Here is a 56,394-nt window from a genome sequence, read left to right on the forward strand (position 1 = left end):
GCGCATTGGACGAGATCGAGGAGCTTGCTCTGGTCTCCAGCTTTGGCGCGGAATCGGTGGTGTTGCTGCATATGGCTGCAGTGGTCGACAAGATGACCCCAGTGCTGTTCGTGGACACCCAGATGCTGTTTGCCGAAACGCTGGAATACCAGCAGGAGGTCAGCGAGCGTCTGGGCCTGCGCAATGTGCAGATCATCCGCGCCGAGGATGAAGATGTTCAGCGCGACGATCCTTATGGCGCGTTGCGTCTGCGTGACACCGATGCCTGCTGTAATCTGCGCAAGACCTTCCCGCTGCAGAAAGCTCTGACCGGGTATTGTGGCTGGATCACCGGGCGCAAACGGTTTCAGTCCGGCACCCGTGCCGCGCTGGACTTTTTCGAGGTCGAGGACGGAACCGGCCGGATCAAGGTCAACCCCTTGGCCCACTGGGCGCCCAACGATGTGCGCGCCTATATGGAAGAAAACAACCTGCCCCGGCATCCGCTGGTGGCCAAAGGATACCCCTCGATCGGCTGTGCGCCCTGCACTTCGCCGGTCAAAGAAGGCGAAGACCCCCGCGCCGGGCGCTGGCGCGATCAGAACAAGGAAGAATGCGGCATCCATTTTGTTGATGGAAAAATGGTGCGCATCGGAGAGAAAACATGAACGTAATCGTAAACGACGAGGGCTTTGCCCCCGATGATTGGACCGATGGCTATGTCACGCTGGACGATGCAGCGAATGACGTGGTTGCACTGGATATCGCCTCGGACACTGACCCCGATGAACTGTTTGACCGGCTGGGCAGCGCCCAGATGGTGCGCGTGGACTTTCCATCCTCAGCGGATGGGCGCGGCTTTACGATCGCGCGCGTTCTGCGTCTGAAAGGTTATACAGGTCGCCTGCGGGCAAAAGGCCATGTTCTTGCAGACCAATACGCCATGGCGCGTCGTAGCGGCTTTGACGAAGTCGAAATTGATGACACCTTGGCGAACCGGCAGCCCGAAGATCAGTGGTTGGCCCGGGCCAATTGGCAGGACAACAACTACCAGGCCCGCCTGCGCGGCTAACCCGCCATCGCCAACCTGTGATACGAAAGGGGCAATCTGCCCCTTTTCCTGACTTGGATCAAAGATTAAACGGAGATACCGGTTTAGCAGACCGGCAGTGAAATGATGACAGAGATGAAATCCGTGAGTGAAGCAACCGCCGTTAAGGCCCCCGTCCTGCCCGACGCCCAGACTGTGACCGAGGTCAAACATTGGACCGACCGCCTGTTCTCTTTCAAGGTGTCGCGCCCTGCATCGCTTCGTTTCCGCTCGGGTGAGTTCGTGATGATCGGCCTGCTGGGCGACAACGGCAAACCGCTGCTGCGCGCCTATTCCATCGCCTCGCCTTCATGGGATGAGGAACTGGAATTCTACTCGATCAAAGTGCAGGATGGCCCGCTGACCTCAAAGCTGCAGCACATCCAGCCTGGTGATCAGATCATCCTTCGGCCTAAACCCGTTGGCACACTGGTGCATGACGCATTGCTGCCCGGCAAGCGCATCTGGTTCTTCGCCACCGGCACAGGCTTTGCGCCCTTCGCGTCGCTGCTGCGTGAACCGCAGACCTATGAGGATTATGACGAGGTTATCATCACCCATACCTGCCGCGACGTAGCTGAACTGGATTACGGACGCGAGTTGATCGAGAGCGTCAAACAGGACGAGTTGCTGGCCGAACTGATTGGTGAAGGTTTCGCCGACAAGATTCGCTATTATCCCACCACCACGCGGGAAGAGAGCCCAAAGATGGGCCGTATAACCGAGCTGTTAAAAGACGGCACCGTATTTGCCGATCTGGGCATCGAAGGTGGTATCAAGCCAGATACTGATCGCGCGATGGTTTGTGGCAGCCTTGCCTTCAACCATGACATCAAAGCAATTCTGGAAGAGTTCGGCTTGCGAGAAGGTGCAAATTCCGAACCCAAGGAATTCGTGATTGAAAAGGCATTTGTGGGCTAATGGGGTTTGCCGGTGGAGTTATCGACACCCTAAACCGGCAAAAACTCACGAAATTCATGGAAAATTCATGCGGCTTGCAATTTATGCCGCTTGAAACACCTCTCAGCCCGGTCTAAATTCCGGGCTCGAAATTCTGCAATCATCAAAGGAATGAAACCATAGCCCGCAGACCTCACAACGCGCCGCCACAGCGAGATACCGGCCCGCGCGTCAATGACAAGATCCGTGCTCCCGAAATTCGCCTGATTGGCGCCGAAGGTGAAAATGTCGGGGTGGTTCATCCCGCAAAGGCCATGCAGATGGCCGCCGATGTCGGCCTCGATCTGGTTGAGATTTCGCCCAACGCGAACCCGCCGGTCTGCAAAATCATGGATTTCGGCAAGTTCAAGTACGAACAGCAGAAACGCGAAAGCGAAGCCCGCAAGAAGCAAAAGATCATTGAGGTGAAAGAGGTCAAGTTCCGGCCCAACACCGACACGCATGACTATGACGTCAAGATGCGCAACGTGTTCAAGTTTCTTGAGAACGGCGACAAGGTCAAAGTCACCCTGCGTTTCCGGGGCCGCGAGATGGCGCACCAGAACCTGGGGCGTGAGCTGCTGGAACGTGTGGCCGAAGACGTCAAGGATCTGGGCAAGATCGAGAACATGCCCAAGATGGAAGGCCGTCAGATGATCATGATGATTGGCCCGCTGCCACAGAAGTAGGTTTTCTTTTGTAGAATGACAAAAGCCCCTCCGAAATCGGAGGGGCTTCTTTGTTTTCTGGCTTCTCGCCTAAATCAGATCACCGAGGATATCGCCCGATCCAGCTTGTCTACAAGCTCGACCAGTTGGTCATCTTCGATGATAAAGGGCGGTGCTAGGAGGATATGATCTCCGTTGCGTCCATCACGCGTTCCCGACATCGGGTAACAGATCAATCCCTCGGCCATCGCTGCCTTCTTGATTTTGCCCGCCACGCCACGCGACGGATCAAACGGGGTTTTCGTATCCCGATCCTCGACCAACTCAATTCCTCGGAATAAGCCGCGGCCCCGTATGTCCCCGACATTCGGGTGTTGGCCAAACTTGTTTTCCAACATGCTCTGCAATTTGCCCCCCATTACGCCGGCCCGCGCTGGCAGGTCACGAGAAGTAAGTTCCTGTACAACGGCAAGCGCAGCCGCAGTCGCAACCGGATGACCGATATAGGTGTGGCCATGCTGGAAGAAGCCCGATCCATCCCGGATCGCATCATAGATTCGACCCGAACACAGCATCGCTCCGATAGGCTGATACCCTGCCCCCAACCCTTTGGCGATACAAAGAATATCTGGCGCGACATCGTCATGATCACAGGCAAACAAATGCCCGGTACGACCCATGCCGCACATTACTTCGTCGAGGATCAGAAGAACGCCGTGTTGATCGCAAATTTCACGGATTCGCTTGTAGTACCCCTCGACTGCCGGAACAGCCCCAAGCGTCGCACCAACCACCGGCTCTGCCATGAAAGCCATGACCGTTTCAGGCCCAAGGCGCAGGATTTCTGCCTCCAGCTCATTCGCAACGCGCTGACCATATTCAAAACTGCTCTCATCCTCAGGCTTTTCGGCGTACTCATAGCAAGGAGCGATATGAGTCATCTCGATCAGCATCGGTGCAAACTGCGCCCGCCGCCATTCATTGCCACCCGCCGAAAGTGCCCCCAAAGTGTTGCCGTGATAGCTTTGCCGACGCGCGATCACATGGCGGCGTTCTGGCTGACCGGTTTCAAGATAATACTGCCGCGCCAGTTTGATAGCAGCCTCGGTCGCCTCTGACCCGCCCGAGACAAAGTAGACCCGGTCCAGATCGCCGGGGGCGTGTTCAATCAGCAGATCAGCCAGTGCCTCTGCCGGTTCCGAGGTCATAAAGCCGGTATGCGCAAACGCAATCTGCGCCACCTGATCCTGCACCGCTTTGACCACAGCGGCGTTGGAATGGCCGAGGCATGAAACGGCAGCATCCCCGCAATCCAAATAACGACGGCCGGTTGAATCGATCAGATAACAGCCGTCACCACCAGCGGCCTCAGGCAGTTCCGACTTGGTGTGACGTGGAAATACGTGACTCATGTCGAAGTCCTTTTCAGAAGATTAATGAGCGCCGCGACTGATGCAGCATTGTCTGCCCAAGCCTGGCCATTCGGACCTGCAAGGCTGTTTTCGAAACCCACGCGCACATCGCCACCCAACTGCGCGGCCTTTTGCAGGCACGCATGCTCCTGCCCTCCAAAGGCACAGACCATCCATGGATCAGCGCTGTGCGGAAACACATCCAGATCATTCGGACTCGATTCCTGCGCCGTGGCATAGCGACCAAGGACAAGCAGACGGTCGACCTGATCCGATTTTACCACCCCTTTAGCCTGCCAATGCGTCAGTAACTCGACGTCAGCGACATCATAGAGGATATGCTGAACACGAGTCCCTTGTTCCGCGCATAGTGCGTAGACCTTTGGCGCAAGTTCGGGCGACCGTGCAATCTCGCGCACCGAAATCGAAGCCCAGTCCGGGCGCACATCTTGCAAACAAGCAAGTTGTGCTTGAACGCTGAAAACGCCAGCAGCTTCTGTCGTAATCTGGATGTCCATGTCAGGGGCCGCAGCACGCAGTTCAGCAATGGTTTCACAATACAAACCCGCATCAAGCGAATGCTGACCCGCCTGATCACGAACATGCAGGTGCAGGCCTTGCGCACCTGCCCGATTGCAGGTCTTCGCAGCTTTGACGATTTCGTCCGTTGTGATCGGCAGCGCAGGATGATCCCCATGCCCCCGCCGCGCCCCGTTCGGAGCCACCAACACATATGGCCTTCTCGTCATCCTCAAACCAGTCCCAGACATTCCGTCACCTGTTTTTTACGATCCCGAATTAAACACCTCGCTCACGTTTTCAATTTGCATTCTTCATAACATTTGTTTTTTCTTACCAAATGCAACACACCTCATCCCAACTGACCGAGCAGCTTCGGCACGAAATCGACACCCTGCCTCAGCAAATGCAAGCCACAGCGAAATACATCATCGACCACCCTGGCGATTTCGGGCTCGACCCGGTTCGGCTTACCGCCGAAAAGATCGGTGTCAGTTCAAACGTTTTGGTGCGGTTGGCACAACGCATGGGATTCGACAGTTTTGAGTCGTTCAGACGACCCTTTCGCCAAACCCTTGTCACAGACCGAGAAGATCGGCTGGGTCAGGGCTGGCTGGATCGCATGAAATCGGGGGGCCAATTCAGCGCCGCGCAAGCTGGGTTTGCGCAAAACGAACTGAACGTCGTAGCCCGCTCCTTGCGACTGGCCGATCCTGATTTGATGCAACAGGTCACGGAGTACATGATTGCAGCTAATCGCTGTTTCATAACCGCGACCCGGGCTAGCTATGCTTTGGCCTATTATCTCCACTATGCGGGTCGGATGGCACACCCAGGATTTCAGCTTATCCCGCGACATATGGGATCAGCCATCGATGATTTGCTCGAGGCCGATGAAGCGGACTGCCTTTTCGCTATTACCGTTCACCCCTATTCCTCTGACACCATACAATCCATGCGTTTTGCGCGTAAACGCGGAATGCGCATCGCGTTATTGTCGGATAGCGACGTCATCGCCCCTGGTGTTGACCCTGACATCGTGCTGCCTGTCAGTACCCGCGCGCAACATCACTTTTCCAGCTTCTCCGGAGCGATGGTAGTGCTTGAATGCCTGCTGGGTCATCTCTTTGCCGCAGGGGGGTCAGCCGCGCGTGACCGCGTGGAACGCTATCAGACGGCCCGAGAAGACACCGGCGCCTACTGGCGCCCCGCCAAGCCCCCAAGAGTTCGGAAAGAATAAAGAGCCCCGGCTTTCACAGAGGCTCTCAACGCTGATCAACAATCAGATCAGCTGCAAGCTTCGACAGCCCGTTTCGTCATAACAGTGACCAGATGCGCCCGGTACGTTTTGCTGCCGTGCAGATCACCAATCATGTTCATCGGATTAATGTGCAGCCCCATCAAAGCGTCCGCGCGGAACTCTTTGTTCAGGGCCTCCTCAGCCTCTGCCCAGCGGAAAACTCCGTCCTCGCTTGCGCCGGTTACTGCAACCCGAACGCCATTGGCGAACCGAGCGAGATAAACCCCGACCAACGCAAACCGAGACGCGGGCTGCAAAAACTTCTGATAACTCGCCGCCTGAGGCACAGGGAAACGCACCGAAGTGATAATCTCGCCCTCTTCCAGAGCTGTCGTGAACATGCCCTGAAAGAAGTCATCCGCCGCTATCTGGCGATTATTGGTGACAATGGTCGCGCCTGAACCCAGCACTCCCGCCGGATAACAGGCCGCTGGATCATTGTTGGCAATCGAACCGCCAATAGTGCCACGATTACGCACCGCAGGATCACCGATCTGGCCGGCCAGCGCTGCCAGCGCCGGATAGTTACCAGCAGCTTCAGCGGCCACATTTGCGTGGGTTGTCGCACCGCCTATCGCTACCGAGCCATCATCCTCGACGCAGACCCCTTTCATTTCAGCGATTCCATTGACCGAAACCAGCTTGGATGGCGCGGCCAACCGCTGCTTCATTGTGGGGATCAGGGTTTGCCCACCCCCCAATGCCTGTGCATCCTCAACTCCCAACGCAGTAACCGCGTCAGCGATGGTCGAGGGTTTCTCAAACTCGAAATTGTACATTTCGTTCTTCCTTTCCGAAAAGCGCGGATCCGCCCTTCATCTGGCTATAAATATCTCGGGGAGCGCGAGGGGCTGGCCCCTCGCACCCGAACCTCTCAACCATGCATTGCTGTCCAAACACGCGACGGGCTCATCGGCATGTCAATGTGATCAACAGCCTTTCCACCCGAGTTCAGCGCATCCAGAACCGCGTTGACTACCGCAGGCGGCGAGCCAATCGCACCAGCTTCACCGCAGCCCTTCACACCCAACGGGTTGTGCGTACACGGCGTCTGGCTGGAATGGTCGACCGCATAGAACGGCAGATCATCGGCGCGTGGCATCGCGTAATCCATGAAGGATGCGCTCAGCAACTGGCCATTCTCGTCATAGGCGCAGTTTTCCAACAAAGCCTGACCGATACCCTGACCGATGCCGCCATGTACCTGACCATCCACAATCATCGGGTTAACGATGTTGCCAAAGTCATCCGCAGCGGTGAAGGCTTCGATGGTCACCTGTCCAGTCTCGGGATCCACCTCAACCTCGCAGGCATATGCCCCCGCTGGGAAGGTGAAGTTGGCCGGGTCATAAAATGCGGTCTCCTCCAGCCCCGGCTCAACCTCCAATGGGAAGTTGTGCGGTACATAGGCTGTCAGAGTCACATCACCCCAGGCCACCGACTTGTCAGTGCCCGCGACGCTGAACTGACCGTCCTTCAGCTCGATATCGACCTCGGACGCCTCGAGCAGGTGTGCCGCGATCTTCTTGGCCTTGTCGATCACCTTTTCGGTCGCCTTAACCATGGCCGAACCACAGACCGCCAGCGAGCGTGAGCCATAAGTGCCCATGCCGAACGGGATCTTCGAGGTGTCGCCATGCACAATCTCGACCATCGACTCGTCGATGCCGATCATGTCGGCCACAACCTGCGGGAAAGCAGTCTCATGCCCCTGCCCGTGGCTATGTGCACCAACCATGACACTGATGGAACCGGTGGCGTTTACCCGCACCGTGGCAGCATCATAAAGACCCGCCCGGGCCCCCAGCATGCCGACGATGTTCGAGGGCGCGATGCCGCAGGCCTCGATATAGCAATTGACGCCTAGACCACGCAGCTTGCCATTGGCCTCGCTTTCCGCCCGCCGCGCGGCAAAGCCAGCCAAATCAGCAGCAGCCTCAAGCTTATCCATCGTCCCGTTGTAATCCCCGGTGTCGTAGGTCAGCGCCACCGGTGTGTCATACGGAAACTGGGTGATGAAATTCTGGCGACGCAGGGCGATCGGATCGACACCCAGTTCACGCGCTGCCTTGTCGATGACGCGCTCCAACTGATAGGTTGCCTCTGGCCGACCCGCACCGCGATAAGCGTCCACCGGCACTGTGTTGGTGAACATTGCCTTCACATTCACCTGAATGACCGGCGTTTTGTAGTTGCCCGCCATCAGAGTGCCATGCAGCCAAGTCGGAACCGAGCTTGAGAAGGTCGACAGATACGCGCCCAGATTGGCGTAGGTGTTAGTGCGAAGGCCTGTGAAGTTATTGTCCGCGTCCAAAGCGAGCTCAATCGTGCTGACGTGGTCGCGGCCCTGCGCATCCGACATAAACGCCTCGGACCGGCTGGCGGTCCATTTGACCGGGCGGTTGCAGGCCTTGGCAGCGAATGTACAGAACGCCTCTTCCGCGTAGTGGAAAATCTTCGTGCCAAATCCACCACCAACATCAGGCGCTACGACACGCACTTTGTGTTCAGGCAAGCCCAGAACAAATGCGCACATCAGCAAGCGGATCACATGCGGGTTCTGTGAAGTGGTGTAGAGCGTGTACTCATCCGTACCCCGGCTGTACTCGGCCACCGCAACGCGCGGCTCCATCGGGTTTGCGACCAGACGGTTATTGATCAGGTCCAGAGTGGTGACATGGGCCGCGTTGGCAAAAACCTCATTGACCTTGTCATTGTCTTCTTCGCCTAGATGCCAGTCATAGCAGATGTTGTTCTTCAGATCCTCATGGATAAGCGTAGCGCCATCCTGCGCTGCGGCTTTCATATCCAGCACGGCAGGGAGCTCTTCGATATCCACTTCAATCGCTTCCGCCGCATCGCGGGCGAGTTCAAGGCTGTCTGCGACAACGGCAGCGATGGGATCGCCTACATGTCGGACCTTGCCTTGCGCCAGAATGGGATGCGGTGGTTCCTGCATCGGGGCGCCATGACGGTCGGTTACTTCCCAGCCGCAGGGCATTCCGCCCACGCCTTCAAAGTCCTTGCCGGTGAACACCTTCACAACCCCCGGCATACCCTCGGCGGCAGATGTGTCAATGTTGGTGATCCGGCCATGCGCGATGTCGGACCGTAGGAAATGCACATAGGCCTGGCCATGTACGTTGATGTCGTCGGTGTAATTGCCTGCTCCGGTCAGAAAGCGTACGTCCTCGCGCCGCTTGGAACTGGCTCCGATGCCACTGTCTTTGGGCATTGCTTGTTCTCCTCCGTGGAAAAGAATTTTCGTCGAAAATTCTTAACCGCCTCACTCGGCGGCGATGCTGGAAACGTCTTGACCCGATGCGGCCATGATTGCCTTGACGATGTTGTGGTAACCTGTGCACCGGCATAGGTTACCCTCAAGGTATTTACGAATTTCGCCTTCGGTCGGGCGCGGGTTATCCTTGAGCAGCGCTGCAGCGCTCATCACCATGCCCGGAGTGCAAAACCCACATTGCAGCCCGTGATGATCCTGAAAGGCCTGTTGGATCACGTTCAGCGTGCCATCTTCGGCCGCCTGCCCCTCGATCGTGCCCACATCCGCGCCGTCTGCTTCCAGCGCCAGCATGTTGCAGGATTTGACCGCCTCACCATTCACGTGCACCACGCACGCGCCACATTGAGCCGTGTCGCAGCCAATATGTGTGCCTGTCAAATTCAGGTGGTCGCGTAGAAATCCGGATAATAGAGTCCGCCCTTCAACATCACCGCTGACGGCAACGCCGTTCACGGTCATTGAGACCTTGGTCATAAGATCCTCCCCTTTTTTTGGCTTATTTGCTAAGCCAGAGTTAAACACGGTAAATTTCGTTTGAGAACAAAAATATTTGCCTGATTTTTCCGCAGTTTCGCTGATCAGCCTTCTAACAATGATGCGTCTACCAAACAGGGCAAAATTGCCGTTGCGTCATTTACTCTTGGCAGCGCGGGGCTGTGGCCGCGTCGGGATTTCTTTTAGCAGCCCACCGACACCCATCCCTGCGATGTCCGCGCCCGTCGTTTCGATTCCGCAAGCAACGCGGGACAAGACCCAATCCGCCCCGTTCAATGCTGGTGAGCGCGCGCATCCGGGCAAACCGATGATGGGGCGCTCGCCGGAAGATCCCAAAAACAACAGGTTCCCCGGATCGACCGGCATTCCAAACCGGTCGACGATACCCCCCGCCGCCCGCACAGAAGCAGGCGCCACATCATCTTTATCCGACGTGGCCGATCCGGTCAGGATCATGACGATCTCACCCCGAATGGTCGAAATCGATGCTGTTAAGTCGCCCATCCGATGCGGCACCACCTGAACATCTGACAGATTCATACCCAAAGCCTCAACCCGGCTACGAATAGCAGCGATACCTTTTTCATTAGATGGCCCGCCAGCAATGTCGGTAACGATGAGACCCGCGTTTTCGTATTTGGGCACCGATAACCGAATAGCGTCCTGCGCATGACGGGCCGCACTCTCAACGTCGGATCGAGGTACGGCATAAGAAATCACCTTGATCGTCGCGACCATGCCGCCAGCCGCCATCTGCTGATATTGCGGCACCGTCGCAACAGTGATCATCGGATTGACCTGATTGAACTTTTGCAAGGCATCGGTAGCCAGCACCGCGACGCCTGGTCCATTTGCTAAAAGGTTGACCCGGCCTGTAAAGGCTTCGGTGACACGCAGATTTGCCTGTGTGGGACTTGGTGCAAGCGCTTCTGCCAGCAGCGCTGCGGCTTCGTCCTCATGGCAATCACCTTGCTCCAGTCTGGCGACTGTGACCTCGGTCAGACCGGCTTGGTGCAACTCGGCTATGTGCTCGGACGAAAGCGTTATACCTTTCCTAAGCTTGCGGTTTCCCGCTTTGACGGAATGGGCCAATATCGCGCCGTCGGCGTCGGAAACGGGTACCGGACCAAACTTCACGCTCTGCCTCGCAGAACCGCAGTCATTTGCGCCAGAATCGCAACGGCTATCTCAGACGGTCCAGCCGCCCCGATATCAAGCCCAACGGGTCCGTGGATCAGTGAAATCTGGTCCTCGTTGAACCCGGCCTGCTTCATCCGCTCCACGCGTTTGGCATGTGTGCGCTTAGATCCGAGTGCGCCGATGTAGAACACATCGGCCGCCAAACCGGCCTGAAGCGCGGGGTCATCAAGTTTGGGGTCGTGGGTCAGCAACACAAGCGCCGTGCGCGAGTCGAGACCCAGCTTTGACACAGCCTCATCCGGCCAATCCGTCAGGATGGTTTCTCCGGGAAAACGTGCGTCCGATGCGAAGGCCTCGCGCGGATCTATAATCGCCGGGTCATAGCCCGCGATCCGGGCCATCGGCACCAGAGCTTGGGCGATGTGCACCGCTCCCACCACTATCAACCGTAGCGGTGGGTTGTGGACAGCGACAAAGGTTTGCCCATCCTCTTCGAACCCGGACCTGTCCATACGCAAGCGTTCGGAATAGGCATTACGGCGCAACGCGCGCTGGCCCGTCTCGACATTGACTTCATAGGCCAAGGGTTCGCGCCGCGCCCGTGCCGCGACCAGTTCGGCCAGCATTGGTTCGGGCAGGACCTTGCCGACCGGTTCAACCAAAACCCTGATCGTACCGCCGCAGGCCAGACCGACGGCAAACGCATCCTCGTCGCTTACACCGAACTCTAGCAGCCTTGCCTCGCCTTCCTCTATGGCTTCCAGCGCTTCGACGATCACGGCACCTTCGACGCAACCACCAGAAACCGAGCCTTCGATCCGACCATCGCCCGCAATGACCAACTGCGCGCCTACACGGCGCGGCGCGCTGCCCCAGGTCTCAACCACAGTGGCCAAAGCCGCGCCCTTCCCGGCGCGATACCATTTTAGTGCGGTTTCCGGGCTGCTATCGAATCGTTCCATTTAGACCTCCGGCCGTGCTTGGGTTCAACATAGTCAGCTTTGGAGCAATGAAAAGCGCTCAGCGGGTCGATCTTGTGGCGCTAACAAGCCGATTTTGAACTCACATTCACAAATTGTTGAATGTTGGAAGGCGTCATTCTAGCCTGCATGCGATTCCGGGGCCTATTCGGGATCGTCCCAACATATTTCATAGCGGAGACAAACAGTTGAAACGCATTCTTACACTCGGAGCAGCGATCGGCCTGTTGACTGCCAGCACCGGCTGGGCTGACACATTTCTGAAATACGGTGAGGTCGAAGGCTGGAAGGTTTTCATTGATCAGGACAAGAAATCCTGCCTGATCGAAGCGGTTGATGACGCTGAAAATGTCGTACAGATGGGCCTGACCGAAGATCGCGGCGTTGGCTATGTGGGCGTCTTCACCAAAGCCGAGACCAACATCAAGAAAGGCGAGAAAGAGGCTGTTGCCATCCTTATCGGCGACAATATTTATGTCGGAGAAGCCACCGGTATGAAGGGGAACATCACCAAGGGCTATTCGGGCGGGTATGTTCTGTCAGACGACCCTCAGTTCGCAGATGATCTTGCCAAGAAGAAGGTGATGGTCGTTTTCCCGGAGAAAGAGTTCGCCTTCACCGTTGACCTGACTGGCACTTACAAAGCCATGGAGATGGCACGGAAGTGCAATGAAGAGCAGCTTTCGTAACAGCTAGTCTGAAAGCGCGGACATCAGCCGCGCTTTCTGCCCCTGATCATCTGGTTGTGAAATCACGGCGGCCAGATCTTCCAGCGACGCAATCGAATGCCCGGCGCGGAAGCTGTCGACATGTGGAAGCATTGTCGCCACACCCTGAGCTTTCGGTGCAAACCCGTCCCAGCGCAGCAATGGGTTCAGCCAAATCAGACGCCGCGACGACAGTTGCAGGCGCTCGATTTCCTTTTCCAGCATCTCGGGATCGCCCCGCTCTAACCCGTCGGTGATCAACAACACGACCGCCCCCTGCCCCATGACGCGCCGCGACCAGTCGCGATTGAACTGATGCAGGCATTCTCCGATCCGGGTTCCGCCTTCCCAGTCCTGTGCCTCGGCCCCAGCAGCGGCCAGCGCTGCATCGACATCACGTTGATGCAGATGGCGGGTGATGTTGGTCAGGCGTGTGCCAAACGTGAATGCGTGCACTTTGGCCCAACCTGCGCCTTTGGCATTCGAAACCGCGTGTAGAAAGTGCAGAATGATCCGACTGTATTGGCTCATCGACCCGGAGATATCGCACAACGCAACCAAATTTGGCCAGCGAGGTTTGGGTTGCAAGTGCGCGATATCGCGTAGTTCGCCACCCTGCCGCATCGCTGACCTAAGTGTCCGAGCGCGATCAATACGGTGACCGAGGTGACTGGCCAGACCTCGGCGAGACTCAATGGGTTTGACCGGTAAGTTCAGGCGCGACAGCATGCGTTTGGCCTGGGCGATCTCGGATGTACTCATCTGTTCGAAATCGAGGTTGCGCAAGCGTTCTTCGGATGACGCGGTTTGGGTTGCGTCGATCTCGATCTCGCTTTCCTCTTGTTGCTCGGTTGATTCTGGCAAGTCGCGTTCGACGCCATCCAACAACGCCTCAGCCGCGCGCTTTTCAGCCGCATCCGCTTTGCGCTCCTCCTGAACACCGCGAATGGCGGGCAGCATCATGGACATCATATGTTCTAGATACCGCGGATCGCGCCAATAGAGGCGGAAGACTTGCGCAAAAACCGTTCGATGTTCCGGCCGGTTCACGAAACAGGCATTCAGCGTCCAGTAGAAATCTCGTTTCTCGGTAAACCCCGCGGCCTGCACCGCGCGGATCGCGTCAACCACGCGCCCAGTTCCTATCGGCAGTCCGGCCTTGCGCAAGGCGCGCGCAAAATGGGTGATGTTCTGGGCCAACTTGGGGTTGTCCGGTATATCCAGTGGGAGTTGTTCGGCCATCAAAACTCCGAAATATTTGCGAGCGAATTGAGCCTCATGCCGGTTCGAGGTCGGCCTTGGCCTGATCCAGAATGCGTTTTGCCTCGGACCCCTGCAACTTTTGGATGTCGTCCTGGTATTTCAGGATGGCACCCAACGTATCGCCAATCACCTCGGGGCTGAGATTGATGACGTCCAGCGCAAGAAGGCACTTGGCCCAATCGATGGTCTCAGCCACCCCGGGTTTCTTGAACAGGTCTTCGGTGCGCAGACGCTGAACAAATGCCACAACCTCACGGCTCAGCGCTTCGGCCGCTTCGGGGGCACGGGCGTGCAGGATTTCGATTTCACGAGCAAAATCAGGGTAATCAACCCAGTGATACAGGCAGCGGCGTTTCAGCGCGTCGTGCACTTCGCGCGTGCGGTTTGAGGTGACGATCACGATTGGTGGTTCGGGTGCTTTGACGGTACCAAGTTCGGGGATCGTGACCTGAAAGTCGCTGAGGGCTTCCAGCAGGAACGCCTCAAAAGGTTCGTCGGTTCGATCCAACTCGTCGATCAACAATACAGGTGCCCCAAAGGCATCAGGGCGCATGGCCTGCAGCAAGGGACGCTCAATCAGATAGTCATCCGAGAACAGCTCGGTCTGTAACACGCCTCGGTCCGCCCCGCCTGATGCTTCGGCGGTTCGGATCGCCACCATTTGGGCGGGAAAATTCCATTCATAAACGGCGGAAGAGGCATCAAGACCTTCGTAACACTGCAACCGGATCAAGCGACGCCCCAATCCCGCGGCCAGCGCTTTGGCAATTTCGGTTTTGCCAACGCCCGCCTCACCTTCCAGAAACAGAGGCCGACCAAGCTTCAGCGAAAGAAACACAACCGTCGCCAAAGCCCGGCCACAGACATAGCCCTCAGAGCCCAAAAGGTCCTGCACGGCATCGATGGAGTTTGGCTGTGTCATGTGTTCCCCTTTTTCCTGCGCCCCAACAGGTCATGACCACAACCAGAGGTCAAGACCACCATCCGTCAGAGACTTACGACGATCTGCCTCACCGGCAAGGGCAACAGGGTCTTTCACCACCCAAGCGGCTGTGCTAGCCGGGGGCCATGACCCATTCCCTGACGATCCGCCGCCCCGATGACTGGCATCTGCATCTGCGCGATGGCGCGATGCTGCAAGCCGTCCTGCCTGAAACCGCGCGCCATTTTGCCCGTGCCATCATCATGCCCAATCTGGTTCCGCCCGTTGTGAAGGGTGACGACGCGGCAGCTTATCGGGACCGCATCCTCGCTGCTCTGCCTGAGGATATGACGTTTGAGCCGCTGATGACGCTCTACCTGACCGAAGACACGGACCCGGCAGATGTAGCCGCCGCGCATGCAAGCGGGCTGGTCAAGGCAGTCAAACTGTACCCGGCTGGGGCAACAACCAACTCGTCTTCTGGCGTTCGCGATTTCGACAAGGTACGCCCGGTGCTGGAGAAGATGGCCGAGATCGGTCTGCCGCTGTGTGTGCACGGCGAAGTCACGGATGCCGAGATCGATATCTTCGATCGTGAGGCGGTGTTCATCGACCGCGTTCTTGATCCGATTCGCAAAGCAACACCCGGACTGCGCGTGGTGATGGAGCACATCACGACGTCAAACGGCGTGGATTACGTCAAGGCGAACGAGAAAGATCTGGGTGCGACGATTACAACGCATCATCTGATCATCAACCGCAACCACATTCTGGTGGGCGGCATCAAGCCGCATTACTACTGCTTGCCGGTCGCCAAGCGCGAAGAGCATCGGCTGGCGCTGCTGACCGCCGCGACATCAGGCGATACGCGTTTCTTCTTGGGCACAGACAGCGCGCCGCACACGGATGCAAACAAGGAAATGGCCTGTGGCTGCGCCGGCTGTTTCACTGCAACTAATACAATGTCACTGCTGGCCGAAATGTTCGAGCGCGCAGATGCGTTGGACAAGCTAGAGGCGTTCGCGTCACTCAACGGCCCGGCCTTCTATCGCCTGCCAGTGAACGAAGAGACCATCACGCTGACCAAAGGCGATGAGGTCGTCTATCCGGCCAAAATCGAAAGCGGCGACGGCCCGGTGACCGTATTCGATCCGGGCTTTCCACTGCATTGGCGCGTCGCTTAATCAGTTAGCCTTTCAGCCAAATCCGCTGCGCGCCCACCGGTGCGTAGCATTGACCAGATGGCGTCTGCCTCATCCCCACTGATCAGCTTCGCCGCTTTCTCCCTGACGCGATCTTCGCGATCCGATAGAGACATCGGAGCCAGCAGATCATGGCTGGCCTCGCGGCGCGCGCCGTCCCGGCGTAACAGGGACAGATGGGCTTGTGTCTCGGATAGACTCTCATCCGCCTCGACCTTGATCCGGTCCCTTAAGGATTGCAGTCTTGGATCAGCACAAATCTTGTCGGAATAGCTCCCTGGCAGAGCTGTATCGTAGCCCATTGCCTGCATTGCGATCACGGTACGATAGGAAAACTTCGCTCCTAACCCACTGGTCGGCTGCAGTTGATTGCACACGCTCATCCAGCGGGGGTGGGTTTTGATCTTGATCTCGGCCACCTCAGGCTCGGCGATGTCGAGATCGCGCGCAGCCTCAAGCGCCGCGTGCAGGCCATGGCAGCAAGCGTGGAATTTGTGGCTGATGCTTTCGAACAGCCACTCGTCCCCCAAACCATCAAGCGCAGCAGCTAAATCGTCAGCCCCCAAATGTGTCGCCCCAAACCCAAACGGGCCTTCCAATGCGTCAGCACCGGGTTGAAAACCGTTGCGGATCAACTGGGCGGCCTCAACACCGTTCGAGGCCGCAAGTCCAGCGTTATAAGGTTTACCCATGGTCCCGAACTGTGATTTCTGCCCTGAGGCCCGGGTCGCGGTTAGCCCCAACAGATCACGCATCTGCTTTGCATCAAATGCCATAATCCGACCCGCAGCCACCGCAGCCCCAAACGCGCCAGCCGTGGCTGTTTGGTGAAAACCAGCCTGATAATGACCACGACCAAGCCACAAACCGATGCGGATCGATAACTCCATTCCCACTAGCGCTGCCTCAAGCAGATCGACCAGAGGTCGGTCTTCCCACGCAGTAAGAGCAAGGGCTGCAGGAAAAACAGCAACCGATGGATGACCGATATGAGCGAAATGCGTGTCGTCATAATCAAGCGCATGAGAAATGGTACCATTCACCAGCGCCGCTGCGCGTAGCGGCGCATCACCGCCTCCGAACAAACGCGCCTGTGCGGCACCGCTCTCGGAAAGAACCATCTGACGTATGATGCGGGAAACCGGCTCATCTGCGCCTGCCCGCCCCACAGCAAGCCAGTCCAACGCGGATAGAGATGTCACGATACGAGCCTGCGCCGTGGTCGACACAGAACCAGCAGCAAACTCGGCAAGGGCAGTTGTCAAATCGGTCATGTGGCGCAGTCTAGCGCGCGCCGCTCGGGCGTAAAGCCTCAGCCGTACAGGACGGCAGCACGTTGTTCGAATGCTCGGACGATACGGTGCATGGCTTCGTTGAAAACCACGCCAATGATTCCTTGCAGAACCGCGTTCTTGAATTCGAAATCAACGTGGAACGAGACGTTGCAGCCATCAACTGTATCCTCGAACTCCCAATCCGAGCGCATGTATTTGAACGGTCCGTCCAGATACTCGGTATCGATCCGTTTCAGCTCATCAAACAGCGTGACGCGGCTGCCGAAGCGTTCGCGGAACACCTTGAATGAAATAACCAAATCCGCTTCCATCACCTTGCCATCGCCCGCGGCATAGGTCCGACGGATGCGGGCCGCAGCGCACCAAGGCAAAAATTCAGGGTATTTCGCCACATCCGCGACCAGATCATACATCTGCTGAGCGGTGTAAGGCAGCGGGCGGGTCTCGGAATGGGTTGGCATGATATCCGGGATTAACTGGTGACAATGGCGCGTGATTTCGTATGTTGCGCGCCAAAGATCAAGGGGGCAGCGATGAGCCAGCGCGCATATGTGATAGATGAGATGATCTCGGCCAAGGCAATTGCTGCCCGGATCGAAGAGCTTTGCCGCGAAATAACGGCTGAATTCGGCGGCACTGACAAGCTGGTCGTTGTCGGCCTGCTGCGCGGCAGCTTCGTCTTTATCGCTGATCTGGTGCGTGAGCTGGACCTGCCCATCGAGGTCGATTTTCTGGAGGCATCGTCCTACGGAGACTCGATGGAAAGCAGTCGAGAAGTTCGTATTCTTAAGGACTTACGCGGCGCCATTGAAGGGCGCGATGTTTTGGTGGTCGAGGATATCGTGGATACCGGCCATACCCTGAACCACGTCTCCAAGCTGCTCCGCACCCGCAAGCCGCACCGGTTGAAATCCATCGCCCTTCTGGACAAACCCAGCCGGCGCGAGGTTGATTTCCGCTCGGACTGGATCGGGTTTGAAATCCCTGATGAATTTGTCGTGGGTTATGGCATCGACTATGCGCAGCGCAATCGCAACCTGCCGTTTATCGGCAAGGTTCGATTTGTCGAAGATCAGGACTGATGAGTCTGCGCCACTTTGTTCGCATGTCAAAATGGGGGCGAAACCCGCCCTCGGAACGGCGCGTGAAACTGGTGTTTGGCGCGATCCTTATCTGCCTGATTATTGCCGGAATTGAATATATGGGTTGGTGGCCCGAATGGGCAGAAAGCCAGCCCAGAAAACTCAGGCCTTGAGCGTTTGTTCGATAGCAGCCAGAAAAATATCTGTCCCGATCGGGATCAAAGCATCCGGGAAATCATAGTCGGGGTTGTGTAGCTGCGGATGATCCCGCCCCGCGCCTAGCCAGAACATGGCGTTTTTTGCGCCTTTTCCGAACTGCCCAAAATCTTCCGAAAACCTTTGTGGGGTTGCAACCAGCTTGCAAGGAATGTCGCGGCTTTGGCAGGCCTCTGACAGGATCTGCACGGCTTCACCCGAATTTGTGCAAGCCTCAAACACATCGTCATAGGTGATTTCAACACTTAATCCCTGTGCCTGAGCACGTGTAGCCACCAGTTGTTCTGCGTCGCGGATCAGGCTTGCCATCCGGCTGTCCGAGACCGTGCGCAGGGTCACCCACAGTTCGGCCTGACCGGGTGCGATACCAAAAGTGGCCTCACCCAGCCTAGCATGGGTTACCGTTGTCAGCGCATATTCTGCATCCAGCGCCCCACCCTGCCCCAGAATGGCCAAAGCAGGCATAAGCTCTGCCAACGCACCGGCTGGCGACACTCCATCCTGAGGGGCCGCCGCGTGAGAGGTTTTGCCCGTCAAAACAATTCGCATCCCACGCGAGGCGCAATTCGCCGGACCCGAGCAAAGCTCAACCCCGCCCAATTCCAAACCCGGCAAATTGTGCAAAGAAAACACATAGTCCGGAGCGATATCCGCAAACTTGGGATCAGCACGATAGGCAATCGCACCTTGACCGGTTTCTTCGGCGGGTTGAAAAATCAGAACCACCCGCCCCTTGGTCGGACGCTTGTCCCCCAATACAAAGGCAACACCAAGCACCATCGCCATATGGCCATCATGCCCGCAAAGATGCCCCTTTCCGGGATGTTGCGACGCGTATCGTGCACTTGAGATTTCCTGAATCGGCAAACCGTCCAATTCACATCGGATTCCGATGGTTGGTCCGGGCTGTCCGCTATCATAAACCGCCGCGACACCGTGGCCACCGATACCTGTCAGAACCGCATCGGGATCACACGCCTGAAGCAAGTTCGAGATACTCGTCGCGGTTCCACGTTCCTCGCCCGATATCTCAGGCACTTGATGCAGTTCATGGCGCTTTTCGGTAAGCCAGGATTGAAGTTCGGGTTTCACCTCTGGTTCAACTTCTTTTGTCGAGCTTCGCGCAAACGGGCGAAATCATCGCCCGCATGGTAAGACGACCGGGTCAAAGGAGTTGCCGAGACCATAAGGAAACCTTTGCCGAATGCAGCTTTTTCATAGGCCGCAAACTCTTCGGGTGTAACAAAGCGGTCAATGCCATGATGCTTGGGTGTTGGCTGCAGATACTGGCCGATAGTCAGAAAATCGATATCCGCCGCGCGCATGTCATCCATGACCTGACGAACTTGCTGCTCGTCCTCGCCCAGTCCGACCATTATGCCGGATTTGGTGAAAATGGACGGGTCCATCTCTTTGACCCGCTGCAGCAAGCGCAATGAGTGGAAATATCGCGCACCGGGACGCACCTGAGGATAAAGGCCCGGCACCGTTTCAAGATTGTGATTGAACACATCTGGCTTGGCCTCGACCACAATCTCAAGCACCGAGGGATCGCATTTCAGGAAATCCGGCGTCAGAATCTCGATCGTAGTCTTGGGCGAGCGGTGTCGTACTGCGCGTATGGTTTGGGCGAAATGGTCAGCCCCACCATCCTGCAGGTCATCCCGGTCCACGGATGTGATGACCACATGGTTCAAGCCCAGCTTCTGCACCGCATGCGCCACGCGACCCGGTTCAAATGCATCCAGAGTATCCGGCTTACCGGTCGCAATGTTGCAGAAGGTACAACCGCGCGTGCAAATCTCGCCCATGATCATCATGGTCGCGTGACCCTGGCTCCAGCACTCACCTACATTCGGGCATCCGGCTTCTTCGCAGACGGTGACCAGATTGTTGTCACGCATGATCCTATGCGTCTCGGCATAGCCCTTGCCACCCGGCGCTTTGACCCGAATCCAGTTCGGTTTGCGCGGAGCCGCATTGTCAGGTCGATGTGCCTTTTCGGGGTGTCTTTGCTCGGGTATTTTCAGATCACGCACGGCTGGCTTTCCTGACTTTGGGTCAATTTTCTTAGTTCATAACATAGACCGACTCATTTGGTTACACCAGCGGCGCATAGCCGCTATGCGGCACGTCTACGCTCGTGCAGCGAAAGTGACAACGAACATCATTTTACGCATTACTTATAATGCTTTATCGCCATCAAAGATATTATGCTTTTGCAGCATATATATCATTGAAGCCGAGTTAGAATCATTTTAACTCTCGCGGCAAACATATGTGAATCACAGGAGTTTGATGATGAAAACCGGTGCAAAACTGCCTGACGTAACCTTCCACACCCGTGTCCGCGATGAGGCCGTCGAAGGCCCCAACCCGTTCCGTTGGGAAGACAAGACAACTGCAGATTACTTTGCAGGCAAGCGCGTTATCCTGTTCTCGCTGCCCGGCGCATTCACCCCGACATGCTCGACCTATCAATTGCCTGGTTTCGAAAAAGGCCACGGCGATTTTGCGGGCAAGGGCATCGATGCAATCTACTGCATGTCCGTCAACGACAGCTTTGTCATGAACAAATGGGCCGCCGATCAGGGTCTGGAAAACGTCAAGGTCATTCCTGATGGGTCCGGTGAGTTCACGCGTAAAATGGGCATGCTGGTCGACAAGGACAATCTGGGCTTTGGCATGCGCTCGTGGCGTTACGCAGCCATCGTCAACGATGGCGTTGTGGAGGCATGGTTCGAAGAGCCCGGCCTGATGGATAACTGCCCCGAAGACCCTTACGGCGTGTCGTCCCCAGAAAACCTGATGAAGCATCTGGACGAAGCCCGCGAACCGGCGCTGGCATAATCCTGTCATGCCCTACTTTGAAAGGCCCGCCATTTCGGCGGGCCTTTTTCGTTAGGTTCGAGTTTTAGCTACCACGTCTTCACCGACCTGCCGGATTACTTGCGCCAATCGATCGAACCACTCCTCCGCTCCGGTCGAGCTGCGACGCACCAGGCCAATGGTCCTCGCCGGTTGCGGCGCACCAAATCGCAACAATCGCAGACCAGGGACTGCATCCGTCTCGGCCTGCGCCGCAAGTTCAGGCATCAACGTCAGGCCAAACCCTTCGGCGACCAAACGCGACAACGTGGCAAGTGAGGACGCACCCATATTAATTTGGCCGCTGGTACGATCCTGACCGCAAACTTCTAGCGCCTGATCTGTCAGGCAGTGCCCGTCTTCCAACAGCATCAATTGCGCTGTCTTCAAGTCCACAGGCCGCAACTCTTCCGGGCTGATGGTCAATCGATTCAAGCGAGTCTGACTTCCTGCCAGCAAGAACCGATCTTCGAACAGTGGCTCTTCGTGGAAAGTTCCATTTCCCAGGGGCAGCGCCAGTACGGCGGCATCTATTTCGCCCAAGCCCAACATGGATAGCAGCCGCTCGGTCCGAGCCTCACGAATCTGAACCCGCAACGAGACATCCGCAGCCCGCAACCCGGCCAGTACCCCCGGTAGCAAATATGGCGCAACCGTAGGAATAATCCCGATCGACAGGGACCTATGGCCACCCGAATGGTCGCGCGCAAATCGATCCAACCGTTCGGCCGCGTTCAGGACATGTTGGGCATAGTCCAATACGTCTCGTCCAAGTGGTGTCAACAGGATGTCGCGGGCCTGCCGTTCGAACAACGGCCCACCGATCGAGTCTTCCAGTGACTTGATTTGAACCGAAAGCGCAGGCTGCGACACATGGCAGACCTGCGCGGCACGGCCAAAGTTACGCTGTTCGGCGACGGCCTGGAAATATTGCAGCTGGCGGAAGGTGAAATTCATAACCCCTGACTATCATTTGGGGTCATTTCCGCAAGGCCGGTATATGGCTGCATGAATCGTTCAGCCGATCATCCGATCCCGCTCGGTCTGGTCCTCGTAGTGGCGCTTCAGCCTTTGCAACGCGATCCGCAGCACGATCTTGCCTGATCGCGCAGACCAGCCCATCCGCTTTTCAGCCAGCTCAAGCCCTTCTAGATAACAACAACAGCGCAGCGCGACGTCGCTCAAACCCGGCCCAAGGTCAGACAGCGCGCGGGCCACACGATCCCTGGCACCAGAAGGTCCTCGCCCCACCTGGCTGTCCGAGGCAAAGTCACCGCGTCCACCGCCTGTCAGAAAACGATCCCAATTTTGTGTGACCTGAGGTCCGATCTGCGCCAGTTCGAAATCCTCACGCAAGCGCTCGCCCGCGCTCACCAGAGTTTCATCCAGAAACGGCTTGCCATCCCGGTCGCGGCGGCGCGCCAAAGCGATCAGCGGGCTTTCCACAGTGCTGTAACGAACGCGGGGCTGCGATGGCGCCCTTGCACCGACAGTTGCGGGTTCGAATGCGGCCTGCGCTTCCGCCATGCCAAATTCATTCTGCGTACGCGCCCGGTTTTCGGCCTCGGCAATCAAATGACTTAGTGCAGCCCTGCCCGAGGTAGAAATCCGGTAGCGCGAGATCCGACCCGGACTATCGCATGAAATCCAATCATTCAGCGCCAGAGCCTGTGCGATCCGGCAATCTACAACTGCTGTTTTGGTAGTTCCTCCTTTGCCGTTGTCCCGAACCACAACAGCCTTGTCCATATCCTCGGCCACGGCAAGCACGGCACCGGATTCACACATGCGCCTCAGTACACGCAGCGACTCGCGCTCGAATTCGTCGTCTTGGGCTTCGGGCCGTCCTGCCTCAGACGTCACGATTGCAAATGAAGAACCTGTGCGCTCCATTGGCGCAAAGTGTGACTGGGCCAGAGAATGCAGAGCTGCATCCACCAAAGGATCGTCCCTGCGCATCTCAACCCTGCGGATCTGACGCAGAATGGTCGAGGCATGGCACCCTGCGGACCGCGCAATATCCCGAATAGATCGCCCTGACTCCGTATGGTCCAGATATCGTTGCGCCCCTTCGGGAACCCATGCCGGAACAGTGAATGCCACGCTGTTTTCCATATTTCTTCGCCCTCGTCGACAAAACAAACTGACAGTTTTAGCCGTCGGATTCTTAGTTAACCAAATCTAACTAGAGTTGCTTTCGTTACTCGTTCGTTAATCACAGACGGCACAGAGCAGAATTGATTCAAAAAGATAAACAGTGGTGAAACCATAGTTCGGGGTGATCCCGCACAAGGCAACACCCGCTTAGGTTGTGTCACATTTCAGACAGCGAAATTGAAAAAGAAGGAAAGCTGCCGTGCAGGACCTGATGACCATGATCACCACACTCCGCCGCCCGCGATTACTGGCCCGTGCCGCCAAGATCGGGGTGCAGGACTATAATCGCGACCGCCACCTGCAACGGCTTCTTGGATATGGATCAACACCGGGCACTGGTGCAGCGTTGATCCGTTTGCTGGAATTGGAGCGTGAGATTAACGCGCAACGCATCGAAGAAGACGCGGCCTATTCACTGGTGCGCCATCTTGATCTGCTGATTGCATTAAATGGCGAAGCGCAACTGTATCAGGCCAGTCGCGCCACGCAGTATCAGTAATCAGGTGAACGCGTCCGGCATCGATGCTTTCTTTTCGGCAACATATGCGTCGAGCGCAGCCTTTACATCAGGGTCAAGCTGCGGCTGCTGGTAGTTCGCCAACAGATGCTCAACCCGTGCCGAAGCCAGCGTCCGTGTATCGCGGGCGCCTTCTTCTTCCCAGGTCTCAAACGGCTTATAATCCAAGAGATCGGTTTTCCAGAACGCTTCCTTGAAGTTGGCTTGCGTATGGGCACAACCCAAATAGTGACCTCCGGGACCGACTTCGCGGATGGCGTCCATCGCCTGTGCATTCTCATCATAGGCCACACCTTTGGCCAATCCGTGCAAGACGCCCAACTGATCGGCATCCATGACGAATTTCTCGAAATCCGCCACCAAGCCGCCTTCGAGCCAACCGCAGGAATGCAGCATGAAATTCACGCCCGACATAAGACCCATGTTCAACGAATTCGCGGTCTCATACGCAGCTTGCGCATCCGGCAATTTTGAACCACAGAACGAACCCGCAGAGCGATATGGTAGACCCAGTCGGCGCGCCAACTGACCCGCGCCATAAGTGACGTGCGAAGCCTCTGGGGTGCCAAAGGTCGGCGCTCCTGAATTCATGTCGATCGACGATACGAACGCCCCAAAGATCGCAGGAGCACCCGGACGGATGATCTGGCTATATGCTACACCTGCCATGACCTCGGCCAGAACCTGCGTCAGCGTGCCCGCGACCGAAACCGGTGCCATAGCACCACCCACGATGAACGGCGAAATAATGCAGGCCTGATTGTTTGCGGCATAAACTTCCAGAGAACCCATCATCACGTCGTCAAAGGTCATTGGCGAGTTGATGTTGGTCAAAGATGTCATCACGGTGTTGTTCTGCACGAACTCTTTGCCGAACAGGATCTCGCACATCTCGATCGAATCCTGCGCCCGGCTGGGATCAGTGACCGAACCCATGAACGGTTTGTCGGACAGAGTCATATGCGCCATCAGCATGTCCAAATGGCGCTTGTTTACCGGAATATCTGTCGGTTCGCAGACCGTACCGCCCGAATGGTGCAGCCACTTGGACATGTAGGCCAGCTTCACGAACTTGTTGAAATCGTCCATTGTCGCGTAACGACGTCCGCCTTGCGCATCGCGTACGAACGGAGGACCATAGACCGGAGCCAGAACCATATTGCGGCCGCCGATGACTACCGATTTCTCAGGATTGCGGGCGTGCTGGGTAAATTCGCTAGGGGCGGTCTTGATCAGCTCACGTGCCAGGCCGCGCGGCAGGCGGACCCGCTCACCATCGACATCTGCACCCGCGTCTTTCCAGCGCTCAAGCGCTGCCGGATTGTCTACGAAATTGACGCCAATCTCAGCCAATACGGTTTCCGCATTGGTTTCGATAATCTCCAGCGCCTCATCGTTGAGGACCTCGAAATTGGGGATATTGCGTTCGATATATTTCGCGGTTTCGATCTTGACCGCCGTACGCTCGGCACGACGGGCGGCACCACCGCCACCCCGTGCCCTGCGCCGGGTGTTTGCCTCTGCCATTGAGTAAATCCCGTGATTGGTTGGTTTGGTAGATGTGTTACATGAACGGCAAACTCCGCCACAGGTAGTTTACGGCGCTCTAGAGGTAAAAGCGACATGAACTGTAGGCCACAGCGACATATGTCTGTCAGTCCCTACTTTGCCCATTTCTGCATGACGACAGAATTCTCTGCCTCCTCGACCTCCACCCAACCCAGATGGGTGTACATTTCACGGGTCGCGTGCATCAATCGGTGAGTCCGCAAGCGCAGGATAGAAAGCCCAAGCTCAACAGCCTCAGCTTCAGCAACTGCAAGTAATTGCCGCGCAACACCTTTGCCCTGAGCTTCTGGCGAAACGGCGAGATTGAATATCATCATAGCCTCGGCCTGTTGATCATATATGATGACACCGAGAAGTGTACCGTCCACTTCAGCAATGACGACCTGATGCTCTGCGATCTCTTCCTCGATACCAGACGCAACATCCGGCAGATCGGCAATGTCTCTCATCGCATCGGCATAAGCGCTTGCGATACAAACTTGTATCGACTTGGCGTCGCTTCGTTCGGCAGTTCTGAGTTTTATGGTGGTCATGTATCAGCCTCCTCGCTGAATTGACGTCATTACGCTTGCACAAGCAAGGCTTGCGACCTAATAGCCAATCATGACCCAAGACAGCCATGACCGCCTTTTGATCATCGACTTCGGCAGCCAGGTGACGCAGCTTATTGCCCGCCGCTTGCGCGAACTGAACGTCTATTGCGAAATCCACCCCTACCAGAACGTCACGATGGATTTCGTGCGAGAGATGGCGCCCAAGGCCGTCATTTTTTCGGGCGGCCCTGACAGTGTTACGCGCGAGGGTTCACCCCGCGCCCCGCAAGAGATTTTTGACTACGGCGTGCCGATCCTGGGCATCTGCTATGGTCAGCAGGTGATGATGCATCAACTGGGCGGCAAGGTTGAAAGCGGGCACGGCACCGCAGAATTTGGCCGCGCATTTGTTACTCCGAATAATCGGCTTGATATCCTCGATGGCTGGTTCGCCGAAGGTGACGAGCAGGTCTGGATGAGCCACGGCGATCATGTAAGCGAAATCGCTCCGGGTTTTGAGGTGTTCGGCACTTCACCCAACGCGCCGTATGCCATCACGGCCGACGCCTCGCGTCATTTCTATGCGGTGCAATTTCACCCCGAGGTTCATCACACACCCAAGGGTGCAAAGCTCTATGAGAATTTTGTCAAACTGGCAGGGTTCAAGGGCGATTGGACCATGGGGGCTTATCGGGACGAGATGATCCGCAAGATCCGCGAACAGGTCGGGGACAAAAAAGTCATTTGTGGCTTGTCTGGCGGTGTCGACAGCTCGGTTGCGGCGATCCTGATACATGAGGCGATTGGCGATCAGCTGACCTGCGTGTTTGTCGACCATGGGCTGCTACGCAAGAACGAAGCTGCCGAAGTCGTCGGCATGTTCCGCGACAATTACAACATCCAGTTGATCCACGCGGACGAAAGCGAACTGTTCCTGGGTGAACTTGATGGTCAATCCGATCCTGAGACCAAGCGCAAGATTATCGGCAAGCTGTTCATCGACGTGTTCCAGAAACACGCCGACACAATCGACGGCGCCGAGTTCTTGGCACAGGGCACCCTGTATCCAGATGTGATTGAATCCGTGTCGTTTTCGGGCGGTCCATCTGTGACCATCAAATCGCATCACAATGTGGGTGGCCTGCCTGAAAAGATGGGTTTGAAGCTGGTCGAGCCTCTGCGTGAACTCTTCAAGGACGAGGTCCGCGCGTTGGGCCGAGAGTTGGGCCTGCCCGACAGCTTCATCGGTCGCCACCCCTTCCCCGGCCCCGGCCTTGCCATTCGCTGCCCGGGTGAGATAACTCGCGAAAAGCTTGAGATCCTACGCGAAGCCGATGCCATATATATCGACCAGATTCGCAAACATGGTCTGTATGATGAGATTTGGCAGGCCTTTGTCGCCATTCTTCCGGTGCGCACGGTCGGTGTAATGGGGGATGGACGAACATACGATTATGCCTGCGCCCTCCGCGCGGTCACATCCGTCGATGGCATGACAGCGGACTACTATCCGTTCAGCCACGAATTCCTCGGTGAAACCGCCACGCGTATCATCAACGAAGTCAAGGGCATCAACCGATGCACTTACGACATCACCTCGAAACCTCCCGGAACGATTGAATGGGAATGATTATTCCCCCTCGGCAGTGCTGAAATGCACCGCATTTGACGGGAGAAGGACAATTCGATGAGCAACTACTCGGTACATGAAACGGCAATCGTCGATGAAGGCGCGCAGATCGGAGATGGCTGCCGAATCTGGCATTGGGTGCACATCTGCGGAGGCGCCAAGCTGGGCCGAAATGTTTCACTCGGGCAGAATGTCTTCGTTGGGAACAAGGTTATAATTGGCGACGATTGCAAAATTCAGAACAACGTTTCGATCTATGACAACATCACGCTGGAAGATGGCGTATTCTGTGGGCCGAGCATGGTGTTCACGAATGTGTACAACCCGCGTTCATTGATCGAACGAAAGGCCGAATACCGCAATACTCTGGTAAAGAAAGGGGCCACGCTGGGCGCCAATTGCACGATCGTTTGCGGTGCTACAATCGGGGAATACGCTTTTATCGGCGCAGGTGCCGTTGTTAATGCTGACGTGAAGCCATACGCACTGATGGTGGGCGTCGCTGCCAAACAGATTGGCTGGATGAGCGAGTATGGCGAGCAGTTGGATTTACCTCTCACTGGGCGTGGTGAGGTTACCTGCCCTCATACCGGTGCTCGATACGTGTTGAACGGCGATTCGGTCAGCAAAGCTCTGCCAACCACCTGAGTATCAGAGCCAGCACGCCGAACGGCTAAGAACCCCTTTTATTTGCGGGTTCGCGTCAGAATACTGGCATCATCTAAGCCCCTCACCCAAAGCGATCATAGACGGCCAGACTTACATTTAGCCTTGCTTCATCGGGTAAAACGCAATCTATTCAGCCCGTTGCACCACAGCACATGTAAGAGATCTCATGAACAGCAATAAAATGCAGATCGGTAAGGCGGCGCTGTGGATGACAGGGGCGATCGCCTCATTCACATCGATGGCCATTGCCGGCCGCGAGCTGAGCGTGACGCACGACACCTTTGAGATCATGTTCTATCGCAGCCTAGTTGGTATCTGCGTGGTGGCAATCGTCCTCTCGGCTTCACGCAAATGGCATCAGGTAACCACCAAACGTCTTGGTTTGCATGGTATTCGGAACGTGTTGCATTTCACCGGGCAGAACCTGTGGTTCTATGCAGTAACGGTGATCCCGTTGGCCCAGGTCTTTGCACTCGAATTCACTCAGCCCATCTGGGTGATCCTGCTGTCCCCACTGCTGCTGCACGAGAGGTTGACCGCTTTGCGTCTGACCGCAGCCCTGATCGGATTTGCCGGGATTCTCATTGTGGCCCGTCCAGGGGCCGCCACACTTAGTCCCGGCGTTATTGCTGCGGCCGCATCTGCGATTTTCTTCGCGTTAACAGCAATATCGACCAAGTCCTTAACGCGCATAGCCAGCATCGGATGCATTATGTTCTGGCTTACTTTGATGCAGGCCGGTTTGGGTCTGGTTGCATCAGGTCTGGATGGGCAAATAACACTTCCAACCTTAACGACTGCGCCGCTTCTTTTGCTTGTCGGCTTGGCAGGCCTATTGGCCCACTACTGTATTACCAATGCCCTGGCCATCGCGCCTGCGACCGTGGTCGTGCCGTTTGATTTTGCACGCCTTCCGACCATCGCGATCCTCGGGATGGTCCTTTATCACGAGCCGCTGGATCACTGGACGCTTCTGGGGGCCGTGGTGATCTTTGCCGGGATTTTCCTGAACGTTTGGTCCGAGAACCGTAGCAATTCAGCAACACCCGCATAGAGCTATTTTGCTGAATAACGCTCCGTCACCGGTTGACCCAATTTTAAAGTTTAAGACAGTAAAAAGCGGTAACGAGGCCGAATACGCCCAATGAGGATGCGTATAACAGGCAATTTGGACAGTGTAGGGAGGAATATATGAAACGAGTGTTGTTGCACACATGCGCGTTGTGCATTGGGGCAACCGCGGCGCAGGCCGGCGGCCTAGACCGAAGTGGGCAAGGTGTTAACATCCTGTTCGAAGAGGGATCTGTCGTGCAGTTTCGGCTTGGGTATACAAAGCCGGACGTAAGCGGATCGATGGAGGATCAAATTCCGACCAGCCCGACGTTTGGGGAAACGATTGACTCGGGCAATGTCTCGAACAGCTTTTTCACACCGCATCTGGCATACAAGACTTCTTTGACCGAAAAGCTCGACTTCGCGCTGGTTTATGACGAGCCGTTTGGCGCGGATATCGACTATTCTTCGGATTATCCCTTGTCGCAGAATGTCTTGGCTCTGGCAGGTCTTCCCGGAGCAACAACTGACGTGCTTCGCGCAAAAGCAGATACCGATGCGATCACGGCTTTGCTTCGCTACAAATTGGATGGTGGCTTCAGTGTTATCGGTGGTCTCCGCGCCCAGCGTCTGAAAGCAAGTGTTTCAGTTCCGATCGCTGGTGCAAGCACAACACCATTCGCGTCCGGGGGATACCGCGTTGAAACCGATGCCGAGATCGATTTCGGTTACGTTGTCGGTGTTGCTTGGGAACGGCCAGATATCGCCGCACGGGTCGCTCTGACCTATAACTCGAAAATCACACATGATCTGTCGCAGACCGAAGCGAACGATGCCATCACTGGAATTGTTCCACCCGGCATACCCGTCGTGGGTCGCGTCAGCGCTGATTCATCGACCGAGGTTGTGACGCCTCAATCTGTCAATCTCGATTTCCAGACAGGTGTCGCGCCAAAAACGCTGTTGTTTGGTTCGATCCGTTGGGTTGACTGGCCGCAAACCGTGTACGCACCGCCGGTCTATACTGGTCTGACCGGTATTAACCTGGTCGACTACGAAGAAGCGACATGGACCTACTCACTGGGTCTCGGCTATCAGTTTAGCGAAGAATTCTCTGGCGCGGTAACGCTGGGTTACGAGAGCTCTCAGGGGAACTCGGTCTCGAACCTAGGCCCGACGGATGGGTTCTGGAGTATCGGTCTGGGCGGCACTTACTCTCTTGAAAAGGCCAAGATTTCCGGTGGTGTACGCTATACGGATATTGGGGATGCCACTGCCAACGGTACTGGCCCCGATAACCGTGCCACGTTCACTGGCAACAGCGCATGGAGCGTTGGTATTCAGGTGACTTACGCGCTGAACTAAAGCAGATGCAAATGTGCATATTAAGCCCCGCCATCTCGGTGGGGCTTTTTAGCATGTTCCGGGTCGATATGCTGATTGAGAGATGCCAGAACAAGCCATGACCTCTCAGAAAACACTCACAGCTCGCACTTGGTCCGAATTGATACTGCTTGGTGTCATTTGGGGAATGTCATTCCTTGCGATCCGAATCGCACTTGATACGATTCCCGTCATAACATCAGTTTTCCACAGGGTTTTTTGGGCAGCGCTGGCGTTGTGGATCGTCATCATCTTTCAGCGCCAACCGGTTCCGAGCGATCCGAAGGTCTGGGGTATTTTTCTGATCATGGGGCTGTTGAACAATGTCCTGCCATTCTCGCTTATGGCCTGGGGGCAGCTCTATGTCGAAACTGGGCTGACATCGATTCTGAACGCTGCCACCGCGATCTTCGGCGTCCTTTTAGCGGCCTTGTTTTTTCGCGACGAGAGGCTGACCAAAACCCGCCTCCTTGGCGTAGGGCTTGGGTTTCTGGGCGTTTCAATCACAATTGGCCTCAGACAGTTTAGCAACCTAAACCCAAGCAACCTGGGTCAGGTTGCGATCCTGGCTGGAACGCTTTCTTATGCGTTTGCAGCCATCTGGGCGCGTAGCCACATGAGCGCCCTTCCCCCTCAGATCGCCGCGGCAGGTATGTTGACCGGATCTGCGATCCTGATGACGCCTGTTATGTTGTTGGTCGATGGAGTTCCGACCTTCACCCTGCCCCTGCAAACCTGGCTGGCAATCGCCTATTACGCCCTGCTGGCAACAGCCGGAGCCTATTTGCTGTATTATCGCGTACTGCAACAAGCAGGCAGCGGTAATGTTCTGCTCGTAACGCTCATAATTCCGCCAATCGCAATACTAATGGGTGCTTTGGTGCGCGATGAAGCTTTGCCACCACGTGCTTTTATCGGTTTTACGGTACTGGCGATCGGCTTGCTCATCCTCAGCCGATCTCGCCGACGCGATTGACGCCGCCAGCGGCCCGTTTTAGCTAGGGCAAAACAAGGGACGGCGGATTATGATCTACAACTCGGCAACGGATTGGCGCCAGGCTGCGCGAAAGAAGGTGTTGTTCTTCGGTATGTCCGGGTTGGGAAAATCCTATGTCTCAAACACGCTGCGAGATGCCGGGGACTGGTTCCACTATTCAATCGATTACCGCATCGGCACCCGCTATATGGGCGAACATATCGCGGACAATGCCAAGGCTGAGGCGATGAAAGTACCCTTTCTCCGCGAGCTTTTGCTGTCGGATTCAATATATATCGGGTCGAACATCACGTTTCAGAACCTGACCCCGGTGTCGACTTATCTGGGCAAGCCGGGCAATCCCGATCTGGGCGGCCTTGAAATCTCGGAATATCAGCTGCGGCAAGACCAGTTTCGGCAGGCCGAAATCCATGCCCTGTTGGATACCAAGTATTTCATCGACCGGGCCAATCGTCTTTATAGCTATCCTCACTTTATCTGCGATACCGGCGGGTCAATCTGCGAATGGGTAGAGCCTGACAATCCAAATGACCACATTCTGACCGAATTGTCGCGCCAGACCCTGATGATCTGGATCAAGGGCGATGAAGCCCACACTGAAGAACTGATCAAACGCTTCGACAAGGCACCAAAGCCTATGTCCTATAAGGCCGAGTTCCTGCAGCGGGTTTGGGACGAATACCTCGCCCTCAACAAGTGTTCCGGCACCAAGGTTGATCCGGATGCATTCATCCGCTGGACCTATGCGCAAGCGCTGGCGCACCGGCAGCCACGCTATGAAGCGATGGCCCGAAATTGGGGTGTTACAATAGCAGCCGATGACATCGCCAAAGTGCGGGATAGTGGCGATTTCGATGAGTTGATCGAACGCACCCTTGAGACCCGCCCCAACCCCGCCTAAGTTCCAGACTTCCTTCGCAGTTTCAACAGCGTGACCAAATGCCGATCAAAATCCCCTCTGACCTGCCCGCCTTTGAAGTCCTGACAAATGAGGGCGTCATGGTCATGGCTGATGATCAGGCCGCACGGCAGGATATTCGCCCACTTCGGATCGGGCTTTTGAACCTGATGCCAAAGAAGATACAGACCGAAAACCAGTTCGCACGCCTGATCGGAGCGACCCCACTGCAGATCGAGCTATCGCTGATCCGCATGACGGAACATCAGACCAAGAATACCGCCGCCGAGCATATGGCCGAGTTCTACCATCCTTTTCAGGAGGTGAAGGACCAGAAGTTCGACGGCCTGATCATAACCGGTGCACCAATCGAACATCTGGATTTCGCTGACGTCACCTATTGGGATGAAATCCGCGAAGTGTTTGAGTGGACCCAGACCAATGTGCATTCCACATTTGGCGTATGCTGGGGTGGTATGGCGATGATCAACCATTTCCACGACGTTGAAAAACACATGCTGGATGCGAAGGCCTTTGGCTGCTTCCGGCACCGGAACCTAGCACCCGCATCTCCATTTTTGCGTGGTTTTTCTGATGATTGCGTGATACCCGTCAGCCGCTGGACCGAGATGCGGCAATACGAGATCGATGCGGTTCCTGATCTGATCACTTTGCTTGGCAGTGATGATGTCGGCCCCTGCCTGATCGAAGATCCCGTGCATCGGGCGCTCTATATCTTCAATCACTTTGAGTATGACAGCGATACGCTCAAACAGGAATATGACCGGGACATCGCAAATAACACGCCGATTAATGTGCCTATCAACTACTATCCCGACGATGATCCAAGCCAGAACCCTCAGAACAGGTGGCGCAGTCACGCGCATCTGCTTTATGGTAACTGGATCAATGAAATTTACCAGACAACCCCGTTTGATATGAGTAAAATTGGCCAGTAAGCTTTTGATATCGCTCAGCGTTGCGCTTGTGGGTCTCGCCCTTGTGACCGCATGGCGCAGCGCGCAGCGTGAAAGCAGCGCCGAGGCTTCGTTTCCGCCAGAAGGCCAGATCGTCGATGTCGATGGCGTTGCTGTGCATGCCGTAGTGATGGGCGTAGGGCCGGATGTGGTGCTTATCCACGGGTCCAGCGGAAACACGCGCGACATGACTTTTGCGCTGGCCCCAATTCTGGCCGAGACCTATCGCGTCATCGTCTTTGACCGCCCGGGTCTTGGATACTCAGATAGCTTTAACTCCGACGGCGAAACCATTGTCGAACAAGCGGAAATCCTACAACGAGCCGCATCGAAACTAGGCGCAGAAAAACCGATCGTCGCCGGGCAAAGCTATGGCGGTTCGGTTTCGCTTGCCTGGGCTGTCACTCGGCCCGACAACATCGCAGCTTTGGTCCTGATCGCTCCGGCGGCGATCCCGTGGGAAACACCTCTGGACGCGTTCAACACTATTGGTGCGACGACAGCGGGCAACGCCCTTGCTTTGCCTTTGGTCAGCGCATTTGTTCCTGACTGGTTTGTTACGAAGGCGTTGGACCAGGTGTTTGCACCGCAAAAAGCCCCCGAAGGATATGCCGAGCATTTCGGGCCGGGCTTGACCATGCGCCAGTCTTCGATGCACGCAAATGCCAAACAGCGTGCAAATCTGCTGGATGAAATCACCGAGCTTCAACCCCGCTATGGCGAGATCTCCGTGCCAACCGAAATTGTCCACGGTACGGCGGATACGACTGTCGGGCTGGGCTGGCATTCCGAGCGCCTGATCGAACAGATTCCCGGCGCTGAGCTGATCGAATTGGACGGCATAGGACACATGCCGCAGGTTGTGGCCGCCCCAGAGGTTGCCGCCGCAATCGACCGCGCAGCCGAGCGCGCGGGTTTGCGTTAAGTCCATCCGTAATTCATAGTAAGATATGGATTTTATGGCGAGGCGTGCATGACCCAATCAGACCCGGACACTATCGAGAACTATTTTCACAACCACGCCCCAAAACCCATACGCTCGGCTATTGAAGAGGCCAAGAAGGGTGAAATTCTGAACCCGACCTACCCCTACTCCAAAAAGCTCAAAGGCAAGGAATACGATCAGCAGATGGAAGGTCTGCAGATTGAGCTGGTCAAGATGCAGCGATGGGTCAAGGAGAACGACCAGCGCATCGCTATCCTGTTCGAGGGCCGTGACGCCGCTGGCAAAGGCGGAACCATCAAAAGGTTCCGCGAGAATTTGAACCCAAGGGGCGCGCGGAACGTGGCGCTTAGCAAACCCTCGGACGCAGAACGCAGCCAATGGTATTTCCAACGCTATATCTCTCATCTCCCATCGGCTGGTGAAATCGTGTTTTTTGATCGCAGTTGGTATAATCGGGGCGTTGTCGAAAATGTCTTTGGCTTCTGCACGACGGAAGAGCGTGAACGTTTTTTCAGGCAGGTCCTGCCCTTGGAAACCGGGTTTAGCAATGATGGCATACATATCTTCAAGTTCTGGCTGAATGTCGGGCGCGCCGAGCAGCTTAACCGCTTTCTTGCCCGCGAAACCGACCCGTTGAAGCAATGGAAACTCAGCCCGATCGACATCGCAGGCCTGCACAAATGGGATCAATACAGTCAGTCGATTACCGAAACCCTTACACGAAGCCATTCCGAAAACTGCCCTTGGACGATCATTCGATCAGATGACAAGAAACGCGCCCGGCTGGCAGCCATTCGCACCGTGCTAAGCCAACTCGACTACGAAGGCAAAAACCTGGAAGTGGTGGGCATGCCGGATGAAAAGATCAGTGGTGGTCCGGAAATCTGGGATGCATAAGCTAATTGCAACACTCTGCTCAGCCTACGCTGGATTAGGCCCTGGCCGCTGCATATATACAATAAAACGCGCCTGAGGCCGGGATGACGAAACGCGGATATCACCACGGAAACCTAAAGCAAGCCTTGATGGAGGCCGCCTTGTCCCTGATCGAACAGAAGGGACCGACCGGTTTTACATTGTCAGAGGCCGCAAAGACTGCTGGGGTCACTCCCGCAGCCGTCTATCGCCATTTCGAAGGGCGTGAGGACCTGATCGCCGAGGCTGCCCGTCAGGGGTTTGAGATGTTCGCCGACCTGATGCAATTTGCCTATGACAAAGGGCAACCCTCGGCGCTTGCGGCGTTTGAGGCCACGGGCCGCGCCTATCTTGCCTTCGCCCGCAAGCACCCCGGCTATTATATCGCGATGTTCGAAAGCGGGATTTCAATCAATCGTACACCGGAACTGGCGCTGGCCGCGAACCGGGCTAAAAACGTGCTTGAAAAGGCCGCCAGCGATCTGTCGCAGCATATTCCGCCGGAGAAGCGTCCGCCCGCTTCGATGTTCAGCGCCCATATCTGGGCCATGAGCCATGGTGTTGTCGAACTTTTCGCACGCAATACCGGCGCAAGTTCCCCCTTCCCGCCTGAAGACCTTCTGGAGAGCGGAATTGGAATCTATCTGCGCGGTTTGGGTCTGGTCGCACAGGACGAATAAGACCCTGCCAGTCAATCACTTTCGCGGGCGGTCCCGCCGTCGATCAACGGGACTCCCGCTGCCCTCACGCCTGCAATAAGCGCATCAACCGGTTGCGACTCTTTGAATACGCGGCGTTTCAGGGCCTCCAGCGGAAAACCAGGCCAAGTTTTCTGGTAAACATTGGCGAGACGCCGTGCCTCGACTTGTTCGCCATTGTTCCAATGCGCGGCCATCAGATAGGCCGCTGATATCGGCCCAAATGGTCCTCCGCGCTCGATCGTGTCCTCGTAAGTTCGGATCGCCGCTGCATAGTCTCCGGTATGAAAATGCGCAGACCCTAGTACATTGCCAAAGACAAGCCCGCCGCTGCGTTCCGCAAGCTCTTCATACCATTCAGATTGCGCCAGGATCCGCTCGAAATTCAGAGTATAGAGTGAAATAAGTGCATCGAACTCAGCGACATGCGGATCGGTGGGGGCCAGATCAACGGCTCTGCGAGACAGGGCTGATGCCCGATCGTAATTGCCCAGTGCAAATTCCAGCCAGGCCCGCGCCGAAAGCGCCCAAGCCTCATCAGGTGCGATATCCATCGCATGGGCGCTTTTTTCATCGGCAGACTTCAAATACTTTTCTGCATCCGGTTCAAAGAACAACAAAATGGCCAGCATGGTCTCGACCTGTGCCGCTCCGGCATAGCCACAGAAAAAGAGTGGATCTCGTTCAATCGCCGTCTCAAAAATCAGCAAAGCCGGTTGCAGGCGCGATAGGTCAACGACGGGGAACATCACATCGCGGCCGGCACTACAAAGGTTTATCGCTTCTACCCGCGCGGGAGATACGTCATAAATCGCGCTTTGCCCTCGGCCCACAGCGCTGCGAGGCTCATTCTTTGAGTAATAGCCTGATACCCAGATGCCTACGCCAATCAAAGCCAGAAAGAACGCGATAACCAACGCGCTTCGCCGAATGCCCTGTGGGTTCTGGGCTTGCGAACTCCCCAGCGTAAATTCGGGTGCATAGCTACCGACAGGCAGCGAAATCACCACGGGATCAGCTTCGCCATCACCTCCGTAGTAAGCTTTTAGCTTTCGCCTGACACGACCCGCATCAACGCGCACAACCCCTTCCCGCTTGGTCAAGTCTTCGGCGCTGTAACCATAAACATCCATGGCAATGGTCTTGGCGCGGATCTCATCCGTGCGGCCGGCAAGCGCTTCGGTCACGACATAGCTAAGAAAGGCCCGCATTCGGGCAGATCCTTTGAAGCCACCTGAGTTCAATACCCGCTCAAGAGCACTTCGCACCTCCTCATCCGAGAAAGAAGGCGCTGTGTCACGTTGTTTGTTATCCGCCTGGGCAGTCAAGAACTATCCTTTCATGACAATGGCTTGACCCCATGATGCTACGGTAGCATGCGGCTTTATACGTTCAAGTCATATTCTAGGGAACGCATGCTTTACGAGCAATTTCCACGAAGGCAACGCGGATGGACGAAGAAGACTTCTTTGACGCACAATTCCCGGGAACCTCCGTTCTGCTGCGAAACATGCGCGCCCAAGACAGTGAGTTCGACCGGATTTGCCTCGATTATCAGGAGATGATGACCGAGCTGGCTCAGTCTCCTCTTTCCGACACGGGCGTTCGCCCTCGGTACCTCGCGGATCTGGCGGAAACCGTTACTGATTTGCGAAGCTCTATCGAAGCAAAGCTGTCAGACGTTCCCCGTACGCCTGGGCATATGGATAAAACGAAAGGCTTGAAATGACCCTGAAACACATTTTGCCCGCGCTAATCCTCACTGCAGGTTCGGCATATGCCCAACAGAACCCGATTATTCACGATGGTGAGTTCGAATTTCTGCGTGCCCAGTTCGGCGCGGTCTGGGATGCCCAGGACATTGAGATTGACGCGAAACTGGCCGAAATCCGCGACGCAAACGGGGGCAAACCACCCAATATCCTGTACATCCTGATCGACGACATCAGCTTTGGTCAGATGGGTGATCGCAAGATGAACTACGTCATGGGCATCGAAACGCCCAGCATCAACCAGTTCGCCACCGAAGGTTTGTCGCTGATGCGAATGTACACGGAACCCTCGTGCACGCCGACCCGCACGGCAATGCTAACGGGGCGACATCCGGTGCGTGCCGGTGTGACAGAAGTCAAAGTGGCTCTGGTAGGCGAAGGCCTTCCAGCCAGCGAGGTGACCCTGCCCGAGATCCTGAAAGAAGTTGGCTACAACACCGTACATGTCGGCAAGTGGCACCAAGGTGATATCGAACAGGCCTACCCCCATAATCAAGGTTTCGACTGGGCTGCCTTCCCCCTACATCAACAAGTTCAACTGAGCCTCATGACCCCCGAGGCGATGCGCGCGAATAACATGCTTGGATACGTGCCCGAGGGGCAGAACAATCAGTTTCTGCTGGATGAACGTTTCAAGCCCTACGGGCTGGTGACCGGTGTCGAGGCAGAAGCAGGCGGCACCGCTCGAGAGGTGGATATGTCACCGGGCGAGGTCTGGACCCAAGCCAAGTATGAAGCGATGAACGAGAGGTATCAGCGTCAGGCTCTTGAGCAATTGGAGCGTGCCGCAGCTGAGGAAGAACCGTTTTTCCTGCAATATTGGCCGCTCTACCCGTTGAATTTCGTTTATGCCGAGAACGCGATCTCTCGCAACGGCGGGTTTCATGCTGACAAACTGCAACTACTGGATGGCTGGATCGGTGACCTGCTGGTCAAGCTCGAAGAAACCGGAAAAGCCGACAACACGATTGTGGTTTTGATGGCCGACAATGGACTGATGTACCACTACGAAGGAACTTCGGGGCTCAATCAACTGATCTATCGTGGCGGTAAGACCCAACATCTGGAAGGTGGCGTACGCACGGATGCATTCATTCGCTGGCCCGGAGTAATCGAGGCTGACAGCGCCGCCGGAGATATCTTTCATGTGTCTGATATCTATACCACAATGGCTCGGATCGCAGGCGCGACTGATCATATCCCGCGCGACCGCATCATCGATGGTGTCGATCAGACCGCCCTGCTGCTGAACGGTGAAGGCAACGGTCGCCGCGATTATGTATATGTCTATGAAGGCCCGGTTTTGCGCTCGGTGGTCAAGCAGGAATTCAAAATGCACCTGCCCGCGCCCGGCCAACCCGGAGCGGCGGCCCCGACCTTCAACATCTATCGTGATCCACGCGAACTGCACCCTTTGGTCGGTTACTCACTTTGGGCCGGAGCGTCGTTTCAGGACATGATCAAACGCCATCAGAAGATGATCGCGAAACACCCGCATTCCGAAATCGGGCGCGGCATCCCCTACGAGGGCATCGACAACCTGCGCCCGGAATCTGAACTGGCTCGCGATGTGTTCACCAGCTTGCAGCAGTGAAGGCTACAGAAATTCCTGTTTAAATATGATAATGTTTTAATGTGAAATCAGCGGCAGGAGTGTTTGCGTTCCGCCCAGTACACGATCGGGGGATATCGAATGAAGATTTCAGGGGTATTGGTTTTATTCGTCGGCCTTGCCGCGCGCAGCACGTTCGCGCAAGAAAACCCAATCCAACACGATGCCGAATTCTATATCTTGCAAGCACAGCGCGCAGAGCAATGGGCCCAGGATGATATGGCTGTGGATGAAGCCCTGGCTGCATTTCGCGAAGGCAACAACGGTAAGCCACCGAACATCATCAGCGTTCTGATCGATGATCTGGGATTCGGCGACATGGGGATACCCGAGTTGAACGCCGTTCGGGGTTATTCGACGCCGAATATCAACGATTTCTCCGACGACGCAATGCGCATGGTTCGGATGTATACCGAACCCTCTTGCACCCCTACTCGCGTCGCCCAAATGACAGGGCGGCTGCCTGTACGCATGGGAATGGGTGATACCACCGTTGATATTGCCGGCTTTGGCCTGCCGGGGGCAGAAGTGACATTGGCCGAAGTGCTGAAACAGGTTGGCTACGCAACCAGCCATGTTGGCAAGTGGCACATGGGGGATATCGCGGAAAGTTGGGCGATGAACCAAGGCTTTGACTATGCGCAACACGCAATTCACCAGCAGGGTCAGCTGACGATCTTTAATGATGATGCAATCAAAGAGCAGGTCTCGGTCGCGATCAGAGATTATGATGACAAATACACGCTGGACGGTTGGTTCAGGCCGGACGCCTCAGCGATGATGACCGTCATCGAAGGCGAAACGGGCGGTCCAATTCGCGAAATTCGGATGGAGTCAGGTGAGCGCTGGAATGCGGCCAAATACGATGAGATGAACCAGGCCTTTCAGGACAAAACCTTGTCAGAGCTTGAACGTCTTGCCAGCGACGATACCCCCTTTTTCCTGCAGTATTGGCCGATGATCCCTCTGGATAATACCCGCGCCGGACGTTCTGGTCCCGAAAGCGCGAATGGCGGTCTCTATGTCGACAAGATGCAACTTTTGGATCAATGGCTGGGTGATTTGTTCGCCAGCATGGCAGAGTTGGGGGTCAGCGAGAATACCATCGTCATCGTTATGGGGGACAACGGCCACTTTACCAAATACGCCCCGCAATCGGGCTATACTCCGATGATATATGCTGGTGGCAAAGGGGATACGACCGAGGGCGGCGTTCGGGTAGACGCCTTTATTCGCTGGCCGGGGATGATTCAGGCAGATGGTTTGCTGAACAGCATCATTCACGTGTCGGACCTTTATACAACGCTTTCACGTTTTGCGGGGGCCGAGCAATACATCCCGCGAGATCGTCTGGTGGATGGCGTCGATCAATCCGCAGCGCTATTGTTTGCGGACGAAGCCAAAGCGCGCAGAGATCACGTCATCATCTATTCGGTGAACAAACCCGAGGCGATCGTGAAGGACCAGCTTAAGCTCAAACTGCCGGGAGCCGGGGAAAGCGCCATTCTGGCAAAGTTCTTTGATCTCTACCGGGACACGCGCGAGGAATATTCAGTCTCGACCGAGGTTGGCGCCTGGGGCGGGCAGGAATTCGCACGCATCCTTGGCCGACACATGGCCCGCAAAGAGAAATTCCCCGACACGCCACCCGCGTATGGCGTGCCCTATGAAGGGATCGAGAACCTGCGCCCCGAAACCCAACAAGCGGTCGAGGCTTTCCTGATCAAAAGCCAATCCCCGCAGCAATAGCACGGTGTCGCCGTCGTCATTCACTCAAGTTTCTAGGATCATCACATGCTTGGATTACTCCTATTCGCACTGGGTTTAATCGGATCACTCGGGATCGGATTCGTCTATTTCCGTGATTTGGGCGACGTGTCCCAGATGCTGTTGAAGGTAAAGCGCGAGAATATGGTGCGTTTCATCCGCAACGAATACCGCTTGATTGCCATCGGGTTGGGCGCATTTGCTCTCGCAACGCTCGCGCATTTCGCCCTGGGAGCCGGGCCATTCTGGCTTTGGCTCATTGCCGCTTTACTTGTTCTACTTCTCTATGGCTTTCCCTATGTCTGGGTTCATCTAGGTCTGAGAAATCAGCTAAATGACGCGCAGTATTTTCCCATCGACGAGGCCCGCAAATATGTCGGGCCGACTGCCCCCGTGATGGTGATTGAAAATGACGGCCATGCCCGCGCCCATCCTGATGCACAAATCATGCGCCCACATTTGGCGGGCGATGATAAAGGGCTGGGCGGAGAAGACGTCGTGATGACCTATTGCGCCATGGCCAATCTCGGTCAGGGGTATGCGCCAAGCATCGAAGGAAAACGGCTGAACCTTGAGGTTCTCGCCCAGCACGGCAACAACCTGATCCTGCGTGATAATGACACCGGTGAGCCCATCCAGCACATATACGGCTTTCGCGAAGCGGATCGTGACACAAATGCAGACGGCCTCGCGTGCCCTTTGCGGCCCGAAGCGCAGATGACACCCTGGCCAACCTATCGGATGACTTTCCGTGGATTTCAAAAGGCTTTCCCGGAAGGCGAGGTGTTTTTGAACAAACCCTCCCCAAACCCCTTGCTGCGGCTGCTGGACATGATGACCGAGATCACGTTCGGCTGGGGCATTGGCCGCCAGCATCAGGAGGACGCTCCTGTTATGGACAACATGGATCGATCGGATGACCGATTACCCAACAAGACCTATGTCTGGGGGATCACAATCGGACAGGATGCCACCTGCTGGACCGACGATTTCGTTGTCGACAACGATTGGATCGTCAACGCGCGTGTCGGCGGGCGGGATATCGTCGTCAGCCTCGATCCGAAATTTGAAAGCTTGGGCGTTTGGTACAATGACAGCGGTCAACCCGTGACCCAATGTGACTTTTGGGGAATGTCTGATCAGGGCCAACTGCAACGGGTCGAAACCCTGCGCGCAGGCGTGTTCTGGCATGTCTGGTCCGAGTTTTTTCCCAGCACCGATATCAATCGTGTCGGTGACGGCGCAGGCAAATCCGAAGACGTGGCAGCATGAAAGAACGAACAATGCGCCTTGCTAGGTTGGCATGAGGCGACAATAGAAATCAATTCAAGGTTCTTGGCGGGAGACGGAAAATGGATGTGACAGTAAAGTGGACAGGATTGGCGCTTGGCCTCGCAATGGCAGGTTCGATGGCACCAATGGCCTTGGCCCAACAGTCGGACTGGTCATATGAGGCCTCAATCTATCTTTTCATGCCGGAAACTGAGACCTCACTCAGCACACCGATGGGTACACTGGATGGCACCCTGAGTTTTTCCGATGCGTTGGACAATCTCGATTTTGCCTTCATGGCCGCGTTTGCCGCCACAAATGGCCGGTGGTCCCTGTTGGCCGACTATAACTATACCAATCTGTCTTTCAGCAGTGACACTCCCGGCCCTGCCAGCTCAGGCTTGGACACATCCTTTACCACGCAATTTCTCAGCGGCTATGTCGGCTATAGGGTCTACGAGGATCAAACCGCGAATGTGGATATTGTCGGTGGATTCAGGTGGTTCAGCACGGAAACCGACTTTGAATTGCAACCAGGCGCGGCCCCCGGCCGTCGAACAACGGTTGATTCAAGCTGGACCGATCCCGTGATCGGGGCCCGCGCACGCGTCAAGTTCTCGGACAAATGGTCAGGAACTGGGTTTGTAGACTATGGCGGCTTCCGCAGTGGCAGCGAGACATGGCAGGTTCTGCTGACAGCCGACTATGCGATTAATGATCGTTGGCTGATCCGCGGTGGATACCGCTATATCTCATTCGACCACGACATCGACGGAAACGATTTCAAGTTCGACCAATCCGGTCCACTGATTGGCGCGACCTACCGCTTTTGAGCGGCTTTTAGTGACCGCCAAAGTAAGCCTCGAGCAATCGCTTATCATTCCGCAACTCGTCTGCGGTGCCTGATGTCTGCATGCGTCCTGACTCGAGCACGTAAATCCGGCTCGCCAGCGAAAGCGCGAAGTTGGCGTTTTGCTCGGTGATCACAACCGTCAGCCCGTATTCCTTGTTGAGCTTGCGCACCACCTCGGCGATTTCGTGACAGATTTTTGGGGCCAGACCAATCGTCGGTTCGTCGACGAGCAACAGCTCGGGGCTGGTCATCAACGCGCGTCCGAACGAGACCATCTGACGTTCCCCGCCCGACTGGGTCGAGGTCTCCTGCCCTTCCCTCTCTTCGAGACGCGGGAACAGGCTGTGTACCATTGCCAGATTGCTCTGGATGTCTTCGCGGGCCGTGAAGGCACCGACCATTAGGTTGTCACGCACCGACATATAGGGAAACAGGTTGAAGCGTTCGGGCGCATAACCCACGCCATGTCGTACAATTTCGGAAGGCGTCCGACCGGCAAGGCTGTGCCCCCTGAGCCGGATATCGCCCTCGATTTTGACTAGCCCCATGATGCTGTCCAGCAAGGTCGATTTTCCAGCCCCATTTGGACCCACCACAGCGACAATCTCACCGGGTTGGACGGTGATCGAGATGTCGGTCAGCGCTTGCGCCTTGCCATAGAATGCCGACAGGTTTTCGATTTCCAGATACGACATTACGCGCCCCCCAGATACGAGGCCTGAACAGCCTTGTCGTTCATGACTTCGCTGAACGAGCCCTCGGCAATCATGGTGCCCCGTTCAATGGCGATCGCACGGTCGACCAATGGCTCAAGCGCAGGCAAATCATGGCTGACGATCAGAAAAGTCATCCCATCTTTGCGCATCGACTGAATGAGATCAGAGATTTGGGCGATCTCTCCTGTGGTGAGACCCGCAAACACTTCATCCAGCAGCATCACCTTGGGCGCGGTTGCCATTGTGCGCGCCATCTCAAGTTTACGCAGATCACCCATGGCCAGTTCTGTCGGCGCGCGTTTCATATCCGCTTCTGTAAACCCGACGCTGAGCGCAAGCTCTCGCTCACGTTCTTTATCTGGGGGTGAGACGATCATCTGCCAGATATTGTCGGGCATTAGGCCAACCCGGATATTTTCGGCAACGCTCATATCACCAAACGGGCGTGGGATCTGATAGGTTCGGCTGACCCCGGCCCGAATGCGTTGCGGGGTCGACAGCGTCGAAATCTCTTGCCCGAACAGTTCGATCGTTCCGCCGTTTTGCCGCAACTCACCCATGATCTGGCTGAACACGGTCGTCTTGCCTGCCCCGTTGGGACCGATCAATCCAAGCGACTCGCCCTCTTTGAGAGAAAACGACAGATCATTCGTCGCAACTAATCCGCCGAAACGTTTTACCAGACCTGAAACCTGTAACGCCACGCTCATGTCGTCCGCCCCTTGCCCAGGCCTTTGAAACCACGCCGAACCAGCTCAACAATGCCTTTCGGCTGATACATGTAGAGGAGCAGCGCTATGGCTCCGTAGACGAAATACCGTTCGGCGCCAGGAAGGACCGGTCGCAGATACTCCAACAGGAATGTCATGAAGAACGCGCCGATCATGGGGCCGATGATGGTCGAGGTTCCGCCCAGAAGTGCCGCAACGATAATTGTGAACAGGAAGTTAATATCAAACAACGCACGCGGCGCGAGCGATCCCAAATAGTGAACGTAGAAGGCACCACCCAAGCCCGCGATCATCGCACTTGTCAGAAAGGCAAAAGCCTTGAGGCGTGTGGTGCTGAGACCCGAACCGCGCACACTTTCTTCGTTCATACCGATGGCAGACAAGGCCGTTCCAAGCCGCGTCTTCATCAGCAACCACATGCTGACGGCGATCGCCAGCATCAGCGTCGTGGACAGGTAATACCCGTTGGCCGCGCCGCGTGTCAGCGTTTGAATGCCCGACATGCCGCGCGTTCCGCCAGTCAGATCCGGGCGAATGACCTGGACCAGTTGGTAGAGCAACTCCATGAACGCCAGCGTGACGAGCGCAAAATAACTTCCACGGATACGCAGCGCTGGTAGCAGCACCAATAGGCCCGCGATCATGGTGACAAGCACGGCGATCGGGATCGAGATTTCGACAGCGACGTCAAAGCGCTTGGTCAGGATTGCCGTGGTATAGGCCCCGATACCGATCAGGAACGGATGACCAAAGCTCACATACCCTGTTCGGCCAGACAGCACGTCCCAACTGATGGCAAAGATGGCCAAATAGTTGGCAAATATCATCGTGCGCATCGTCCCGTTCGAGACGAATTGCGGAAGCAGGAACATTCCGACGATCAAGCCACCCCAGAGTGCAAAGTGAAACCAGCGTAGCCCCATCGTCACAGCTCCTCTCGGCCGAACAGGCCCTGCGGTCGCGTGACCAGCACCCCGATGATCAACAGCATCGTGAAAACACCGCGCAACTCAGGTGCAAGCGTCGCCACAACGATGACTTCGAGGAAGCCCACAATATGCGCCACCACCAAAGTGCCCAGAATCGAGCCGATCCCGCCAACGATAACCACAGCCACCGAAATGATTAGCGGAGCCACCCACATGGATGGCGATAGCTGAGTGTAGCTGGCAAAGAAGACGCCTCCGATTGCGCCCAATGCGCCAGAGATACCCCAGGTGATCAGATTGATGCGATCCGGATCGATCCCGGAAATTGCAGCGCCTTTAGCATCCATCGACACCGCCTGCATCGCCCGTCCGGTATGTGAGAGCCGCACAAAGGCATAGAGCCCAAGCAGAATTGCCCAGCTAATAAGGGTTGCGATCAGGATGTTATACGTGACCGAGGCCCCGGCCACATTGATCACCCCGGGAACAATCGGCAAAAGGATTTTGCTGCTGTCGCCAAAGACCAAAACGATCCCGGCCTGAATGACGACCGCAAGGATCAGCGTCGAAATCTCGACAGCCACGTGATCCCCTTTGAGCGTTTTGACAATCAAACGGTACTTCAGAACTCCCATCAGCACACCCAGCGCGGCGGCCACGGCAACCCCCATAAGCTTAGGCATTCCAAGTGATTGCGATATCCAGAAGTAAATGTAGCCGCCGACCATCAGATAGGCGCCATAGGCGAGATTCAGAACGCGGCCTATGCTGAAGATCAGCGTAAACCCCATTGCTATAAGCGCGTAGAGACCGCTGAGCAAAAGCCCCTGAATCAGTATCTGCAACATAAATGGATCCTTGGCTGCGGGTGCGCGTTGCCGCACACCCGTTTCGAGCTATGGTTGGGGCAGGTTTATGGCTTTACCCAGCTGGGCAGCGTGAACTCGCCCGTCGCGTATTTCTCGGGGTACACAACTGCGGCAGTGCCGTCTTCATACCACTGAACAACGACCATCGACGGGGCCGCATCATCAAACGGCTCGGAAAGATCAAAGCGAATGTTGTGGGGATAGGTGCGGCCTGTCACAGGCTCGACCTCATCATCGCCCCAGAAGGCATAGCGCAGCCAAAGCTGACCATCCATCTCAAGAACCAGATCCTGCTTCTTCATCGCATCGGCCCAGCCTTCGACATTGTCGAAGCCACCCGCCTCTTCCGCGGCAGCCATAGCCTGTTTCAGACCGTGATAGGCGTTGAACCCATTGAAATGCGGCAGCAGTGGGCGGCTGTCATACTTGGCCTGATAGGTATCAACAAAGGCCTGACTGGCCGGATCCAGCTTGAATCCCACGGAAGGAATCGGAGACAGGGTCGAGATGCCGCCACCGGCTCCGCCAGTGTCTTCCCAATATTCCATACCCAATGCGGCTACGTTTACGCCTGTCATAGCCATGGGAACTTGCAGTTTCACGTATTGCGACGAGACGACCTGCGAATTTACGGATGAGACCTGATAGATAAAGTCAGCCCCGGTATCCTGCGCCCGGCTGAAAATCGGCGCGAAATCAACGGTGGCTACGTCATAGATGATGATGTCCTTGACCTCGATCCCCGCAACTGGCGCAAGCGCCTCGGTCACCAATCCGGTGATCGCTTCGCCAAACGCTGTATCCTCAGCCAGAATGACAACGGAGTCCCAACCCATCTTTTCCTTCAGGACGTCTGCACCAAAATTTATGTAGAGCGTGGCAAGCGCCTCGTCTGAGGCGATGTTCATGAAATATGGTGCCATGCTTTCGGGATCTTCGACCACCATGTCGATGATGCCGATATATGACGTCCACGTGTCCAGCGTCGGAATCCGGTATTCCTGCATTCGCGGCAGCCAGCCCAGCGAAACATCATCGATAGAGCCTGAGATGATGAAATCTACTTCCTCGGTTTCCGCCAGATATTCATAGGCCCGCACCCCTTCGGTCGGGTCCTGCCCAGTGTCGGCGGACACCAGCGTGATCTGTTCCCCCATAACGCCGCCATTCGCATTAAGCTCTTCAATCGCGATCTCTGCACCACGCAGCGTCGACAGACCGGTGTCTGAGGAAAGAGATCCAATAAAGCCCACCTTGATTTCAGCTGCGGCCGCCGAGGCCACAAGCGCGATACATGTTCCGCTGAGTAGCGCTGTCTTGATCATCACATTAGCTCCCTGTGTCTTATTGTGCCCTTCTTGTATTCTGTATACAGTACACAAGACGATAGTTCGATCAAATCCTTTCTTGGTGACTCATGTTCAGATTCCGCTGATTTCGCCGTTTTCGTCGTGAATTACCGCATCCACATCGATTTCCACCGTCAAACCGGGTTGCGTCAGCCCGGCTTGAACGGCTGTCAGAACAGGATCGATATGTTTGAATACCTCTCCGTGAACGCTCGCGAATTCACCCGCGCGCGACAGATCGGTCAGATAGGCGCGGACCCGGCCTACATGGCGCATCTCGGCACCGACGGCCTTAAGCGCCTCTTCTATACGGGACAGAATGTATTTTGTTTGGGCTCCCACATCTCCTGGCGCATGAATACGCCCGCTGGGTTCGATCGCTGTGGTCCCTGCGACCCAAACGAAGGGACCGATGCGCTTTGCGCGGGAATAAGACGCAACTTCTTCGAACCGCCCGCCTGACTTCCAGATGCGGAGGGTCACAGGCCTAACCTCGATCGGATGGCATCCGCCGCTTTCTGCAAGGCTGCTTGTTCTTGATCGGTCAGCCGCAACTCCTCGACTTCGACCAACCCGGAAGACCCCAGATGGGCAGGAACACCAAGCACAACCCCATCGATGCCATATTCCCCCTGCAACATGACCGAGACCGGAACCGGGCCGGTGCGTGCGCCCCGGATATGGTCGATCAACTCGATCGACGCGTGCGCCGGTGCTATGGTTGCGGAACCGGATTTCTTCAGGGCAACTACCTGCCCACCGCCGGTCACGGCGTCCTGAACGCAAGCCTCAATCTGATCAGGCGATAAAAACACATCCAATGCCCTGCCCTTAATTTTTGCCCGGCTTGGGATTGGCGCCATCTCGTCCCCGTGGCTTCCGAGCGTGAAGGCTTCGACATCAGCGGGCGCTACTCCCGCAGCCATGGCAAGGGCGTTGCGAAACCGGCTGCTGTCCAGAGTACCGGCCATGCCCAGCACTCTTTCACGAGGGAACCCGGTTGCGCTCAGCATTTCTACGGTCATTTCGTCAAGCGGATTTGTCACCACGATGACGATGGCATCAGGCGCAGCGGAGCGTATGGCCTCAGCGGCCTGGCGGATCACGCGCGCATTCACGTCGATCAGATCCGCGCGGCTCATACCCGGACGCCGGGCACGGCCTGCGGTCACCACGACCACCTCAGCCCCTGCCACAAGGTCCAGCGACTCGCCGCCAACACATCGTGACCGAGCGCCGGTAATGCCTGACGTGTGGTTCAGATCCAACGCCGTAGCAGCGGCCATTCCGGGCGCAATATCGATCAGCGCGATCTCATCCGCGATATCCTGCATCGCCGCCAGATGCGCCACATTGCCCCCGACGCCCCCTGCCCCGATCATGGCAAGTTTGCCAAGCCTTCGGGCCTTGCGTTTCGAACGCACCGGAGCAACCCATTTGGGCGAGCGGCGATACAACACACGCTGCATTGAAATAGTAGCGTCTGTACGCGTTGGTTGTGGCTTTTCCAGCGGTCCGTCGACAAGCTTTATGCCAACACGCTCGGCAGTTTCGCGTGCCAAGGCCGTCACGATATCGTCGGGCAGGACTTCAAACACGATCCGACCGCGACGGCGGGCATCTTCGACCGCCTCTGAACCTATGACGCGCGGCGCTGCCATCAGTTGGCTTGCCCGTCCACCGCCTCTATCGCGCGGGTTGCGGCCTCGACGGCGGTCTTGACCGAGTTTTCAGACCCCGAGATGAACAGGCGGCCAAACCGCCCCACGGCGCGCACTTCGACAATATCGATCTCTGCCGCCTTCTCCGCTTCATTCGCGGCAATCGAGATATAAGCAGCCGGGGCACACTCGACGATGCCCAACGTCTGCCCTGGAACGATCAGAGCCCCCTTGCGCCATTTGTTCAGCAGTTGCGCCTGATAGGGTTCGACGCTGGTGATAATCTGCGTGGAACTGATCGCCGGCTTCAACCGGTCAGACATTGTTGCGCCGAGCTCGGCCAGCATCGCATCGCGCGCGGCGGACACCTCCGCATTCGACGGAGACCGCAGGATAAAGAACCCGAACTCGCGCTCGACCATCTGTGTTGTCGCCTCAACCGAAGATGCCTTGAGCGCCCGGTCGATCAGCGAGAATACTCCGTTACCCGGCGCAAACTCTCCGATCAAAACCGTATCCCCGGACAAGGGCACCGACCCTTGCACCGTCGCACCGTTATAGGCGGCGAATTTTGGTTGCAGGTTGTCGATCTGCATCAGCGCCCGGATGGTAATCTCGCTCATGCGCCATACTCCTCGTAAATGTCGCGCCATGGCCTGCTTTCGTAGGCAACCCGTTTGATGTTGATGAGATGCAGGGCTGTCACATTGTCCGAAGTGATCGAACCTGACCACGTGCCGGTGCCCAACATGAAGGATGGTTCCAGATCAGTCGAATATCCCATACCGCCCATGATGCCCGGTGTATTCACCAGTACCCGACCCGTCGGCACGGTGGCAAAACGGGCCACGATCTCAGGGTCGTCCGAATGGATGACCGAGGAATGACCCCACCCTTCGAACTTGGCGATGGATTGCGCCAACTCGATCCCATGGTCTGTGGATTTCGCCGCGTAGAACGCCAGAACGGGGTTCAGCTTTTCTGCAGACAGCGGGCGCTGCCAACCTACTTCAGTTTCTTCCGAGACGAGGCACCGGGTGCGTGGTGGGATGGAAAAACCGGCAGCATCCGCCAGCGCCTGCGGGCTTTGCCCCACCTTCTCAGGGTCCATGGCCTGCACGCCTTTGAAGATCACCCCGGCAAGTCGATCCGCTTCGGCCGGTGTGCAGAAATAGGCACCTTTCAATTTAAGCTCGTGGCGCAAATCACGTGCGATCTCGGGATCAGCGACGACGGCCTGCTCACTGACGCAGGCGGTCCCGTAGTCAAAGCTCTTCGAAGTCACGATCATCTCGGCGACTTCCGCCAGATCGCGTGCTTTCGACTTGTGTACGTAACACGGCACGTTGCCCGCACCGACCGCGAGCGTGGGTTTGCCGCTGGAATACGCCGCTTTGACCATGGCAGGACCACCGGTTGCCATCACAACCGAGGTACGGCGGTGTTTCATCAACTCGGCTGTGCCCTGAATTGTCACGGAATCCAGACATTGGACTAGACCCGTGGGCGCACCCATTTGCTCAGCCACGCGCGCCATAATTCGCACCGTTTCGATGCCACAACTCACGCCACGTGGATGCGGCGCGCACACGATCGCATTGCCTGCCTTCACCGCAGAAAGCACTTTGTAGATGATCGTTGAAGTGGGGTTCGTCACCGGGATCAGAGCTGCCACAACGCCCATCGGTTCACCGAAGGCTGCGATCTTTGTCGCATCATCGCACCAAAGCAATCCCAGCGTTGTCACATCTCTTAGATAATCCGCGACTGAAAGCGCGTTGAACAGGTTCTTGACGCGCTTGTCCGACACATTCCCATATCCGGTTTCCTCGACGGCCATTTGCCCCAGCCGTTCGGCCTCGGGCTCGATGGCGCGCGCCATGGCGTCGACTATTGCGTCTACCTGCGCCGGGTCAGTGCCCAAAAAGGCGCGATAAGCCTCGAAAGCGCTATCTGCGGCACGCCGTGCGGCGGCGATTGATTTCAGATCTGCATCCATCAAGAAGCTCCGGTGACGATGGTGTCAAAGATACGGCGCGCTTGATCAACGTCGCCCGCTGAAACCCCTATGGCTTCGAGGCGCCGTCCAGCGGCAGCCACATCCGCCCCCAAAATTCGGTCGGACATCGCGATTAGGCTGTTCGTCAGCGGGCTCGGGATACCCGCAAGCTCGCCCGCTGAGACCAAAGGTACAAGCGAGCCCAACACGCCATCCCGCATCATACCGCGCGACGTTTGCTGATCCGGGATCGGACGCGCGCCCGAGCCACGTTCGGCGCCGGCAAAGGTGGCTATCCACTGCCCTGTCTCCGGCAGGTTGCGAACTCCAAACGCAGCAGCAATGCGTCGCCGTTCGTCTGCAAGCCCCTGAATGACCTCCGTCTGGTCCGGACCAATCAGAGACGCAAAGGTCTGGTTATCCTCAAGCTGAACACCACCCATTGGAATGTCAGGACCACCTGTCCCCATTGCGGCACCGCCGAGGATCAGCGCAGGTATCTCGACTGCGGCCGACAGATCGTTGAAGCCGCACGACAAAACCGAGTCGACCGCCTGAACGTTGGACAAATAGGCGGACACGGCGTCCAGAACCTCTTCCCGACCGCGCGGCAAGGTTGCCGCAGCCATCGGTGCCGCCTGCGAAAGCGTCAAAGCTGCGCCCTCGGAACGGAACCAGTATGGCAGACCCTGAACCTCGACCAGCGTGACGTCCGCCGCGCAGCCTCCGATCCGCAACAACCAGGCTGTTTCCACAGCCCCGAGAGATCGTCCCGGCGCAAGGACCAAGATTTGCCCGTCGCTGAGGTGATCGGCCAGCACCATCGCATAAGTGCGCTGTTTGTGAAGCGGTCCGGTCAGGAATATCACCTGTGCATCGCGCACCGCTGCATCCAGCTCAGCGGTTGTGCGCACCGACGGCCCATCCCGATCGACTTGATAGGTCCCGACCGGACCTTCACCGCGAAGCGAAATGCCCGAGGACTGGGCCAACAGCGACAGTTCGGCCCCATAGGCCGAAAACAAGGTTACCTCAGCCCCTTCGGCAAGGCAAAGAGCGGCCAACAGGCGTGCATCAGCCCCGCCGCCCAACACCGATATTCGGTCGAGCTTGGGATGTTCAGTTGCACCCCGGGTTGAGCCACGTGTCGCTGCACGTGTGAATTCCTCAAAACCGGCTGACATAGCGTCTCCTCAAGACAGACGGATTAAGCCGCAGAGCCAGCACCAAGGCTGTCGATTATGGCCTCAAGTTCATCATGTGGGCGTGCGATCACGTGGACGGATACGACTTCACCAACTTTATTTGCCGCTGTCGCACCTGCATCCGCGGCGGCTTTGACTGCGCCGACTTCACCACGCACAAGGGTGGTGACTAGGCCTCCGCCAGCCTTGGTTTGGCCGACAATCGAAACGCTGGCCGCCTTGACCATCGCATCTGCCGCTTCGATCGCGCCGACCAGTCCGCGCGTTTCGATCATGCCCAGGGCCATTTGCCCCGCCACTGGTTTCGCCATTTTTAGTTCCTCCAAAGAAATTTAGATGTTTGGTGTTCTTGGTTCAGGTCGTGGACACGCGATCCACAATCGAGATGATCGCCAGATCGACGGGCGCGGTGGACAGACCGGCGGCCATACGCGCCGCCGAGCCGTTGACCAGCAGAACCGTATCCCCCACCCCGGCACCGCAGGTGTCGACGGCGACCCGCGCCGGTTCGATCACCTTGCCTTTGCTATCGACCAAATCCGTCACCAGCAGTTTCGTACCAACCAGTTTTGCGTCTTTGGCCGTGGCTGTGACGGTCCCGGCGACCTTGCCCAAATGCATCAGAAGGTCCTCAGGTAACGGTCCAACTCAACCGGAGTGACCTGTTGATTGAAGAATTCAAGCTCGCGCTCGGCCTGTTGCAATACCAGCTCCCACAGCATTTCGCCCATGAGATCGCGAAGCCATTCGGATCCTCGCGCCAGTTCGATCGCCGTTGGCAAGTCGGTCGGGATCGGATCGCCGATCCCTTCTTCGTAGCCGTTGCCAGTTGTCGGTTCTGACGGAGCCAGGCCCTGCTCGATCCCGTCCAGCCCCGCTGCTATCTCGGCTGCCAGCAGAAGGTAGGGATTGGCATCTGCACCAGCGTCACGTTTTTCTACGCGCACCGCGCTGTCGGATCCTTCAATGACCCGAATACCAACGGTCCGGTTGTCATAACCCCAGCTCGTGTTGATCGGGCAGAAAGTATAAGGCTGACGGCGTCGATAACCACTGACGGTGCCACTGCCACAGATTGCCGTTTCGCACATGCGTTGTTGGAGCCCGGCGATGAAGGATTTGCCGGTATCGTTTATCTTGCCGTTATCGGCAAAGACGTTCTTGCCGTCTTTCCAAAGCGAGTAGTGTGTGTGGAAGCCGTTGCCGGACTGATCGAAGAACGGTTTTGGCATGAAGGTTGCCAGATAGCCGTGGGCGATGCCCAGCTGGCGGATCAGCGACTTAAACAAGACGACACGATCTGCCGCTGCGAGCGCTTCGCCGTAACGGATATTCACCTCAATCTGACCCGCAGCGTATTCGGGGTTCGATTGTTCGATGGGGATACCGCATTCGTTGATCTGCTGACGGATCGGTCCAACGATGTGCTCCATCCGCGCAGCACGGCCCAGACCGTAGACCTGGATCCCGCTATCGCGCGGCTGTCCGGTCTCCGGATCCAGTAGATAGAATTCAAGTTCAGTACCGACATTGACCTCGAACCCCATTTCGCGGGCCCGTTCAACTTGACGCACCAACGCCTGTCGAGGGTCGATCGGAACCGGCTTGTGATCCATACCTTCCGCCCGACCAAAGCAAACAGCGACGCCTGGCTCCCACGGCACAGCGACGGGCTGGGTCATTGGGAAGACGTGCATATCGGGGTAGCCGTTGTCGAAATTGACATAAGGCGTATCCCAGACGTCGCACGTCATATCGATCGCCATCAATGCAATCGACAGCGCATTGCCGCTTTTGCAGACGTGGTCCCAGTGGCTGGCCGGAATGCGCTTGCCGCGCATGATGCCGTTGAGGTCACCCACACCGAGTATGACGGTGTGGGTACCTTCGGGCAGATCAAATCCCGAACTCATTGATGCGCTCTCCCTGTTTTTTGGCTTTATAATTGTTGTATTCTGTATACAGTATTCACAAAGACAATCGATAAACAAGGAAAATCTGCATCATGTCCAAGAACTCGGTCATCGTTGTCGGAGGCGGCATCGTCGGCGTCATGACGGCGCTTACACTGCAACGACGTGCTGAGGCAGTGACTTTGATAGATCGCTGGGAACCGGGACATTCCCGTGCATCTTCAACGGATTACAACCGTGTCATCCGTGCGATTTCCGGGCGGGATGAGTTCTATACACGTTGGGCCCGCGAAAGCCGCCTGCGCTGGCTGGAACTGCAAGCCGAGAGCGGCCAGAACCTGATGTATGAATGCGGTGCGCTGATTCTTGCAACAGGCGGTCATTGCGACTGGGAGAACACCACAGCCGAAACCTTCGACCGCGTTGGTGTGCCCTACTACAAGTTCGGACGGCAGGACATCGAATCGCGATTTCCGCAGTTTCGCGTTCCTGACATCGAATACGCCCTGTTCGAACCCGAAGCCGGAATGTTGATGGCGCATCGCTGCGTCCTGACCGGGCTTGAGCTGTTTCGTCGAGCGGGCGGGATCGTACAGCGCGGTCGCGTGACCACCGATGGATCAGAGCGCCCAATGCTGGATGGAAAGCCGCTTGAGGCTGATCTTATCATTGTCTCAACCGGCCCCTGGATGGCGGACATGTTCCCCAGGACGATCAAGCCGATATCGACGGTGGTTGGTGTGAATGTCCTCTATACCTCGACGCCAGATGGGTCCGAGGAGTTCGATATGAGCCGAATGCCCTGCTGGATCGATCATGGTCAGGGCTCATTCGGGCTGCCCTCCTCCGAGGGTTCAGGGGTAAAAGCGGCAGTCGTCATCCCGGACAAGATCGATCTGGACAATGACGAAAGGCTAATCCGACAGGAAACGCTAGGACGCACTCGCAGCTATATCCGTCATCGTCTTCCGGGCCTTGAGGGTGAGCGGGTGGTGGATTCCAAATTCAACCAAATCATCCTGACACCTGACACGCACTTTATTGTCGACTGGCACCCCGAGCATGAAAACGTGCTGTTCGCCGGAGGCTGCTCGGGACATCTGTTCAAACACGCGCCGGTTTTTGCAGAGTTTGCGGCCGGTGTTGGAATGAAGGATTTCGGAACGGCTGATCGTTTCAAGATCACTGGTCGAAGAAAACTGAGCCCAAAAGAAAGTCCAAGCGGGCGTTAAAGGTCCGACAGAGCACTATAAAAACCTGAGTTCGGGCACTCCTCCTGGGGCAAGCGATTACCTGATCGAATTGCATCGCGGCAGGTTTTCGCCTGACGGCAATGCCCACATTTTTCTGCAAGCTCAAGGCTAAGCTCAGGATGTGCATTGAGATCATCTTCGCTAAGACCAAACTGACTTGCCATAGAAAGGATACG

Annotated in this window: 58 protein-coding genes (2 of these 58 only partly in view); 26 read left to right on the top strand and 32 right to left on the bottom strand. The window is 56.4% G+C overall.

Translation table 11 applies throughout. The annotated features are described in order from the left end of the window. From ACR0AU_RS04005 to infC, 4 genes are all read left to right on the top strand, one after another. A protein-coding gene (locus ACR0AU_RS04005; protein WP_170595766.1) for a phosphoadenylyl-sulfate reductase crosses the window boundary here: on the top strand, positions 1–647 show its 3' portion. It extends 115 nt beyond the left edge of the window; only the last 647 of its 762 coding nucleotides appear in the window; its start codon lies beyond the left edge, outside the window; the stop codon is at positions 645–647. Continuing rightward, entirely contained in the window at positions 644–1,051 is a 408-nt protein-coding gene (locus ACR0AU_RS04010) for a DUF934 domain-containing protein (RefSeq protein WP_170393227.1), read from the top strand. The genes ACR0AU_RS04005 and ACR0AU_RS04010 overlap by 4 nt, the downstream gene beginning before the upstream one ends. 105 nt (positions 1,052–1,156) lie before the next feature. Further along, positions 1,157–1,990, top strand: a complete 834-nt coding sequence (locus tag ACR0AU_RS04015) for a ferredoxin--NADP reductase (protein WP_170645977.1) — start codon at positions 1,157–1,159, stop codon at positions 1,988–1,990. 245 nt (positions 1,991–2,235) lie between these two features. Then, positions 2,236–2,697, top strand: a complete 462-nt coding sequence (gene infC / locus ACR0AU_RS04020; protein WP_238528775.1) for a translation initiation factor IF-3 — start codon at positions 2,236–2,238, stop codon at positions 2,695–2,697. 74 nt (positions 2,698–2,771) lie between these two features. On the opposite strand, the gene ACR0AU_RS04025 is transcribed toward infC, so the two are convergent. After that, positions 2,772–4,088: an aspartate aminotransferase family protein gene (locus tag ACR0AU_RS04025; RefSeq protein ID WP_170732058.1), complete on the bottom strand. Its 1,317-nt coding sequence runs from the start codon at positions 4,086–4,088 to the stop codon at positions 2,772–2,774. Next, complete coding sequence (locus ACR0AU_RS04030; RefSeq protein WP_480795298.1) at positions 4,085–4,837, bottom strand: beta-keto acid cleavage family enzyme; 753 nt, start codon at positions 4,835–4,837, stop codon at positions 4,085–4,087. Before ACR0AU_RS04030 ends, ACR0AU_RS04025 begins: the two co-directional genes overlap by 4 nt. 110 nt (positions 4,838–4,947) lie before the next feature. Here ACR0AU_RS04030 and ACR0AU_RS04035 point away from each other — a divergent pair, with 110 nt between their 5' ends. Next, entirely contained in the window at positions 4,948–5,847 is a 900-nt protein-coding gene (locus ACR0AU_RS04035) for a MurR/RpiR family transcriptional regulator (RefSeq protein WP_480795299.1), read from the top strand. Positions 5,848–5,894: 47 nt separating this feature from the next. On the opposite strand, the gene ACR0AU_RS04040 is transcribed toward ACR0AU_RS04035, so the two are convergent. The 5 genes from ACR0AU_RS04040 to ACR0AU_RS04060 all read right to left on the bottom strand — a co-directional run bounded on the left by ACR0AU_RS04040 (position 5,895) and on the right by ACR0AU_RS04060 (position 11,802). Then, positions 5,895–6,686, bottom strand: a complete 792-nt coding sequence (locus ACR0AU_RS04040) for an FAD binding domain-containing protein (RefSeq protein ID WP_170510198.1) — start codon at positions 6,684–6,686, stop codon at positions 5,895–5,897. A 95-nt stretch (positions 6,687–6,781) separates the two neighbouring features. Next, on the bottom strand, positions 6,782–9,142 hold the full coding sequence (locus ACR0AU_RS04045) for a xanthine dehydrogenase family protein molybdopterin-binding subunit (protein ID WP_480795300.1): 2,361 nt from the start codon (positions 9,140–9,142) through the stop codon (positions 6,782–6,784). A 51-nt stretch (positions 9,143–9,193) separates the two neighbouring features. Next, positions 9,194–9,679: a (2Fe-2S)-binding protein gene (locus ACR0AU_RS04050; RefSeq protein ID WP_170393234.1), complete on the bottom strand. Its 486-nt coding sequence runs from the start codon at positions 9,677–9,679 to the stop codon at positions 9,194–9,196. Between the two features lie 156 nt (positions 9,680–9,835). After that, complete coding sequence (locus tag ACR0AU_RS04055; protein WP_170732051.1) at positions 9,836–10,837, bottom strand: molybdopterin-binding protein; 1,002 nt, start codon at positions 10,835–10,837, stop codon at positions 9,836–9,838. Next, a complete protein-coding gene (locus ACR0AU_RS04060) occupies positions 10,834–11,802 on the bottom strand; it encodes an XdhC family protein (protein ID WP_170732049.1) in 969 nt (322 codons plus the stop codon). The genes ACR0AU_RS04055 and ACR0AU_RS04060 overlap by 4 nt, the downstream gene beginning before the upstream one ends. Before the next feature lie 206 nt (positions 11,803–12,008). Between ACR0AU_RS04060 and ACR0AU_RS04065 the strand changes: the two genes are divergently transcribed. Next, the gene (locus tag ACR0AU_RS04065; RefSeq protein ID WP_170393237.1) at positions 12,009–12,509 is read left to right on the top strand and encodes a hypothetical protein; all 501 of its coding nucleotides are present in this window, start codon (positions 12,009–12,011) and stop codon (positions 12,507–12,509) included. Between the two features lie 3 nt (positions 12,510–12,512). Here the strand turns inward: ACR0AU_RS04065 and ACR0AU_RS04070 are convergent, their stop codons facing one another. Continuing rightward, entirely contained in the window at positions 12,513–13,769 is a 1,257-nt protein-coding gene (locus ACR0AU_RS04070) for a vWA domain-containing protein (protein WP_480795301.1), read from the bottom strand. 34 nt (positions 13,770–13,803) lie between these two features. Beyond that, on the bottom strand, positions 13,804–14,712 hold the full coding sequence (locus ACR0AU_RS04075; protein ID WP_170732046.1) for an AAA family ATPase: 909 nt from the start codon (positions 14,710–14,712) through the stop codon (positions 13,804–13,806). Between the two features lie 146 nt (positions 14,713–14,858). On the opposite strand from ACR0AU_RS04075, the gene pyrC reads away from it, so the two are divergent. After that, the gene (pyrC, locus tag ACR0AU_RS04080; protein WP_480795302.1) at positions 14,859–15,896 is read left to right on the top strand and encodes a dihydroorotase; all 1,038 of its coding nucleotides are present in this window, start codon (positions 14,859–14,861) and stop codon (positions 15,894–15,896) included. On the opposite strand, the gene ACR0AU_RS04085 is transcribed toward pyrC, so the two are convergent. Then, the gene (locus tag ACR0AU_RS04085; RefSeq protein ID WP_480795303.1) at positions 15,893–17,188 is read right to left on the bottom strand and encodes an MmgE/PrpD family protein; all 1,296 of its coding nucleotides are present in this window, start codon (positions 17,186–17,188) and stop codon (positions 15,893–15,895) included. The two genes, pyrC and ACR0AU_RS04085, sit on opposite strands and share 4 nt — an antisense overlap. Positions 17,189–17,226: 38 nt before the next feature. Then, positions 17,227–17,670, bottom strand: coding sequence for a type II toxin-antitoxin system RatA family toxin (locus tag ACR0AU_RS04090; RefSeq protein WP_170510230.1), 444 nt, complete (start codon positions 17,668–17,670; stop codon positions 17,227–17,229). Between the two features lie 72 nt (positions 17,671–17,742). On the opposite strand from ACR0AU_RS04090, the gene hpt reads away from it, so the two are divergent. Continuing rightward, positions 17,743–18,291, top strand: a complete 549-nt coding sequence (gene hpt, locus ACR0AU_RS04095) for a hypoxanthine phosphoribosyltransferase (RefSeq protein ID WP_010439696.1) — start codon at positions 17,743–17,745, stop codon at positions 18,289–18,291. A 162-nt stretch (positions 18,292–18,453) separates the two neighbouring features. Here hpt and ACR0AU_RS04100 read toward each other — a convergent pair whose 3' ends face one another. Next, positions 18,454–19,599: an amidohydrolase gene (locus tag ACR0AU_RS04100; RefSeq protein WP_480795304.1), complete on the bottom strand. Its 1,146-nt coding sequence runs from the start codon at positions 19,597–19,599 to the stop codon at positions 18,454–18,456. Beyond that, positions 19,596–20,546, bottom strand: a complete 951-nt coding sequence (gene lipA, locus ACR0AU_RS04105; protein ID WP_480759878.1) for a lipoyl synthase — start codon at positions 20,544–20,546, stop codon at positions 19,596–19,598. The genes ACR0AU_RS04100 and lipA overlap by 4 nt, the downstream gene beginning before the upstream one ends. Positions 20,547–20,808: 262 nt before the next feature. Here lipA and ACR0AU_RS04110 point away from each other — a divergent pair, with 262 nt between their 5' ends. Continuing rightward, a complete protein-coding gene (locus ACR0AU_RS04110; RefSeq protein WP_480795305.1) occupies positions 20,809–21,357 on the top strand; it encodes a redoxin family protein in 549 nt (182 codons plus the stop codon). A 51-nt stretch (positions 21,358–21,408) separates the two neighbouring features. On the opposite strand, the gene ACR0AU_RS04115 is transcribed toward ACR0AU_RS04110, so the two are convergent. After that, the gene (locus ACR0AU_RS04115) at positions 21,409–22,332 is read right to left on the bottom strand and encodes a hydrogen peroxide-inducible genes activator (RefSeq protein WP_170562940.1); all 924 of its coding nucleotides are present in this window, start codon (positions 22,330–22,332) and stop codon (positions 21,409–21,411) included. 60 nt (positions 22,333–22,392) lie between these two features. After that, positions 22,393–23,490 (bottom strand): DUF6456 domain-containing protein, encoded by a 1,098-nt coding sequence (locus ACR0AU_RS04120; protein ID WP_480795306.1) that lies wholly within the window; start codon positions 23,488–23,490, stop codon positions 22,393–22,395. 241 nt (positions 23,491–23,731) lie between these two features. Here ACR0AU_RS04120 and ACR0AU_RS04125 point away from each other — a divergent pair, with 241 nt between their 5' ends. Then, positions 23,732–24,031 (top strand): DUF6477 family protein, encoded by a 300-nt coding sequence (locus tag ACR0AU_RS04125; RefSeq protein ID WP_170510658.1) that lies wholly within the window; start codon positions 23,732–23,734, stop codon positions 24,029–24,031. On the opposite strand, the gene ACR0AU_RS04130 is transcribed toward ACR0AU_RS04125, so the two are convergent. Continuing rightward, positions 24,032–25,576: a trimethylamine methyltransferase family protein gene (locus ACR0AU_RS04130; protein WP_170801006.1), complete on the bottom strand. Its 1,545-nt coding sequence runs from the start codon at positions 25,574–25,576 to the stop codon at positions 24,032–24,034. 134 nt (positions 25,577–25,710) lie between these two features. Further along, complete coding sequence (locus ACR0AU_RS04135; protein WP_480795307.1) at positions 25,711–26,151, bottom strand: GNAT family N-acetyltransferase; 441 nt, start codon at positions 26,149–26,151, stop codon at positions 25,711–25,713. A 70-nt stretch (positions 26,152–26,221) separates the two neighbouring features. Here ACR0AU_RS04135 and guaA point away from each other — a divergent pair, with 70 nt between their 5' ends. The 10 genes from guaA (at position 26,222) to ACR0AU_RS04185 (ending at position 36,299) form a co-directional block, all read left to right on the top strand. After that, positions 26,222–27,781 carry a glutamine-hydrolyzing GMP synthase gene (gene guaA, locus ACR0AU_RS04140; protein ID WP_170421311.1) on the top strand — a complete coding sequence of 520 codons (1,560 nt, stop codon included), beginning with the start codon at positions 26,222–26,224 and terminating at the stop codon, positions 27,779–27,781. A gap of 57 nt (positions 27,782–27,838) precedes the next feature. Further along, positions 27,839–28,429, top strand: a complete 591-nt coding sequence (locus ACR0AU_RS04145) for an acyltransferase (RefSeq protein WP_170393253.1) — start codon at positions 27,839–27,841, stop codon at positions 28,427–28,429. Between the two features lie 187 nt (positions 28,430–28,616). Next, positions 28,617–29,504 (top strand): DMT family transporter, encoded by an 888-nt coding sequence (locus tag ACR0AU_RS04150; protein ID WP_170645961.1) that lies wholly within the window; start codon positions 28,617–28,619, stop codon positions 29,502–29,504. 137 nt (positions 29,505–29,641) lie between these two features. Next, entirely contained in the window at positions 29,642–30,868 is a 1,227-nt protein-coding gene (locus ACR0AU_RS04155) for an OmpP1/FadL family transporter (protein ID WP_170393255.1), read from the top strand. 97 nt (positions 30,869–30,965) lie between these two features. Then, complete coding sequence (locus tag ACR0AU_RS04160; RefSeq protein WP_170732023.1) at positions 30,966–31,862, top strand: DMT family transporter; 897 nt, start codon at positions 30,966–30,968, stop codon at positions 31,860–31,862. 49 nt (positions 31,863–31,911) lie between these two features. Then, positions 31,912–32,784 carry an ATPase gene (locus tag ACR0AU_RS04165; protein WP_170562988.1) on the top strand — a complete coding sequence of 291 codons (873 nt, stop codon included), beginning with the start codon at positions 31,912–31,914 and terminating at the stop codon, positions 32,782–32,784. A 38-nt stretch (positions 32,785–32,822) separates the two neighbouring features. Then, the gene (gene metA, locus ACR0AU_RS04170; RefSeq protein WP_170393257.1) at positions 32,823–33,740 is read left to right on the top strand and encodes a homoserine O-acetyltransferase MetA; all 918 of its coding nucleotides are present in this window, start codon (positions 32,823–32,825) and stop codon (positions 33,738–33,740) included. Beyond that, positions 33,730–34,683 carry an alpha/beta fold hydrolase gene (locus ACR0AU_RS04175; protein WP_170610374.1) on the top strand — a complete coding sequence of 318 codons (954 nt, stop codon included), beginning with the start codon at positions 33,730–33,732 and terminating at the stop codon, positions 34,681–34,683. Before metA ends, ACR0AU_RS04175 begins: the two co-directional genes overlap by 11 nt. A 48-nt stretch (positions 34,684–34,731) precedes the next feature. Then, the gene (gene ppk2, locus ACR0AU_RS04180; protein WP_480795308.1) at positions 34,732–35,601 is read left to right on the top strand and encodes a polyphosphate kinase 2; all 870 of its coding nucleotides are present in this window, start codon (positions 34,732–34,734) and stop codon (positions 35,599–35,601) included. 83 nt (positions 35,602–35,684) lie between these two features. Further along, positions 35,685–36,299 (top strand): TetR/AcrR family transcriptional regulator, encoded by a 615-nt coding sequence (locus ACR0AU_RS04185; RefSeq protein WP_170393260.1) that lies wholly within the window; start codon positions 35,685–35,687, stop codon positions 36,297–36,299. Between the two features lie 11 nt (positions 36,300–36,310). On the opposite strand, the gene ACR0AU_RS04190 is transcribed toward ACR0AU_RS04185, so the two are convergent. Further along, complete coding sequence (locus tag ACR0AU_RS04190) at positions 36,311–37,528, bottom strand: tetratricopeptide repeat protein (RefSeq protein ID WP_170732022.1); 1,218 nt, start codon at positions 37,526–37,528, stop codon at positions 36,311–36,313. Between the two features lie 239 nt (positions 37,529–37,767). On the opposite strand from ACR0AU_RS04190, the gene ACR0AU_RS04195 reads away from it, so the two are divergent. The 5 genes from ACR0AU_RS04195 to ACR0AU_RS04215 all read left to right on the top strand — a co-directional run bounded on the left by ACR0AU_RS04195 (position 37,768) and on the right by ACR0AU_RS04215 (position 43,573). Beyond that, on the top strand, positions 37,768–38,046 hold the full coding sequence (locus ACR0AU_RS04195; RefSeq protein ID WP_170732020.1) for a hypothetical protein: 279 nt from the start codon (positions 37,768–37,770) through the stop codon (positions 38,044–38,046). Then, positions 38,043–39,683, top strand: coding sequence for a sulfatase-like hydrolase/transferase (locus tag ACR0AU_RS04200; RefSeq protein ID WP_480795309.1), 1,641 nt, complete (start codon positions 38,043–38,045; stop codon positions 39,681–39,683). The genes ACR0AU_RS04195 and ACR0AU_RS04200 overlap by 4 nt, the downstream gene beginning before the upstream one ends. A 99-nt stretch (positions 39,684–39,782) precedes the next feature. Further along, complete coding sequence (locus ACR0AU_RS04205; RefSeq protein WP_170421294.1) at positions 39,783–41,450, top strand: sulfatase-like hydrolase/transferase; 1,668 nt, start codon at positions 39,783–39,785, stop codon at positions 41,448–41,450. Positions 41,451–41,495: 45 nt separating this feature from the next. Beyond that, a complete protein-coding gene (locus tag ACR0AU_RS04210) occupies positions 41,496–42,740 on the top strand; it encodes a DUF3179 domain-containing (seleno)protein (RefSeq protein WP_480795310.1) in 1,245 nt (414 codons plus the stop codon). An 80-nt stretch (positions 42,741–42,820) separates the two neighbouring features. Then, complete coding sequence (locus ACR0AU_RS04215) at positions 42,821–43,573, top strand: outer membrane protein (RefSeq protein WP_255612112.1); 753 nt, start codon at positions 42,821–42,823, stop codon at positions 43,571–43,573. Positions 43,574–43,580: 7 nt separating this feature from the next. On the opposite strand, the gene ACR0AU_RS04220 is transcribed toward ACR0AU_RS04215, so the two are convergent. The 13 genes from ACR0AU_RS04220 to ACR0AU_RS04280 form a co-directional block, all read right to left on the bottom strand. Beyond that, the gene (locus ACR0AU_RS04220) at positions 43,581–44,288 is read right to left on the bottom strand and encodes an ABC transporter ATP-binding protein (protein WP_170393266.1); all 708 of its coding nucleotides are present in this window, start codon (positions 44,286–44,288) and stop codon (positions 43,581–43,583) included. Beyond that, the gene (locus tag ACR0AU_RS04225; RefSeq protein WP_170646586.1) at positions 44,288–45,019 is read right to left on the bottom strand and encodes an ATP-binding cassette domain-containing protein; all 732 of its coding nucleotides are present in this window, start codon (positions 45,017–45,019) and stop codon (positions 44,288–44,290) included. Before ACR0AU_RS04225 ends, ACR0AU_RS04220 begins: the two co-directional genes overlap by 1 nt. Then, a complete protein-coding gene (locus ACR0AU_RS04230) occupies positions 45,016–45,963 on the bottom strand; it encodes a branched-chain amino acid ABC transporter permease (protein WP_170393268.1) in 948 nt (315 codons plus the stop codon). The genes ACR0AU_RS04225 and ACR0AU_RS04230 overlap by 4 nt, the downstream gene beginning before the upstream one ends. Positions 45,964–45,965: 2 nt before the next feature. Continuing rightward, entirely contained in the window at positions 45,966–46,817 is an 852-nt protein-coding gene (locus ACR0AU_RS04235; RefSeq protein WP_480795311.1) for a branched-chain amino acid ABC transporter permease, read from the bottom strand. A gap of 65 nt (positions 46,818–46,882) precedes the next feature. Then, positions 46,883–48,163, bottom strand: a complete 1,281-nt coding sequence (locus ACR0AU_RS04240; protein ID WP_170732013.1) for an ABC transporter substrate-binding protein — start codon at positions 48,161–48,163, stop codon at positions 46,883–46,885. 96 nt (positions 48,164–48,259) lie between these two features. Beyond that, positions 48,260–48,670 carry a Rid family hydrolase gene (locus ACR0AU_RS04245; protein WP_480438485.1) on the bottom strand — a complete coding sequence of 137 codons (411 nt, stop codon included), beginning with the start codon at positions 48,668–48,670 and terminating at the stop codon, positions 48,260–48,262. Then, the gene (locus tag ACR0AU_RS04250) at positions 48,667–49,848 is read right to left on the bottom strand and encodes a malate dehydrogenase (RefSeq protein WP_170732011.1); all 1,182 of its coding nucleotides are present in this window, start codon (positions 49,846–49,848) and stop codon (positions 48,667–48,669) included. The genes ACR0AU_RS04245 and ACR0AU_RS04250 overlap by 4 nt, the downstream gene beginning before the upstream one ends. Continuing rightward, positions 49,848–50,471, bottom strand: coding sequence for a BMC domain-containing protein (locus ACR0AU_RS04255; protein WP_170393272.1), 624 nt, complete (start codon positions 50,469–50,471; stop codon positions 49,848–49,850). The genes ACR0AU_RS04250 and ACR0AU_RS04255 overlap by 1 nt, the downstream gene beginning before the upstream one ends. After that, on the bottom strand, positions 50,468–51,847 hold the full coding sequence (locus tag ACR0AU_RS04260) for an aldehyde dehydrogenase family protein (RefSeq protein ID WP_480795312.1): 1,380 nt from the start codon (positions 51,845–51,847) through the stop codon (positions 50,468–50,470). Before ACR0AU_RS04260 ends, ACR0AU_RS04255 begins: the two co-directional genes overlap by 4 nt. Further along, positions 51,847–53,031, bottom strand: a complete 1,185-nt coding sequence (locus ACR0AU_RS04265; RefSeq protein ID WP_480795313.1) for a hypothetical protein — start codon at positions 53,029–53,031, stop codon at positions 51,847–51,849. The genes ACR0AU_RS04260 and ACR0AU_RS04265 overlap by 1 nt, the downstream gene beginning before the upstream one ends. Before the next feature lie 23 nt (positions 53,032–53,054). After that, entirely contained in the window at positions 53,055–53,363 is a 309-nt protein-coding gene (locus ACR0AU_RS04270) for a BMC domain-containing protein (protein ID WP_170393275.1), read from the bottom strand. A 43-nt stretch (positions 53,364–53,406) separates the two neighbouring features. Then, positions 53,407–53,673, bottom strand: a complete 267-nt coding sequence (locus tag ACR0AU_RS04275) for a EutN/CcmL family microcompartment protein (RefSeq protein ID WP_480795314.1) — start codon at positions 53,671–53,673, stop codon at positions 53,407–53,409. Further along, positions 53,673–54,965, bottom strand: a complete 1,293-nt coding sequence (locus ACR0AU_RS04280) for a glutamine synthetase family protein (protein ID WP_480795315.1) — start codon at positions 54,963–54,965, stop codon at positions 53,673–53,675. Before ACR0AU_RS04280 ends, ACR0AU_RS04275 begins: the two co-directional genes overlap by 1 nt. Positions 54,966–55,057: 92 nt before the next feature. On the opposite strand from ACR0AU_RS04280, the gene ACR0AU_RS04285 reads away from it, so the two are divergent. Next, on the top strand, positions 55,058–56,197 hold the full coding sequence (locus tag ACR0AU_RS04285) for an FAD-dependent oxidoreductase (protein WP_480795316.1): 1,140 nt from the start codon (positions 55,058–55,060) through the stop codon (positions 56,195–56,197). On the opposite strand, the gene ACR0AU_RS04290 is transcribed toward ACR0AU_RS04285, so the two are convergent. Continuing rightward, positions 56,194–56,394 carry the 3' portion of a hypothetical protein gene (locus ACR0AU_RS04290; RefSeq protein ID WP_170421281.1) on the bottom strand. It continues 150 nt past the right edge of the window, so 201 of the gene's 351 nt are visible here — the last part of the coding sequence; its start codon lies off the right edge, out of view — the gene reads right to left on this strand; its stop codon occupies positions 56,194–56,196. The two genes, ACR0AU_RS04285 and ACR0AU_RS04290, sit on opposite strands and share 4 nt — an antisense overlap.

The organism is Ruegeria sp. CG1, assembly GCF_056537265.1.

Bases quoted from the DNA above. Each gene is read 5' to 3' on its own strand.
- ACR0AU_RS04010 (WP_170393227.1), top strand. From the start codon at position 644: ATGAACGTAATCGTAAACGACGAGGGCTTTGCCCCCGATGATTGGACC.
- ACR0AU_RS04015 (WP_170645977.1), top strand. From the start codon at position 1,157: ATGACAGAGATGAAATCCGTGAGTGAAGCAACCGCCGTTAAGGCCCCC.
- ACR0AU_RS04025 (WP_170732058.1), bottom strand. From the start codon at position 4,088: ATGAGTCACGTATTTCCACGTCACACCAAGTCGGAACTGCCTGAGGCC.
- ACR0AU_RS04030 (WP_480795298.1), bottom strand. From the start codon at position 4,837: ATGACGAGAAGGCCATATGTGTTGGTGGCTCCGAACGGGGCGCGGCGG.
- ACR0AU_RS04035 (WP_480795299.1), top strand. From the start codon at position 4,948: ATGCAACACACCTCATCCCAACTGACCGAGCAGCTTCGGCACGAAATC.
- ACR0AU_RS04040 (WP_170510198.1), bottom strand. From the start codon at position 6,686: ATGTACAATTTCGAGTTTGAGAAACCCTCGACCATCGCTGACGCGGTT.
- ACR0AU_RS04045 (WP_480795300.1), bottom strand. From the start codon at position 9,142: ATGCCCAAAGACAGTGGCATCGGAGCCAGTTCCAAGCGGCGCGAGGAC.
- ACR0AU_RS04050 (WP_170393234.1), bottom strand. From the start codon at position 9,679: ATGACCAAGGTCTCAATGACCGTGAACGGCGTTGCCGTCAGCGGTGAT.
- ACR0AU_RS04060 (WP_170732049.1), bottom strand. From the start codon at position 11,802: ATGGAACGATTCGATAGCAGCCCGGAAACCGCACTAAAATGGTATCGC.
- ACR0AU_RS04070 (WP_480795301.1), bottom strand. From the start codon at position 13,769: ATGGCCGAACAACTCCCACTGGATATACCGGACAACCCCAAGTTGGCC.
- ACR0AU_RS04075 (WP_170732046.1), bottom strand. From the start codon at position 14,712: ATGACACAGCCAAACTCCATCGATGCCGTGCAGGACCTTTTGGGCTCT.
- pyrC (WP_480795302.1), top strand. From the start codon at position 14,859: ATGACCCATTCCCTGACGATCCGCCGCCCCGATGACTGGCATCTGCAT.
- ACR0AU_RS04085 (WP_480795303.1), bottom strand. From the start codon at position 17,188: ATGACCGATTTGACAACTGCCCTTGCCGAGTTTGCTGCTGGTTCTGTG.
- ACR0AU_RS04090 (WP_170510230.1), bottom strand. From the start codon at position 17,670: ATGCCAACCCATTCCGAGACCCGCCCGCTGCCTTACACCGCTCAGCAG.
- hpt (WP_010439696.1), top strand. From the start codon at position 17,743: ATGAGCCAGCGCGCATATGTGATAGATGAGATGATCTCGGCCAAGGCA.
- ACR0AU_RS04110 (WP_480795305.1), top strand. From the start codon at position 20,809: ATGAAAACCGGTGCAAAACTGCCTGACGTAACCTTCCACACCCGTGTC.
- ACR0AU_RS04115 (WP_170562940.1), bottom strand. From the start codon at position 22,332: ATGAATTTCACCTTCCGCCAGCTGCAATATTTCCAGGCCGTCGCCGAA.
- ACR0AU_RS04120 (WP_480795306.1), bottom strand. From the start codon at position 23,490: ATGGAAAACAGCGTGGCATTCACTGTTCCGGCATGGGTTCCCGAAGGG.
- ACR0AU_RS04130 (WP_170801006.1), bottom strand. From the start codon at position 25,576: ATGGCAGAGGCAAACACCCGGCGCAGGGCACGGGGTGGCGGTGGTGCC.
- ACR0AU_RS04135 (WP_480795307.1), bottom strand. From the start codon at position 26,151: ATGACCACCATAAAACTCAGAACTGCCGAACGAAGCGACGCCAAGTCG.
- guaA (WP_170421311.1), top strand. From the start codon at position 26,222: ATGACCCAAGACAGCCATGACCGCCTTTTGATCATCGACTTCGGCAGC.
- ACR0AU_RS04145 (WP_170393253.1), top strand. From the start codon at position 27,839: ATGAGCAACTACTCGGTACATGAAACGGCAATCGTCGATGAAGGCGCG.
- ACR0AU_RS04150 (WP_170645961.1), top strand. From the start codon at position 28,617: ATGAACAGCAATAAAATGCAGATCGGTAAGGCGGCGCTGTGGATGACA.
- ACR0AU_RS04155 (WP_170393255.1), top strand. From the start codon at position 29,642: ATGAAACGAGTGTTGTTGCACACATGCGCGTTGTGCATTGGGGCAACC.
- ACR0AU_RS04160 (WP_170732023.1), top strand. From the start codon at position 30,966: ATGACCTCTCAGAAAACACTCACAGCTCGCACTTGGTCCGAATTGATA.
- ACR0AU_RS04165 (WP_170562988.1), top strand. From the start codon at position 31,912: ATGATCTACAACTCGGCAACGGATTGGCGCCAGGCTGCGCGAAAGAAG.
- metA (WP_170393257.1), top strand. From the start codon at position 32,823: ATGCCGATCAAAATCCCCTCTGACCTGCCCGCCTTTGAAGTCCTGACA.
- ppk2 (WP_480795308.1), top strand. From the start codon at position 34,732: ATGACCCAATCAGACCCGGACACTATCGAGAACTATTTTCACAACCAC.
- ACR0AU_RS04185 (WP_170393260.1), top strand. From the start codon at position 35,685: ATGACGAAACGCGGATATCACCACGGAAACCTAAAGCAAGCCTTGATG.
- ACR0AU_RS04190 (WP_170732022.1), bottom strand. From the start codon at position 37,528: ATGCGGGCCTTTCTTAGCTATGTCGTGACCGAAGCGCTTGCCGGCCGC.
- ACR0AU_RS04195 (WP_170732020.1), top strand. From the start codon at position 37,768: ATGGACGAAGAAGACTTCTTTGACGCACAATTCCCGGGAACCTCCGTT.
- ACR0AU_RS04200 (WP_480795309.1), top strand. From the start codon at position 38,043: ATGACCCTGAAACACATTTTGCCCGCGCTAATCCTCACTGCAGGTTCG.
- ACR0AU_RS04205 (WP_170421294.1), top strand. From the start codon at position 39,783: ATGAAGATTTCAGGGGTATTGGTTTTATTCGTCGGCCTTGCCGCGCGC.
- ACR0AU_RS04210 (WP_480795310.1), top strand. From the start codon at position 41,496: ATGCTTGGATTACTCCTATTCGCACTGGGTTTAATCGGATCACTCGGG.
- ACR0AU_RS04215 (WP_255612112.1), top strand. From the start codon at position 42,821: ATGGATGTGACAGTAAAGTGGACAGGATTGGCGCTTGGCCTCGCAATG.
- ACR0AU_RS04220 (WP_170393266.1), bottom strand. From the start codon at position 44,288: ATGTCGTATCTGGAAATCGAAAACCTGTCGGCATTCTATGGCAAGGCG.
- ACR0AU_RS04225 (WP_170646586.1), bottom strand. From the start codon at position 45,019: ATGAGCGTGGCGTTACAGGTTTCAGGTCTGGTAAAACGTTTCGGCGGA.
- ACR0AU_RS04230 (WP_170393268.1), bottom strand. From the start codon at position 45,963: ATGGGGCTACGCTGGTTTCACTTTGCACTCTGGGGTGGCTTGATCGTC.
- ACR0AU_RS04235 (WP_480795311.1), bottom strand. From the start codon at position 46,817: ATGTTGCAGATACTGATTCAGGGGCTTTTGCTCAGCGGTCTCTACGCG.
- ACR0AU_RS04240 (WP_170732013.1), bottom strand. From the start codon at position 48,163: ATGATCAAGACAGCGCTACTCAGCGGAACATGTATCGCGCTTGTGGCC.
- ACR0AU_RS04250 (WP_170732011.1), bottom strand. From the start codon at position 49,848: ATGGCAGCGCCGCGCGTCATAGGTTCAGAGGCGGTCGAAGATGCCCGC.
- ACR0AU_RS04255 (WP_170393272.1), bottom strand. From the start codon at position 50,471: ATGAGCGAGATTACCATCCGGGCGCTGATGCAGATCGACAACCTGCAA.
- ACR0AU_RS04260 (WP_480795312.1), bottom strand. From the start codon at position 51,847: ATGGATGCAGATCTGAAATCAATCGCCGCCGCACGGCGTGCCGCAGAT.
- ACR0AU_RS04265 (WP_480795313.1), bottom strand. From the start codon at position 53,031: ATGTCAGCCGGTTTTGAGGAATTCACACGTGCAGCGACACGTGGCTCA.
- ACR0AU_RS04270 (WP_170393275.1), bottom strand. From the start codon at position 53,363: ATGGCGAAACCAGTGGCGGGGCAAATGGCCCTGGGCATGATCGAAACG.
- ACR0AU_RS04275 (WP_480795314.1), bottom strand. From the start codon at position 53,673: ATGCATTTGGGCAAGGTCGCCGGGACCGTCACAGCCACGGCCAAAGAC.
- ACR0AU_RS04280 (WP_480795315.1), bottom strand. From the start codon at position 54,965: ATGAGTTCGGGATTTGATCTGCCCGAAGGTACCCACACCGTCATACTC.
- ACR0AU_RS04285 (WP_480795316.1), top strand. From the start codon at position 55,058: ATGTCCAAGAACTCGGTCATCGTTGTCGGAGGCGGCATCGTCGGCGTC.